Below are 56,849 nucleotides of genomic sequence, written 5' to 3'. Positions count from 1 at the left end.
ATTGGCGGAGAGGCACAGGACACTGAGGAGGCTTGTCATCGCGATGTAATAAAAGGCGCCATGGCCGGCAACGGCGGCAAGCAGCTGCGACAGCACGCTCTGATAGCCTTCCTTCGTCTGATCCATTGCACCAATCTCAAAGGCGGTGGCGAGGGTCGCGATACCGCCGAGCAACAGACCGAGAATAACGACGATAATCGTGAGAGTGAGGTAGGCGTTTCGCATGACAGGTTGCCTGAAGGAGCCCATGCCATTGGAAACAGCTTCCACGCCGGTCATGGCGGTGCAGCCGCTGGCAAATGCGTGCATCAGCAGCCAGAGCGTTGCGCCTTCAGCAGTCGGACCGAGTGGCGGCGGCTCGACAATGGGTGCCGGCCTCTCTCCCAGGCCGATCCCGACCAGTCCATAGCCGATGGCGCCCAGGAAACAGATAACGAATACATAGGTCGGCAGGGCGAACAGCCAGCCGGCCTCCCCGGTTCCGCGCAAATTGGCCAGCGTGACGAGGAGAACGATGCCGAGGCACAGGGGCAGGATATAAGGGTGAAGGTCGGGTATTGCCGAGACGAGTGCTCCCACACCGGCTGAAACGCCGACCGCGACATTCAGCACGTAGTCGATCATCAGCGCCGCGGCGGCAAGCAGGCTCGGATATTCTCCGAGATTTTCCTTCGCCACGACATAGGCACCGCCGTTCGTCGGATAGGCCGCGAGCGTCTGTCTGTAGGAGAAATAGAGGATCGCCAGCAGACAGACGATGCAGCCGATCACCGGGCCGATATAGCCCAGGCCGAGCGCGCCGAGCGGAATGAGCACGGTGAGCGCTGCTTCCGGGCCATAGGAAGACGATCCCAGGCCATCCAGGCCCATTGCCGGCACGGCTGCGATCCAACCGATCTTCTTGTCTTCATGCTCACGATTGGCAAGACGCCGACCGAACAGGAGCGTGCTGAGGTTCAATTTTCATTCCTTATCCAGGCTGGGCGATAACCAACAAGCGGGGAACGCGCGGGTTCCCGAGGCACAGCCATGGAAAGATGCGATCGAAAGACCGGCCCGGGCGGCAGATCCGGGTCACGCAGAAAGTGCGGACCATACCAGAATTGCCCGGAACAATTGGTGCCGCGTGCAGTTTGGAGGCCAGCTCAACCCGCGAGCGGAGGAGAGGGATATGCGGACATCTCGTGCTATTGGCCTGTTTTGTGCGGCTTCTTTTGCCGGCGTCGTCGTCCTGACAGCCGGCGCCTTGTCAGACCCTTTGCCGCCCGACACGACCTATCGGCCATTGCCCACCATGCCGTTTTCCGAAGCGCGCAAGATCGATGAGGCGCAGAAGCCGGAAGTCGCTCAACGACAGCGCAGCCTTCTGGAGCGTCGTTATGATCTGTCCGACAAGCCCATGGCTGGCGTCATGATGTCGGCAGGCATGAAGCCGGTGCAGGACGGCATCCGCGTGAAGCTTCCGACCGACACGAGCTGGGATCAACTCGCGGCCATGGCGCCGGGCGAAATTCGCGAGAAGAACCTGCTGCCGGAGGGGTTCCTGCCTCTACCGCATGTGAAGCAGGCGACAGGCGGGCAGGTCTTTCCGAACCGTGAGATCGATGAAATTCATGCAAGCGAAATGCGGGATCTCCGCCGGTTCGACGTCGATTTCGACCTTCCCGACAACCTCACCCCGGAATTCCCGCCGCCGATCTTTTTGACGACCCGCCCTGAGCTTGGTGATGTTTCCCGCGGGCAGTTGCTGACGATCAAAAACTTCTATGAAATCATGAACGGCATCATCACGCCGGTTCAGATGGAAGGGCTGCGGCTGCTTCTGACGCCTTTCCCGCAGGAAGAATTCAACCAGACCGAAGACAGAAAGGTTGCCGACCCGAGCATGGGTGTCGCCTGCCTCGACTGTCACTCCAATTTCCACACCAACGCCGCCTTTCACCTGACGCCGGATGTTCGCCCGCAGGCGGATCGATTCCGGCTGGACACGACCAGCCTGCGCGGCCTGTTCAACCAGCAGATTCACGGTTCGAAGCGGTCGTTGCGGTCGGTCGAAGACTTCACCGAATTCGAGCAGAGAACCGCCTATTTCAACGGCGACCATGTGAGCGCGACACGCAAGGGCGTCAATCTTCCTGACCGGCCGAACCAGGTCGCGATGATGGCGCAGATGCAGAATATCATCGATTTCCCGCCGGCGCCGAAGCTCGATCCGTTTGGCCGACTGGACCCCGCGCTCGCCACGCCGCAAGAGCTCTCCGGCGAGCAGGTCTTCATGGGCAAGGGACGCTGTGCCGACTGCCACGTGCCCCAGACCGCCTTCATGGACAACAACATGCACGACCTGAAGCTCGAGCGCTTCTACAAGATTGGCCAAGTCTTCAATGATTTCGCCACGCTGCCCGACGGGCCGATCAAGACTTTCACGCTGCGCGGCATCAAGGATTCGCCGCCTTATCTGCATGACGGTCGACTGATGACACTCGCCGACACGGTCGAATTCTTCAATCTTGTGCTCGGGGTCAAGCTGACCGGGCTGGAGAAGAAGGATCTCGTCGCCTATTTGCTGACGCTGTGAGGTATGAGGAGAAAGCCATGTATCGCCGCCCTATCGCCCTGCTGGCCGGACTGATCCTGCTGAACGGCGCCGCCGTCGCCCAGATCGGCAATCCCGCTGGAATGGGCGCCGACACTGCGATGTCCAAGCCGGGCGTTCCGGCACCACACCAAACCAATAATCAGGATCGGCTGTTTGCGCGGCTCGCAGCCGCCGGCGGACTTGCCGAGGTGGAATTGGGCAAGATGGCCAGCGGCAAGGCAAAGGCCGATGCCGCAAAGCAATTTGCCGATATGATGGTTCGCGATCACACAGATGCCAATAGCAAACTGAGGGAACTTGCCGACGCCGCCAAGATACCGCTCCCGACGTCGCTCGATCCGGACCATCAAGCGGTGCGCGACCAGTTGGACAGGCTGGATGACGAGGCGTTCGATGCCGCCTATATCAAGGCGCAGATCGTCGACCATCAGAAGACGGCGCAATTGCTGGCTTGGGAAATTTCCCTCGGCGAGGACGCCGAGATGCAGCGATTGGCAGCGTCCATGCTGCCTGTCGTACTCGCCCATCTCAGACACGCCCAGGAGATCAATGCCGCGCTGACAGGCGCGGCGATCCGGCTGCCCCCGCAGACCATGGCGGCAAACAAGCCCAAGCCATAGCAGTGTGCCATTGCTCGGAACAACCACGCGCCTTCGGCTGTTCTGTTCGAGAGTGGAGGTATTCCATGGATATGAACCGCCTGCGAGACCACATGGTGGAACACCATGTCATGCGTCGCGGCATCGGCGATCAAAGTGTCATCAAGGCGATGCGCATCGTGCCGCGCGAGAAATTCGTCGATCCAGGCTTCGAGGAATTCGCCTATGAGGACGCGCCCTTGTCGATCGGCGACGGTCAGACGATCTCCCAGCCTTTCATCGTCGCCCTGATGATCGAAAAAGCCGACCTCGAAGCGGACGACAAGGTTCTCGAGGTCGGAACCGGTTCCGGATACGCCTCGGCGCTCGTCAGCCGGATCGCCAGGCACGTCTATTCCGTCGAACGCCATGAAAGGCTGGCGCTTCAGGCGAGAGAACGGTTCGAAAGGCTGGGCTACGGCAATATCGACGTCCGGGTGGGCGATGGCAGCAAAGGCTGGGCCAAAGCTGCTCCCTTCGATGCGATCATCGTTTCCGCTGGCGCACCCGAGGTACCGACCGCCTTGAAGGAGCAGCTGGATCTCGGCGGGCGGCTCATCATCCCGGTCGGCCGCAACGACGAACAGCGCCTGAAACGCATTACGCGCACGGGGGCAACCACCTTCGCGGAGGAAGATCTGGGCGGTGTCCTTTTCGTCCCGCTGATCGGTGAGGACGCCTGGACTGCCGCCCATCCGATGTATACGGCGACAGCCCCGTCATCGCGCGCAGAGGAAACATCCAGCAAACTCATCTCGGCCGCGGCGGAAGAATTCTCGTCGGTCGACGACAAGAGCTTTGCCGTCCTTTTCGATCGATTTGCCGACAGCCGCATTGTTTTGCTTGGCGAATCCACCCATGGCACCGCCGAATTTTACGAGACGCGGGCTGCCATCAGCCGGCATTTTATCGAACATTACGGATTCAATCTCATTGCAGCAGAAGCGGATTGGCCGGATGCGGCCGCCATTGACCGTTGGTTAAATGGTCAGGCACCGGGAGACGGCCAGCCGTTCCGCCGCTTTCCAAAGTGGATGTGGCGGAACCTGGAGTTTTCGCGGTTCGTCGGCTGGATGAAGAAGGAAAACGAGCGGCGCAAAGCGTCGCACAAGGATCCGGTCAGGTTTTACGGTTTGGACCTCTATAATATGTCCGGGTCGATCCGCTCCGTCCTCGATTATCTCGAAACGATCAGCCCGGAAACTGCCAGAATTGCCAGGGAGCGTTACGGCTGCCTCAGCCCTTGGCAGAGCAATCCCGCCACCTATGGTCGGGCCGTGCTGACCGAAGCCTACAGATCATGCGAGGATGCGGTGCTGAAGCAATGCACTGAGCTTCTGGCTCGATCTCTGGATAATGCGGCCTCAGGGAAAGATGATTTTCTGAACGCCGTCCAGTCTGCAAGACTGCTCGCCGCCGCCGAACGATATTATCGCGTCATGTATTACGGCGGCGCCCAAGCCTGGAACCTGCGCGACACCTATATGGCCGACACCGTCGAGCATCTTCTCGACTTTCACGGACCGGCGGCAAAGATCATCATATGGGCTCACAACTCCCATATCGGCGACGCCCGCTACACGGATATGGCAACTGCCCGCGACGAACTGAGCCTCGGTCAACTGTGCCGGCAGCGCTTCGACGAGATGACAAGCCTCATAGGGCTGGGCACACATTGCGGCGAGGTGATCGCCGCTGACGATTGGGATGGGCGGGCGGAGAAGAAACAGATGAATCCGTCGCTCCCTCAGAGCTGCGAGCGCTTATGTCACGAGGCTGCAAAGCCGCGATTTCTACTCGACCTCAGGGCCGATGAGGAACTGCACGCAAGCCTGGTCGAACAGCGGCTTCAGCGATTCATAGGCGTGATCTACAGGCCGGAAACCGAACGGCTGAGCCATTACATGTCGACATCACTGTCGCGGCAATACGACGCTTTCATCTGGTTTGATGAAACGCACGCGCTATCTCCACTTGTCGCTCCACAGTCCAGCAAGGGCGATCCGGAAACCTTCCCTTTTGGCTTTTAAGCCGGCCTCTGCTGAAGCGGCCGAGATCACTGTCGTGGGCGATAGCCGGGAACTCAAGGCTCGTCCGCAAGTTTGGCGGATGATCAACCCAGGAGATCCATATGAAACGCTTTGTTATCGCCTCACTCGCTCTTTCGCTCGCCGTTCCCGTTTTCGCACAATCGGCAGCTGAAAAGACCGGCGTCAATTCCCTGATGGGCGTGCCGCCGAAAACGGAGGATTTCATCAAGGAGGCGGCCGCAAGCGATATGTTCGAAATTGCCTCCAGCAAGCTCGCGGTCGAGCGCGGCGATGACGCGACCAAAGCCTTCGCGCAGCAGATGCTGACCGACCACTAGAAAACCACCGAGGAACTGAAGGCGCTGGTAGCGGGCGGCAAGGTCAAAGCCACCGTTCCGAACGCAATGACCTCGGACCAGCAAAGCATGCTCGACAAGCTGAACGGCCTCAAGGGTGACGACTTCAACAAGCAATATCACTCGGATCAGGAATCCGCCCACGAAGACGCGGTCGATCTCTTCAAGCGCTACGGCGACGAAGGCAATAATCCGGAACTCAAGGCGTGGGCGGCAAGCACGCGGCCTGCTCTGGAACACCATCTCCAGATGGCGAAAGAACTCAATAAATAGCCGAGAACCAAGGGGTAAGGCCGCGGGAACTGCCGGAGGCGCAGAGATCGATCCAGAATTGAACCGACTCTGCGCCGATCGGATTCCGGAAAACGGGAACCGGGAGCATCGGGACTTGGCCGCTGGCGCGGATCCCAATGAGGAGGCCGAAGAATGCACGAATATATCAGCCATCCCGCGGGCGCCGTACCGCCCGGCTCGCTGGTCGTCAAACTCTATCGATCGGGGAACCAGATCAGAGGCTACGTCCGCAAGGTCGCAGATATAGGCCAGGACGATGCGATCTTTCCCGGGGAGGAAATGGAACCTGAGGCAGCCTTCAAGCTGGCGGAAACCCATCGCGGCCATGCTCCCATCTTTGTCGATCTTGTCGAAGACGTTGTGTGGGATCCGTCCTGGGGGCGCCTCAGGCACTAGAAGAGCCGACAGGCGGAGCCATCGTTACCCCGGCGATCTGATCTCGCAATGCCTTGGTCGAGCTGCTCGTGCGACCACCATTCTGCAAACGAGGATATTTTCCATGACGAAAACGGTCGGCGATTTCATTGTGGCACGGCTTGGCGAATGGGGCGTACAGCGTATGTTCGGCTATCCCGGCGACGGCATCAATGGCGTCTTCGGAGCGCTCCACCGCGCGTCCGACAAGATGCAATTCATTCAGGCACGACACGAAGAAATGGCGGCATTCATGGCCGCCGCCTATGCGAAATTCACAGGCGAACTCGGGGTCTGCATCGCCACCTCGGGACCGGGCGCAACCCATCTGATCACCGGTCTCTACGACGCCCGCATGGACCATCAGCCGGTTCTCGCCATCGTTGGCCAGCAGGCGCGCCGTGCGCTCGGCGGGCATTATCAGCAGGAGCTCGATCTCGCCGCCCTCTTCAAGGATGTCGCGAGCGATTTCGTGCAGCAGGCCTCAGCCCCCGCCCAAGTGCGTCATCTGATCGATCGAGCCGTCCGCATCGCACTCGCCAACAAGACGGTGACAGCGATCATCCTGCCGAATGACCTGCAGGAAATGCCTTATGAGGAGCCCGCGCGAAAGCACGGCACAGTCCATTCGGCCCCAGGTTACCGGCCACCGAGGGTCTTTCCGCATGGAGATGATCTTCAGGCTGCGGCCGATATCCTCAACGCCGGAAAGAAGGTGGCGATCCTCGTCGGCGCCGGCGCACTTCATGCCACCGACGAGGTCATCGCCGTAGCGGACCGCCTTCAGGCTGGCGCCGCCAAAGCCTTGCTCGGCAAGGCGGCACTGCCGGACGACCTCCCTTGGGTAACCGGTTCGATCGGACTTCTCGGGACGGAACCCTCATGGAACCTCATGCGGGACTGCGACACCCTGCTGATGATCGGTTCCGGCTTTCCCTATTCCGAATTCCTGCCGGAGGAAGGTCAGGCACGCGGCGTGCAGATCGACATCAATCCCGATATGCTGTCGCTGCGTTATCCCATGGAGCTCGGCCTGACGGGCGATGCAGCCGAAACGCTGCGGGCGCTCTTGCCTCTGCTGCGCGAAAATCCCGATCGCAGTTGGCGGGAAACCGTCGAGAAAGACGTCGCCGCCTGGTGGAAAACGTTGGACGAGCGGGCGCATGTCGAGGCAAATCCGGTCAATCCGCAACGCGTCGTCAGCGAGCTCTCGCTGCGGTTGCCGGATAACGTCGTTATCACCAGCGACTCCGGCTCCTGCGCGAACTGGTACGCACGCGACCTCAAGATGCGCCGCGGGATGAAAGGGTCGTTGTCCGGCGGACTGGCCTCGATGGGCGCTGCCGTCCCCTATGCGATCGCCGCGAAATTCGCCCATCCCGAGCGCCCCGTTGTCGGCCTGGTAGGCGACGGCGCCATGCAGATGAACAACCTCGCAGAGATGATCACCGTAGCCAAATATTGGAAGGCCTGGACCAATCCGACCTTCGTCGTCTGCGTCTTCAATAATCAGGATTTGAACCAGGTGACCTGGGAACAGCGGGTGATGGAAGGCGACCCGAAATTTGATGCGTCACAGTCCATTCCAGATCTGCGCTATCACAAATTCGCCGAGCTTATCGGGCTCCGCGGCATCTTCGTCGACCGACCAGATCAACTCGGCGCCGCTTGGGAAGAAGCTCTGGCCGCCGACTGCCCCGTCATTCTCGAAGTGAAGACAGATCCCGAAGTGCCGCCGCTGCCGCCGCATATCACCTTCGAGCAGATGCGGAAGATCACCTCGGCCCTGATGACCGGAGATTCACATGAAGCCGGCGTGATCGCCGGGACCTTCCGTCAGCTCTTTGCCGGAATCTTGTCGCGGCGATAGGCCTCGACCTATTCGCGAAGCCGACGTCTCCCGGTCTCAGAAGGACAGATCGAGCGCCCTGCCCTCAAACAGACGGTCTCGGGAGCCCTCGAGATGCGCCTTCATCAGCCTTTGCGCATCATCGGCGCGGCCATCGGCGATCGCCTTGTAGATGGCGTTATGCTCTTCATAGACCTGCTCTAGCCCCTGACGGGGGCCGAGCAGGGAGAGGCCGTGCAGATGCATGCCGACGGCGATATGGGCTTTCAGCGCATCGATCGAGGCGGTGTAATAATGGTTGTTGGCAGCCTCGGTCACGGCGCGATGGAAAATGAAATCGGCATCGGTGCGGTGAAGCTGGTGGCTGGTCGCCTCGCGCAGATCCGCAAGAGCGCTGGCGATCTTCTGGATCGCCTGCTCATTACGGCGCTTGGCGGCGAAATAGGCGGCGGCCGGTTCGATGGTCAGGCGGAATTCGTAGCAGCGCTGAATATCGGCAATGGTCTTGACAGGCGAATAGGCGAGCTGCGTCGTCGGCGATCCATGCGCGCTGACGAAGGTGCCTGCCCCCTGGCGGGCATAGACGATGCCCTGGTCGCGCAGGCGCGCCAGCGCGTCGCGAACGATCGGCCGGGATACACCGAGCATCGAGGCAAGTTCGTGTTCGCCCGGAAGGCGTGAATCCGGCGGATAGTTTCCGCCGCGGATCCGCTCGAGCAGCTGGTCGAAGACGCGATCGACCAGCTTGACGGCCTTGCCGCGTTCGGGCTTGCCCGGCGGGCCGACTTCCGCGTTCAAAGATTCGCCATTCGCTTCAGTCACGTCATTCTCCCCGACGGTATCATTCTATGCCGCCTGATTCCGAAGAACCAGTCTTAGCAAACTATCAGGCTTGCCGAAGCCCCCCGACTTGACGGCGCACCGAAAAGGCCGCCCGTCGGCTGCCGCGACATCGAACCACGGAATACCGGCCTCGATTTCGCCCTTCGGTGTGAGCACCTTCACGTCAAGCGCATGGAGGATGGCCAGCGCCGTATCGCCGCCGCCGACCATCAGCATATCGGGCCGCGTATCGTCGATCACTCTTTTGACGCCTGCCGCAAAGTCATGGGCGACGAGGGCCGCATCTGCCGTCATATCGCCGGTGCAGCGCAGCAGCACCGGCAGCGCCAGGCCCTCCCCGCATTCGATCTGCCCCATCGGCGCGTCCACCACCATACGCAAGGCGCCGGAGGCTTCGAGCCGGTTCATCTGGGCGGCGGTGATCGGATCGCGCGAACCGAAGGCAAACAGAGTGCGCGGGGTCGCTACATATTCCGCCATCGACCGCTCGGTTTCGCCGAGGCGGCGGGCAAATGCCGCACCGAGGCCGCGCGCACCGACGGCGAGCGTCGTCAGCCAGACATGACCCGCGACGATCTGATCGAGATCGGCATCGCCCTCGGCATCGGCGACGACGACATTGTCCGCGCGGCCCTCGAACAGATCGGCGATCGGCAGCGGCTTGTTGACGCCACGGCCGACGACACAGCCCCGGTAGGTCAGGCGCTCCTGATCGGGAATGGCGGGCGCCACGAGAATATTCTTCAGGCCGAGCGCATCCGCCAGCGCCAGGCTTTCCGCCGCAACATTGCCCTTCAGCCGGGAGTCGATCTTCTTCATGACCACGCCGGGCTTCACGTCGCGAAATTTCCCGGCCGCCGACAGGACCCTTTCGGTGGCTTCATGCCCGCGCAGCGCGCGCGAGGCGGTATTGACGACGACGACATCGCAGCCGGTGGCGATCGCATCCTGCGCCGCACCGACATCGACGGCGACGGCGACCGAGAGGCCGGCCGCAACGAAGGGGGTGCCGGTATCAAGCGCCCCCGTCAGATCGTCGGCGATGATCGCGGCCTTCAGCGTCATGCGATCTCGTCCGTATTGACGGCGTGGCAGGCGACAAGATGGCCGGCCTTGGCCTCCTTCCAGACGGGTATGACCTTGCTGCAGACATCCATCGCGATCGGGCAGCGCGTGTGGAAACGGCAGCCGGAGGGCGGGTTCAGCGGGCTCGGCACGTCGCCCTGCAGGATCTGGCGCTGGCGGGTGCGCTCATGCTCCGGATCGGTCTCCGGAACGGCCGACAATAGCGCCCTGGTATAGGGATGCAGCGGATTGTCGAACAGCTCCTCGCGGGTCGCAAGCTCGGCGAGCCGCCCGAGATACATGACGCCGACGCGGGTGCTGATATGGCGCACTACCGCGAGGTCATGGGCGATGAAGAGGTAAGTCAGTCCGTATTTCTCCTGCAGGTCGAGCAGAAGGTTGATGATCTGCGCCTGGATCGACACGTCGAGCGCAGAGATCGCCTCGTCGCAGACGATGAATTTCGGCTGGCAGGCAAGGGCGCGCGCGATGACGACGCGCTGGCGCTGGCCGCCGGAGAGCTCGTGCGGGTAACGCTGGGCAAACCGCGTGGGCAGGCCGACATCGCTGAGCAGCGCCGCGACCTTGTCCTTCAGCTCGGCCTTGGTGCAAAGCTTGTGAAAGAGGATCGGCTCGCCAATCGCCTCGCCCACCGTCATGCGCGGATTGAGCGTCGAATAGGGATCCTGAAAGACGATCTGCAAGTCGCGGCGGAAGGGCCGCATCTGCCTCTCGTCGAGTGTGGCGAGGTCCTGTCCCTTGTAGACGACCCTGCCGCTGGTCGCCTTGTAGAGATTGAGGATGGTGAAGCCGGTCGTCGATTTGCCGCAGCCGGATTCGCCGACGAGGCTCAGCGTCTCGCCCTCCATGATGTCGAGATCGACATTGTCGAGCGCATAGACTGTGGCCGAGCGTTCGCCGAAGGCGCCGAGCTTGACGTGGAAATGCTTGACCAGGTTTTCGACCTTGAGCAGCGGTTGAGCAGCCATCACGCGGCCTCCTGCATTCTCTGGACGACGAAACAGGCGGCGCGATGGTTGCTGCTGCCGCTCAAGGGTTCGAGCCGCGGCACCTGCTCGTGGCAGATCGCCTCGACAAGCGGGCAGCGCGGCGCAAAGGGGCAGCCCTTTGGCCGGCGGCCGGGCTCCGGCGGCGTGCCGCCGATCGAGGAGAGCCGGCTTGTCGGCGGATCGGACAGTTTCGGGATCGAGGAGAGCAGGCCGCGCGTATAGGGATGGCTCGGGCGGGCATAGAGTTCGTCAACCGGCGCATCCTCGACGACCGTACCGGCATAGAGCACGGCGACGCGATCGACGAGGCCGGCGATCAACGCCAGATCATGGGTGATCCAGACGACCGACATGCCGAGCTTGGCGCGCAGATCCTTCACCAGATCGACGATCTGGGCCTGGATGGTGACATCGAGCGCCGTGGTCGGCTCGTCGGCGATCAGGAGCTTCGGGTTGCAGGCAAGGCCGATCGCGATCATCACGCGCTGGCGCATGCCGCCGGAAAGCTCGTGCGGAAAGGCTTGCAGCCGCTCTTCCGGGCCAGGAATGCCGACGAGGCGCAGAAGCTCGACGGCGCGGGCGCGGGCCTCCGCCTTTTTCATTTTGCGGTGATAGATCAGCGACTCGCAGATCTGGTCGCCGACGCGCATGACGGGATTGAGCGAGGTCATCGGATCCTGGAAGACGAAGCCGATATCGCCGCCGCGCACCTTGCGCAGCTCGGCATTCGACATCGTCTGCAAGTCGCGGCCGTCGAAGCTCGCCGATCCCTTGGTAACCTTGATCTTGTTCGGCAGGAGCCGCATCAGGCTCAGCATGGTGAGGCTCTTGCCGCAGCCGGATTCACCGACGACGCCCAGCGTTTCGCCTTTGTCGACATGGAGGTCGATGCCGTCAACGACGACGGCCGGGCCGTTGCGGCCGTCGATCTCGACGGTGAGGCCCCTGACATCGAGCAGGCGTTCTCTGTTTTGCGTGTCCATCATTTGCTGCCCCGCGGATTGAGCGCGTCGTTGAGGCCGTCACCGAGGAAGCTGAAGGCAACCGAGGCAAGGCCGAGCACGGCCGCCGGAGCGGCGAGAAGATGCGGATAATGCTGCCAGACGCGAAGGCCGTCCGAGATCATGTTGCCCCAGCTCGGCGTCGGCGGATTGACCCCGACGCCGAGGAAGCTGAAGGCGCTTTCCAGCACCATCGCCGTGCCGAGACCGGCGCTGACCGAGACGATCAGCGGCCCGAGTGCATTCGGTACGACATAGCGCTTGATGATGACCCAGTTCGACAGGCCGAGCGCCTGGGCCGCGGTAATATAGGGCCGGCTGCGGATCGACAGGACCTGGGCGCGCACGAGACGGGCATAGGGCGGCCAGGAGATCAGCGCCATCGAGCCGAACACGAGGATGAAATCCACCCATATCGTCTGGCGGTAGAAAGGATTGAGAGTCTCGAGATAACGCGCTTCCATCCAGCGAGTGATCGGCGATTTCAGCGAGGCATTGATGACGACGACGAGCAGCAGGTTAGGCACCGACATCGTGACGTCGGTCAGCCACATGATGGCGCGGTCGAAGGGATTGCCGAAGAAGCCGGCGACGGCGCCGAGTGTGAGGCCGATCAGCACGGCGAAGAAGGTGACGATGACTGCGACGAGGAAGGCGGTCCGCGTGCCGAAGACGACGCGGCTGAAGACGTCCCGGCCGAGGTCGTCGGTTCCGAAGAGGTGGCTCATCGACGGCAGCGCGTTGCGCGCGTTGAGGTCCTGGCTGAGATAATCATAGGGCGTGAGATACGGCCCGAAGATCGCGGTGAAAGCGAGGATCAGGACGACGATGAGGCCGAAGACGGCGAGCTTGTTGCGCCGCAGCCGATGCCAGGCGTCGCGCCACAGGCTGACCGGCGGCTCCTCGATGGTCTCGGTGGTGGAAAGAGGGATTGCGGACATGGTCAGCGGCTCCTTCTTGAATCGTTGGCGCGCGGATCGAGCAGCGGATAGAGCACGTCCACCAGGAGGTTCGACACCATCACCAGGAACGATCCGATCAGCGTGATCGCCAGGATGACGGGATAATCGGAATTGATCAGCGCCTGCACCGTTAGGCGGCCGAGACCCGGCAGGCCGAAGACGAGTTCGACGAAGATGGCGCCATTGACGATGGTGATCATGATCAGGCCGAGCTGGGTCACGACAGGCGTCAGCACCGGCCGCAGGATATGGCGCAGCGCCACGACAATCTCGGGCACGCCCTTGGCGCGGGCGGTGCGAACGAAATCCTCCGACAGCACCTCGATGACGGCGGCGCGGGTCTGGCGCACGATCAGCGCGATCGGCTGGAAGGAAAGCACGAGCAGCGGCAGCAGGATGCGGACATCGAAGACACCGCCCCAGCCATAGGGCACGCTTGCGCCCGGCAAGAGCACGATCAGCCCGACCATCAGCAAGGGACCTGCGACATAGGCGGGGATCGCCCAGAGGAAGAGCGCCGAGCCCAGAATGGCATAGTCGAGGCGCGAATTCTGGTTCAGCGCGGCGATCATGCCGAGCGGGATCGCGACGACAGCCGTCAGGATGATGGCGCAGAGGGCAAGCTGGAACGAGACCGGGGCGGCAGCCGAGACCATCGCCCAGACGGCGCGGCCCGATGTCAGCGAATTGCCGAACTGACCGTGCAGCAGGTTCCAGATGTAAAGGCCGAACTGTTCGATGAAGGGCCTGTTGAGCCCCGCACTTTCGCGGATGGCCTCGATGCGCTGCGGATTGTAGGCGACGTCGCCCGGCGCGCGCAGGAAGATGAGCTTGATCGGATCGCCGGCGCCGTAGAAGGCCAGCGCGTAGACGGCCAGCATCACCACGAGAACGGACGGAATCCAGATGGCGAACCGGGTTAGCACGTAGCGCAGCAAGGCCACCTCCCACCTGTTGTCGATGCGGTCCACCCCTGAAGCCAGATCGCATCTCTTCGTCTTGAAACTTGCGCGAAGGCCTTGCAGCCTTCGCGCGCTTGTTGCCAGGAACGATAATTCCCAATCAACCGATGGAAATGTTCCAGGGTTCGGCGATCTGCCAGTCGAGGTTCTTCTCCATGCCCTTGACCTCCTTGGTGGCCCAGCGCGACATCGCCTGAGAATACCATGGAATGAAGGCCCAATCCTCGCGGAACGCCTTCTGGGCCTCCTGGGCGAGAGCAACGCGCTGCGGATCGTCCGCAGCCTTGGTCGCCGCTTCGGCAAGGGCGCTGTCGACCTTGTCGTTCTTGTATCCGCCGAGCTTGTTCTGCGCGTTCGACGAGGTCGAGGCGATGCTGCCCGCCAGATAGGAAACAGCGTCGGGAACACGGGTGCCGACGTCGTCGCGGAAGATCTGGACCGAGTTCTGATCCGGACCGGCATAGGCGTCCTGCTGCGGCTTCATGTCGACGGCCGTGATGCCGAGGTTCTGGCGCCATTGCTCGGCGATGAACTGGGCAGCGGCCTGAATGGCCGGCGCCGAGATGCCGACGAACAGGAGCTTCGGCAGGCGATCGGGCCCGCCATAGCTCGATTCGGCAAGCAGCTTCTTGGCGGCTGCCGGATCATAGGGAAAAGGCTCGAAGCCGGAATTGTCAGCGCCGGGCACCGAGTTGAGGATCTGGTCGGCCTTCTTGTGGGGGCCATCCGGATAGGACGCCTTGAACAGGCCGTCGCGATCGACCGCCATGATCAGCGCCTGGCGCACCTTCGGATCGTCCATCGGCGCGCGGGAAGTGTTGAACCAGAAGTGCTGGCTGGTCGGGATCAGCGGGCCGGCCGAGAATTCCGGGCCGAGATCCTGAATGATCGTCGAGGTGACAAGCTCGGTATGGGCGTTGAACTCGCCCGACTTGATCAGCGACGTCGCAGTGACATTATCCTCGATCGAGGTGATGTCGATGCGGGCAAGCTTCGGCTTCGGCCCGAAGAATTTCTCATTCGGCTCGAAGGTGATTTTGCCGGCATCGATATCGATGCTCGTCAGCTTGAACGGGCCGGAGAAAACCGGCTTGTTCTCCGGCTTGTACCAGTCGATGATTTCCTCGCCGTCGCTGCCGCGCGACTGCGACGCCTTTGTGATCGGAGCGATATGGTTGGCGAGGCGCATGAAGAAGATCGGATCGGCGGCGGCGAGCGTCACGACCACCGTTCCCTCGTCGGGCGTCGCGACCCCGGTCAGCTCATTGCCCGAGCCGGCGGCGATTTCGGCGTAGCCCTTGACCTTGCTCAGCACCTGGTCGGCGCGCTGGCTCTTGGTGTTCGGCATCGAGGCGACTTCCCACGATCCCTTGACGTCGGCCGAGGTGATCTTGCTGCCGTCGGAGAAGACGGCCTTGGGGTCGATCTTGAAGGTCCAGACCGTGTTGTCGGCCGATTCCCAGCTGGTGAAGACGTAGGGCTTGATATTGCCCTGACTGTCGAAATACATGGGCGAAGCCCACCAGATCGAGTTCCAGCGGAAGGTTCTGCCGCCGCCACGCAGCGGCGACCAATCCTGGTCGAAGGCCGGATGGGCGACCTTCAGGACCTGGCCTTCATCGGCCAGCACGATGCGGGCATTCATCCCGAACACGGTCAGCCCGACGCCGGCGGCAATGCCGAGCTTCAGCGCGTTGCGGCGCGATAGATTGGTTTTATCCGATTGATCAAAAGTCATGGCATTCCTCCCAGGTGAAATCGGCAGCGCTCTCCCTGCGCTGCCAGGCGCAGCACAATCCATCGCCTATCGTTCTCTCGTTATTGTAAATATGTCAACAAAAAATCGCGATTTCCATTCGAACAAAATTTATCTCTAAAAAAATAATAGCAATTACAATAAGATAAATTTTCGATTTCAGATCAAGTCATTTTGTCTTCTTGACAAAAGCGCCGTGATGGAAAAGTTCTTAATACTCCATCGCAGACAGAGGCATGACAATCGGGCGCAGTCGCACGGTTCGGACACGGATCGGCAAGCCAGGACGCGCCGAAGGAGGGGATATGAGCCACCATAGGATCACTGGCGTCTTCAGCGCGGCCGCAACGCCGCTGACAGCAGACAACACGCCGGATCTCGCGCTTTTCACCGATCATTGCCGCCGACTGCTGACCGAGGGATGCCATGGCGTGGCCCTGCTCGGCACCACCGGTGAGGCCAATTCCTTCTCCGGTAGCGAGCGGCGCGCCATTCTGGAAGCGGCTGTGAAGGCCGGCATTCCAGCCGACAGGCTTTTGCCGGGCACTGGCGTCGTCGCCATTCCGGAGACCGTGGAACTGACGCGGCACGCACTGTCGCTCGGCGTCACCAAGGTGGTGATGCTGCCGCCCTTCTATTACAAGGGCGTCTCGGACGACGGCCTGTTCGCCGCCTATTCGCAGGTACTGGAAAAAGTCGCCGACACGCGTCTGCGGGTCATTCTCTATCATATCCCGCAGGTTTCGGGTGTTCCGCTCTCCATTCCGTTGATCGGCCGGCTGATTGCGGCCTTCCCGGAAACCGTCGTTGGAATCAAGGAATCTGCGGGCGATTTCAACAACATGCAGGCCATCATCGCCGCTCATCCCGGCTTCTCGGTGCTGGCCGGCGCCGATCCGCTGCTGCTGCCGCTGATGAAGGCCGGCGGCGCTGGCTGCATCACGGCCACCTCCAATCTGGTGGCGGATTCGCTGCGCACCGTTTACGACCATGTCCACGACGAGGCGCGCGCCGCCGATGTCGAGGCGGCGCAGGCACGCATCAATGCCTATCGCACCCTTTCCAACTCCTACGTCCAGATCCCGACCATCAAGGCAATGATCGGGCTGAAGACAGGCAATCCAGCCTGGAAGCGCACCCGCGCACCGCTGATGCCGCTGAGCGAGGCCGATTATGCCGCCCTCGCCGATAGCTACGCCAAACTGCCTTGAGGAGATCGCAATGACATTTACCGGCCTGCCTCCGGAAGACGTGCCCGCTCTGATGACCGGGGCCGTCACCCCGCACCTCTCTGTCGCGGGCCGCGCCGATGCCTACCTGCCCTCGCCCTGCATCCAGAATCATGCAGCAAATCTCGCCTTTCTTCCCGACGGCACGCTGAGCTGCGTCTGGTTCGGCGGCACGATGGAGGGCATGGGAGATATTTCGATTTACATGTCGCGGCTGCCACCGGGCTCCGAGCGGTGGTCGGAACCGGAAAAGATGAGCGATGATCCGGAGAAATCAGAGCAGAACCCATTGATTTTCAACGCGCCAGACGGAAAGACATGGCTGCTCTACACGTCGCAGACCTCCGGCAACCAGGATGGCTCGATTGTCAAATGCCGGATATCCGATGACGGAGGCAAGACATTCGGTCCGGTCCAGATCCTCTGCGACAGCCCCGGTACCTTCGTTCGCCAACAGATCGTCGTCAACGACCGGGGCGACTGGCTGCTGCCGGTCTTCCGCTGCGTCGGTCTTGAGGGCCAGCGCTGGAGCGGCGATGCGGATACGGCAGCGGTGCTGATCTCGCGCGACGGCGGCGCCAGCTGGCAAATGCGCGATATTCCAGACAGCATCGGCGCCGTCCACATGAACATTCTGCCGCTTGGCGGCGGCGACATGGTCGCCTTCTACCGCAATCGTTTCGCCGAAACCATTCTTTCCAGCCGATCGGCGGATGGCGGCGAAAACTGGAGCCCGCCCGAGCCGACCGAACTGCCGAACAACAACTCGTCGATCCAGGCCACCGTTCTGGATAATGGAGGGATTGCAATGGTTTACAACCATTCGAATGCTGATATGTCGGATGCGCGGCGTCAGTCTCTCTACGACGAAATCGAGGGTGACGAGGCTGGAGAGCACGCTGCTGTCGTTGCCGATGCCGGCCGCAAGGCGGTCTGGGGCGTTCCACGCGCGCCGCTCAGCCTGGCGATCTCGAGGGATGGCGGCAGGACTTTTCCGCATCACCTGGATCTCGATACGGGTGACGGCTTCTGCCTCAGCAACAATTCCAAGGATTCGCTGAACCGCGAATTCTCTTACCCCTCGGTCATCCAGGGCAGCGATGGTACGCTCCATGTCGCCTACACCTATTACCGGCGCGCCATCAAATATGTGCGCCTCGCCCCGCAATTGCTGCCGTAAGCGACGCGGCAGCCGGAAAATTGTAAACCTGCATCCAATCGCGCGCGAAAAGATGCTGGGCCGCAGGTGCAGGACCAGCCAAGCGGCAGGAAATTAACAAGACACGCAGACGGGGGATTGATCGCCGGTCCTTCATGACCGGCAAGTATTTCCAGCGGGATCATTCAATTAACATATTGATATTTATATACATCATTGCAAGTATGAGATAGCTTGAAGCGTACCGGACCGCATGTCGGACGATAAAAATTTCCGCACCGTGGAATGCCGGCTTGACATTGATCTTACAACTTTACAATAAATGACGCGACACTATCGCCGCAAGATCTCGCAGGAGGACTGGTTCATGGCCAGCTTTGATTCGCCAATCACGATCGTCCGGCCGCATCTGATCGAATTCGGCATCGGCACGGCGGCAAAGCTCGGCAAATGGGCTGCCGAAAAGGGTTATAGGCGCACGCTCGTCATCTCCGATGCTTTCAATGCCTCGCGCATCGACCTGCTGGAATTAAAGGGCGAGGTGACAGTCTTTGCCGAAGTGACGCCCGAGCCGGATACGGCCAACCTCGAAAAGGTGCTCTCGGCGGCAAACGGCGCCAACGCCGAGCTGATTGTCGGCTTCGGCGGCGGCAGCGCCATGGATCTGGCAAAACTCGCCGCCGTTCTTGCCGGCTCTGCGCAGACGTTGCACGACGTCGTAGGCCCGAACAAGGTGCACGGGCCGCGCAAGGCAGCGCTCGCCCAGGTGCCAACGACATCGGGCACCGGCAGCGAGGCGGGCATCCGCGCGCTCGTCACCGACCCCAGGACGATGGCGAAGCTCGCTGTCGAAAGCCTGCACATGCTAGCCGATATCGCCGTCATCGATCCGGCGCTCACCTTCAGCGTGCCGGCGCGCACGACGGCCGCCACCGGCGTCGACGCCATGGCCCATTGCGTCGAAGCGTTCACCAATCGCAAGGCCCATCCGATGGTCGATATCTATGCAATCGAGGGAACGCGGCTGGTCGGCAAATATCTCGCCCGCGCCGTCAAGGACGGCAACGATGCCGAAGCGCGCTCCGGCCTGTCGCTCGCCTCGCTCTATGGCGGCTTCTGCCTCGGTCCGGTCAATACCGCCGGCGGCCATGCGCTCGCCTATCCGCTCGGCACACGCTGGCATGTGGCGCATGGCGCTGCGAATGCGCTGATCTTCCCGCATGTTCTCGCCTTCAACACGCCGTCTGCGCCTGAGAAGACGAAAGCGGTGATGGCAGCGCTTGGGCGTCAAACCTCGGAAAGCTCAAGCTCCGTCTTCGATGCGGCCTATGCTTTCTGCGCCGAACTCGGCATCGAGATGAAACTGTCAGGGCTCGGCGTGCCGGAAAGCGATCTCGACGCCATGGCCGACGACGCTTTTGCCATCCGGCGCCTGCTCGACAACAATCCGCGCGAGCTCACGCGCGCCGACATTCGCTCGATTTACGCGGCCGCCTTTTAGGCGACACGGTTTTCAGAAGGGACCTTGATCATGGACAGGAATGCGAAAGTCGCCGTCACGCTCGGTGATCCCGCCGGCGTCGGCCCCGAGGTGATCGTCAAGGCCATGGCGGCTCTTCCGAGCGAAGAGCGTCGCGATTTCGTCATCGTCGGCAATGTCGAAGCGCTGGAGCGCGCCGACCGCGTCAGCGGCACCGGGCTGAAATTCGGTCCGGCCGATGCCCCCGGCGATGCCAGGATCGCTGTCGATGAAGTTCCGCTCGGCGCGGCCCTGCCCGAGATCGGCAAGGTCAGCCCCGTCGCCGGCGATGCCTCGGTGCGCTATATCACCCGCGCCGTCGATCTCGCCATGACTGGCGAAGCCGATGTCATCGTCACCGCGCCGATCAACAAGGAGGCGATGAACCTCGCCGGCCATCACCATGACGGCCATACCGGGCTGCTCGCCCATCTCACCGGCTCGAAGAGCTCCTTCATGCTGCTTGCCTCCGAGCGGCTGAACACCATCCATGTCTCGACCCACATCTCGCTGAAGGGCGCAATCGAGCGCGCCAAGACCGAGCGGGTGCTGGCGACCATCGAGGCCGGCCACCGCCATTTCCTGCGCCTCGGCAAGAAAGCGCGCATCGCCGTTGCCGGCCTCAATCCGCATTGCGGCGAAAACGGCCTGTTCGGTACCGAGGACATGGAATTCCTGGCGCCCGCGGTCGAGCGGGCGCAGGCCAACGGCATCGACGTCGTCGGGCCGATATCGGCCGATACAGTCTTCGCCCGCGCCTATAACGGCGCCTTCGATCTTGTCATCGCCCAGTATCACGATCAGGGCCACATCCCGATCAAGCTCGTCGCCTTCGAAACGGCCGTCAACGTCTCGCTCGGCCTGCCGATCGACCGCGTCTCGGTCGATCACGGCACCGCTTTCGACATTGCCGGCACGGGAAAGGCCAACCACGTCAACATGCTGTCGGCCATTGCCTATGCCCGCCTGATGGCCCGGTCCCCACGCCAGAAGGCGTGAATTTGCGATATCTGTTTACGCCACCGATTGGCTGATCCGGCGCTGGAAGAAACAGCGACGACGTCAACCATGTTGTTATCCGGCTCAGGGAAACCCGAAGAGTTCTGATCATTGTACAATTGCATTGCACCCACATCATACGATGGAGGTGCGGTGGGTTGGCAGGCTATCCGGCCGGCGCAGCACAGCGATGGTTTGCCCACGAGACGAGCGGCTATCCCACCGAAGCGTCCGAGATCATCCGCGATACGGCATTCTTCCAGCCGATGATCTTGGCCTGACGCTCGCCCTCCTCCATCGAAGGGCTGAAGCGGCGGTCGCAGACCCAGGCTTGCCCAAACTCCCGCCTGCCGGGCCAGATGCCAGCCTTCGAACCGGCAAGCCAGGCCGCACCAAGCGCCGTCGTCTCGCGGATTGCCGAGCGGTCGACCGGATTTCCGGTCATGTCGGCGAGGCATTGCATCGTCCAGTCCGAAGCCGCCATGCCACCGTCGACTCGCAGCACGGTTTCCAGCTGGTTGACACCCCAGTCCTTCTTCATCGCCACAAGCAGGTCCAGCGTCTGATAGGCGACGGATTCAAGCACGGCGCGGGCAAATTCCGCCGGTCCACTGTTGCGCGTCAGGCCGAAGATCGCGCCGCGCGCTGCCGGATCCCAATAAGGCGCGCCCAGCCCGGTGAAGGCGGGGACGATATAGACCTGCTGCCCGGGATCAGCCTTGGCCGCGAGCACGCCTGCCTCGGACGCCTGCTCGATGATGCCGAGCCCATCGCGCAGCCACTGCACGGCGGCGCCGGCGATGAAGATCGAGCCTTCGAGCGCATAAGTGGTCTCGCCGTCGAGCCGGCAGGCGATGGTCGTCAGCATCCGGTTGGACGAGGAAACACGGTCGCGGCCGGTATTCAGCAAGGCGAAACAGCCGGTGCCATAGGTGGATTTCATCATGCCGGGCTCGAAGCAGGCATTGCCCATCGCGGCTGCCTGCTGGTCGCCGGCGACCCCGAGGATCGGAAGCTCGGCGCCGAGCAGTGCTTTGTCGACGCGGCCGAAATCGTCGGCGCATTCCTTGACCTCGGGCAGCATGGCAGGGGGAATACCGAGAATGCCGAGCAGTTCCTCGTCCCAGGCGCCGTCATCGATATTGTAGAGCAGCGTTCGCGATGCATTGGTAGCATCGGTCGCATGCACGCGGCCGCCGGTCAGCTTGTAGATCAACCAGCTGTCGATCGTGCCGAAGCAGACCTCGCCTGCCTCCGCCTTCTCGCGCAGCCCATCGACATTGTCGAGCAGCCAGCGCAGCTTGGTCCCCGAAAAATACGGGTCGAGCAGCAGCCCGGTCTTGGCGCTGAACAGCTTCTCATATCCGTCCGCCTTCAGGCTTTCGCACATTTCCGCTGTGCGCCGGTCCTGCCAGACGATCGCGCGGTGAAGAGGAGTTCCGGACCGGCGATCCCAGACGACCGCCGTCTCGCGCTGGTTGGTGATGCCGACAGCGGCAATATCGGTAGGCTTCAAACCGGCATCGGAGATCGCCTTGCGCGCCGTATCGGCGACGGACTGCCAGATTTCGGCCGCGTCGTGCTCCACCCATCCGGGCTGCGGATAATATTGGGTGATCTCCGCCTGCGCGGACCCCGCCATTTTCATGCCGCCATCGAAGATAATCGCGCGCGAAGACGTGGTGCCCTGGTCGATCGAAAGAATATAGCCGCTCATATCCGTCTCCGGCTCGCACGAAACCGCTCCGCCCAGGAGGGCGGATGCGGGGATGTCATGAGAGAAAGATTGTGGGTGCCACCGGCCTGCTGCCGGTGGCGGGAAGTGAATGGCCGGAAGCCTCGTCGCCTCCGGCCGAGGTCCGCCTTACTTCGACTGCCAGCTCTTGACGAGTTCGTCGTAGTTGACGGTGACCGGCTTTTCCTTCTCGTTCTCGATCTTCAGCTGCGGCGCAAGGTTGCCCTTCTTCACCGCATCCGCGTTCCAATAAGCGAGATCATGCTCTTCGGCGAGCTTCGGGCCGATATCGCCCTGGACGCCCGATTTCTCGATACGACCCATGACCTTCTCCTGCTCGCCGCAGAGAGAATCCATGGCTTCCTGCGGTGTCTTCGCACCGGAGGACGCATCACCGATTGCCTGCCACCAAAGCTGAGCCAGCTTAGGATAGTCGGGAACGTTGGTACCGGTTGGCGACCACTGAACACGCGCAGGCGAACGATAGAACTCGATCAGACCGCCGAGCTTCGGAGCACGCTCCGTAAAGCTCTTGTCGCGAATGGTGGATTCGCGGATGAAGGTGAGACCGAGCTGGCTCTTCTTCACGTCAACCGTCTTGGAGGTCACGAACTGCGCATAGAGCCAGGCGGCTTTCGCACGGTCCGTCGGGGTCGACTTCATCAGCGTCCAGGAACCAACGTCCTGATAACCAAGCTTCATGCCGTCTTTCCAGTAGACGCCATGCGGGCTCGGTGCCATGCGCCATTTCGGCGTACCGTCCTCGTTCATGACAGGCAGGCCAGGCTTGACCATGTCTGCTGTAAAGGCCGTGTACCAGAAGATCTGCTGCGCGACGTTGCCCTGTGCCGGAACCGGACCGGATTCCGAGAAGGTCATGCCCTGAGCTTCCGGCGGTGCGTAGGCCTTCAACCAGTCGAGATATTTCTGGATCGAGTAGACGGACGCCGGGCCGTTGGTATCACCGCCGCGCGCGACGCATGAGCCGACGGGACGCGACTTTTCGTCGACCTTGATACCCCATTCGTCGACCGGAAGACCGTTCGGCAGGCCCTTGTCGCCGTTGCCGGCCATGGAAAGCCAGGCGTCGGTGAAGCGCCAGCCGAGCGACGGGTCCTTCTTGCCGTAGTCCATGTGGCCGAAGACCTTCTTGCCGTTCTCGTCACGGCCGGTAAAGAATTCAGCAATGTCCTCGTAGGCCGACCAGTTGACCGGAACGCCGAGGTCGTAGCCGTATTTCGCCTTGAAATCGGCCTTGTTCTTCTCGTCGTTGAACCAGTCGTAGCGGAACCAGTAGAGGTTGGCGAACTGCTGATCGGGAAGCTGGTAGAGCTTCTTATCCGGCGCCGTCGTGAACTTGGTGCCGATGAAGTCGTCGATATCGAGGCCGGGGTTGGTAACGTCCTTGCCTTCGCCGGCCATCCAGTCAGTCAGGTTGCGCACCTGCTGATAGCGCCAGTGGGTCCCGATCAGGTCGGAGTCGTTGACCCAGCCGTCATAAAGGTTCTGACCGGTCTGCATCTGTGTCTGGATCTTCTCGACAACGTCGCCCTCTTGAATGACGTCGTGCGTGACCTTGATGCCGGTGATCGCAGTAAAGGCCGGAGCCAGAACCTCGGACTCATACTTGTGGGTGGTCAAGGTTTCCGAAACGACCTTGATCTCCATGCCGGCGAAGGGCTTCGCAGCATCGACGAACCACTGCATTTCCTTTTCCTGGTCGGCGCGAGAGAGCGTCGACATGTCGCCGATCTCTTTATCCAGGAAAGTCTTTGCCTCGTCCATGCCGGCATAGGCCGACCCGGTCATGGCCAGCAGTACCGCTGCTGTCGTCGTCAATAAATGCCTTCGCATAATGTCCTCCCAGGGTTTGCGATTGCAGTCTTCACGTCTCAGGTGGCCAGAAATACCCCCGGCCATCTGCATCAGCTTGCCTCACACGTAACGGAATACGCCGACGGCGTAGACGACGGAGAGGGCGAGAGCCCACCAGAGACTTGATCCCGCAAGACCAAGCCAGGCAAGATTGATAAAGGCGCTGCCGAGCAGCGAAAGGAAAAGCCGGTCACCGCGCGTCGTCTCGAAGCGCAGGATTCCGATCCGCGGGTTGCCGCCCGGGACGGCATACTCCCAGACCCCCATGCCGATCAGCAGCAATACGATGACGATGAAGAAAGCGGCCGTCGGCCAGGTCCATGCCATCCATGAAAAATCGGGAAGCGAAAAGCTCATCAAACCCTCCCCAGGGCAAAGCCCTTTGCGATGTAATTGCGCACGAACCAGATCACCAGCGCCCCTGGGATCAAGGTCACAACACCCGCAGCGGCGAGCAGACCCCAATCCATGCCGGATGCCGAGACAGTACGGGTCATGGTGGCAGCGATCGGCTTCGCGTCGGTCGTCGTCAACGTTCTTGCGATCAGCAACTCAACCCAGGAGAACATGAAGCAGAAGAAGCAGGCGACACCGATGCCGCTCGCGATCAGCGGCGTGAAGATCTTCAGGAAGAATCGTGGGAACGAGTAGCCGTCGATATAAGCCGTTTCGTCGATTTCCTTGGGCACGCCCGACATGAAGCCTTCAAGAATCCAGACCGCCAGCGGCACGTTGAAGAGGCAATGCGCCAATGCCACGGCGATGTGCGTATCGATCAGTCCAAACGCCGAATAGAGCTGGAAGAACGGCAGGGCAAAGACGGCCGGCGGCGCCATCCGGTTCGTCAGCAGCCAGAAGAAGAGATGCTTGTCGCCGAGGAACCGATAACGGGAGAAGGCATAGGCCGCCGGCAACGCGACCGCGACCGAGATCACCATGTTCATGACGACATAAGTGATCGAATTGAGATAGCCGGAATACCACGCTTTCTCCGTAAAGATCGTCACGTAATTGGCGATCGTCGGGTTATGCGGATAAAGCGTCAGAGAATTGACGATTTCCGCATTGGTCTTGAAGCTCATGTTGACGAGCCAGTAGATCGGCAGCAGCAGCACGATGATATAGATCGTCGGAACCAGCCACCACCAACGCGATTCCTCGCCGCGCCGGCGCATCAGACGGCTGACCTCATCGGAGGAGAGACCGCTTGCGACATTGGTAACGCCCGAGATTTTTCGGCTCGCTGTCGTTTCGTTGGAGGCGCTCATTTCAATTCTCCGCGTCGTGGCTTGTCATGACGGTGTAGAACACCCACGAAAGCAGCAGGATGATGAGGAAATAGATCAGCGACATGGCAGCGGCCGGACCGAGGTCAAACTGTCCGAGCGCGGTTTTGACCAGATCGATCGACAGGAAAGTGGTCGAGTTGCCCGGACCGCCGCCCGTAACGACAAACGGCTCGGTATAGATCATGAAACTATCCATGAAACGCAGCAGCACGGCGATCAGAAGAACGCGCTTCATCTTTGGCAGCTGGATATAGCGGAATACGGCCCAACGCGACGCACCGTCGATCTTGGCTGCCTGATAGAAGGCATCTGGAATGGAAACGAGGCCGGCATAGCAGAGCAACACGACCAAGCTCGTCCAATGCCAGACATCCATGATGATGATGGTCACCCAGGCATCGAGCGGATCCTGTACATAGTTGTAATCGATGCCGATGGCATTGATGTAATAGCCGAACAAACCAATGTCGTTGCGGCCGAACACCTGCCAGATCGTGCCGACAACGTTCCACGGGATCAGCAGTGGCAGTGCCATCAGAACCAGGCACACGGGTACGCCGATGCCCGATTTCGGCATGTTGAGCGCAATGAAGATACCGAGCGGGATCTCAAGAGCGAGAATGATCAGCGAAAAAATCAGGTTTCGCTGCAGGGCGGCCCAGAAACGGTCGGAATGCAGGACTTGGGTAAACCAGTCCGTTCCGTTCCAGAAGAACTGGTTGTTTCCGAAAGTGTCCTGAACGGAATAGTTCACAACCGTCATCAAGGGGATGACGGCCGAGAACGCCACCAGCACGAGGACCGGCAGGACCAGAAACCACGCTTTGTTGTTCCAGGTTTTTTCCATGATCAAGCCTCCGGTCCAGCGCGCCAAGAGTCGGCATAGATACTGATACCCGACGGCTCGAAGGTCACCCGGGGATCAGCCGGAATTTCTTCGTCCTCAGGAACGACGATCGCGATCGGCTGGCCGGCAAACTGCGCGCGGACGATCTTCTGCCGGCCGATGTCTTCCACCTTGCTGACGGTCACCGGCATGCCTTCGCGGCCGACCCGAACAAACTCGGGCCGGATTCCAAGCTCTACCTTGGCCGCTGCCGACGTTTTCGGCGCATAGTCGAGCGTCAGTGCATGCTCGCCGACCCGAACCGTGCGGCCTTCCACCTTGGCCGGCATGAAGTTCATACCAGGAGAACCGATGAAGTAGCCGACGAAGGTGTGGCTCGGACGTTCGAAGAGTTCGGCCGGCGTGCCGATCTGCACAATCTGGCCATCATACATCACCACGACCTTGTCGGCGAAGGTCAGCGCCTCCGTCTGGTCATGCGTGACATAGACCATGGTAAAACCGAACTGCTTATGCAGCCGCTTCAGCTGCGATCGCAGCACCCATTTCATATGCGGATCGATAACAGTGAGCGGCTCGTCGAAGAGAATCGCGTTCACATCCGAGCGCACGAGGCCGCGGCCGAGCGAAATCTTCTGCTTTTGGTCCGCCGTCAAACCGCGGGCACGTCGCTTGGCCCAGCCTCCAAGATCGATCATCTCCAATATTTCGCGGACGCGACGATCAACATCCGGCTCCGCCACTCCGCGGTTGCGCAAGGGGAAAGCCAGATTGTCATAGACGGTCATCGTGTCGTAGATGACCGGAAACTGGAATACCTGCGCAATATTTCGCTGCTGCGTCGGCAGGTTCGTAACATCGTGTCCATCGAAGAGAATTCGCCCTTCGGACGGCTGGATAAGGCCGGAAATGATATTGAGCAGCGAGGTCTTTCCGCAGCCTGAAGGTCCGAGCAGCGCATAGGCGCCGCCATCGTTCCACTCGTGGTGCACTTCCTTGAGGGCGTAGTCCTTCTCGCTCGTCGGGTTCGGCCCATAGGCATGTCGAATATGATCGAGGGTGATACGTGCCATGATCTTCTCCTAGCCCCTCTGCCCGACGGTGGTGATCGCCCGGCCGTCCGCGCCGAACGCCATCAGGTGGCGCGTGTCGATGAAAACGGAGAGGTCCGCGTCCGGGTCGATGTTGTGGATGCCGTGCGCAAGCATCACCCAGCGGGTATCGGCAAATTGCAGATGCACGAAACTTTCCGACCCCGTGATCTCCGAAATTTGTGTCCGTGCCGTCAGCCGCGCCGAATTGGCCGTCTGGGCGGTTGGAGCAAGATGATGCGGGTGAAACGCGATCGTTGCCGGCCCGTCCGGCACGTTCTGAAGATGCGCCGGCACGGCAAAAATCACATCGCCATCGCGCAGGAAATTGCCGTCCGATTTGACCAGATCAATAAAATTAAGCGGCGGATCGGCGAAAGTTTTCGCCGTCGTCAGATCGAGCGGATTGCGGTAGACCTCGATTGTCGGGCCGAACTGCGTGATCCGGCCCTCGTTGAGCGCTGCCGTATTGCCACCAAGCAACAAGGCTTCCGAGGGTTCCGTCGTGGCGTAGACGAAGATCGCGCCGGACTGGGCGAAGATCTTCGGCAATTCCTGCCGCAGCTCTTCGCGCAGCTTGTAATCGAGATTGGCAAGCGGCTCGTCCATCAGCACCAGGCTGGCATTCTTGACGAGCGCGCGCGCAAGCGCGGTACGCTGCTGCTGGCCGCCGGAGAGATGGAGCGGCGTACGATCGAGATAGGGCGTAAGCTTTAGAAGCTCGGCCGCCTTGCGCACCTCACGGTCGATGGTGGCGGCATCCTTGCCAGAGATGCGCATCGGCGAGGCGATGTTCTCATAGACGGTCAGTGCCGGATAATTGATGAATTGCTGGTAGACCATGGCGACATTGCGCTTCTGCACCGGCATGCCGGTGACGTCGGCGCCGTCGAAATGCACGGAGCCGGCGGTCGGACGGTCGAGCCCGGCCATCAGCCGCATCAGCGACGTCTTGCCCGACAGCGTCGGCCCGAGCAGGACGTTCAGCGTGCCGCGCTCGAGGACCAGGTCGGTCGGATAGATGTGATAGTCCGCGCCCACCATCTTGGCGGCGTTTCGCAGTTCCAGCATTCCCGTTCCCGTGCCTCCACGCAGCGGGGATCACACGCCGCCTATCCGGCCATCGCCGGCATGGCAGCCATGTACTCCTCCAGTGACTGAGCCTGCTCCTTCGAAAGGCGCAGACCATCCTTTGTTCTCCTCCACAGCACGTCTTCGGCGTGCCGGGCCCATTCATGTTCGACCAGATAGGCGACCTCGGCCTCGTAGAGATCGCCGCCGAACAACCGTCCAAGATCGTTGATGCCGCGGGCATTGCCGAGCAGCGTCTCGGCCCTGGTGCCGTAGCGACGGATCAGCCGGCGAGCGTGCTGATCGGCGAGGAACGGATAGCGCTGCTTCAGCGCGGCGACCTGCCCCTCATAACCGCGAACCGGGAAATTGCCGCCGGGCAGATGGCTCTTGGCCGTCCACGGAGCACCCTTGACACCGATCGCAGCACCGATCTTCTCCAGCGCGTGCTCGGACAGCCGGCGATAGGTGGTGAGCTTGCCACCGAAAACATTGAGCAGCGGCGCGGTCTGCCCCTCGCCTTCCAGCTTCAGCACATAGTCGCGCGTCGCCTCCTGCGCCTTCGAGGCGCCGTCGTCGTAAAGCGGGCGGACCGCCGAATAGGTCCAGACGATATCTTCCGGCCGCACCGGCTCCTTGAAATATTCGGACGCCGCATTGCAGAGATAGACCGTCTCCTCCTCGGAGATCCGGACATCCCTCGGATCGGCGGTGTAATCGCGGTCGGTCGTGCCAATCAGGGTGAAGTCGCCCTCGTAGGGGATGGCGAAGATGATGCGATTGTCCGGATTCTGGAAGAAATAGGCGCGGGGATCGTCGAACTTCTTCTTCACGACAATATGGCTGCCCTGGACGAGGCGGACATGGTGGGCCTCGTTCTGGCCGAAGGCGGAACGAATGACATGATCGACCCAGGGGCCGGCGGCGTTAACCAGCATACGGGCCTGATGACTGTCATTGCGACCGGTGACGGCATCGACGGTCTCGATATGCCACAGGCTGTTCTCGCGCCTTGCCGAGACCACTTTGGTGCGCGGCATGATCGCCGCACCCTTGTCGGCGGCGTCGCGGGCGTTCAGCACCACCATACGGGCGTCATCGACCCAGCCGTCGGAATATTCGAACGCTCTCGTAAACAGCGCCTTCAGCGGCTTGCCGGCCGGGTCCTTGCGCATGTCGAGCACCGAGGTCGCCGGCAGCAGCTTGCGGCCGCCGAGATGGTCGTAGAGGAAGAGGCCGAGCCGGATCAGCCAGGCGGGGCGAATGCCGCCCTTATGATAAGGCAATACGAAACGCAGCGGCCAGATGATGTGCGGCGCCATCGCCCAGAGGATCTCGCGCTCCATCAACGATTCACGCACCAGGCGGAACTCGTAATGCTCGAGATAACGCAGGCCGCCATGGATCAGCTTGGTGGCGCCGGATGAGGTGCCGGAGGCGAAATCGTTCATCTCCGCCAGCGCGACGGAATAGCCGCGCCCGACGGCATCACGCGCGATGCCGCAGCCGTTGATGCCGCCGCCAATGACGAAAATATCGTATATCTCCCGGCCCAATTGCCCCTCCGAGCCTGCTGCTGATTTCGCATCGCACAAAATTTGCGCGATTGCGAAAGTGACATCAGTTAAAACGAAAGAAATACGAATGTCAAACGAATGTTGTCGCGTTATCGCGATCTGCTGTTTGTTTCGATCAGCTTCACATTGTTTTCCAAGCAGAGATTGCGGATCGACGGCACCGGACAGTGGTCGGTGATGAAGGTGTGAACCTGGGAGAGCTGACCGATCCGGACCGGCGCGGTGCGTTCGAACTTCGTGGAATCGGCAACAAGAATAACGTGGCGGGCATTGGCGATGATCGCCTGTGCGACCTTCACCTCGCGAAAGTCATAGTCGAGAAGCGCGCCGTCGATATCGATCGCCGAAGCGCCGATAACGGCATAGTCGACCTTGAACTGGCGGATGAAATCGACCGCCGCTTCGCCGACGATACCGCCGTCCGAGCCGCGCACGACTCCGCCGGCGATCACCACCTCGATTGCCGGAAATAGACGCAACCGGTTGGCGACGTTGATATTATTGGTGATCACCATCAGCTCGTGATGATTGGCGAGCGCCTCGCCCACCGCCTCGGTCGTCGTGCCGATATTGATGAAGAGCGAGGCCCCGCTCGGGATCAGTTCGACGGCCGCCATGCCGATCGCCTGTTTCTCCGAAGCGGCGATCTGGCGGCGCGCCTCGTATTTGACGTTCTCGGTGCCGCTCGGGAATGTGGCGCCGCCATGGATGCGCGTCAGCACTTGCGCATCGCAGAGGTCGTTGAGGTCCTTGCGGATGGTTTGCGGCGTTACCGAGAAGCGGGAGGCGAGCTCCTCGACCAGAACCCTGCCACTCGATTTCGCGATCGCCACGATTTCAGTCTGTCGGTCGGTCAAGAACATCGGCGCGCCCCTTTCGATCTGCTTTCGTTTTTAAAGAAAGCGAAGGGCGGCGCAATGCCTAATTGCCGGCGGCCAGGTTTCGCGCCCCGAATGATGGTCGCCGCGCCGTGCAATCAGCGTTTCCGCATGAGGTTGACCACGAGGACGCCGAGGATCGCCATGACGCCGCCGATCGCGCCGAGTGCCGTCGGCGTCTCGCCGAGCCAGACGAGACCGATCAGCGTTGCGACCGGCGGCACGCCGTAAAGGAAATTCGAGGCGCGACCTGCCGTCAGCCGCTTCAACGCGATCGCCCAGGTGAGATAGCCGATCGCGGTCGGGAAGATGACCAGATAGGCAACGCCCCAATTGACTTCGGCGGGAGCTGCCGCCAGCGCGCGGACGGTCGCCGGTACGGCTGGAAAGAGCGGCACGGAGCCGATCAGCAGGATCCAGGCCGTGACGGCAAGCGCCGGCAGCCGGCCGAGCAGCGGCTTCTGCAGCACGCTGGCGATCGCCGAGCAGAGCGCCGCGCCGAGGATGAGGACTGCATTCGGATCGAGCTTGAAACCGTCGTCGGAGGCGACTGCGATCAGTGCCACGCCGCCGAAGGAAACCGCGGTGCCCGCCCAGCCCCAGCGGCCGAAGCGTTCGCCGAGCGCGAAGGTGGCGATGAGAGCGGTAAAGACCGGCATGGTATTGATGATGAAGCTGGCCGGCCCCGCCGCAACCGTCTGCTCGCCGGTGTTCAACAGAACCGCATAGGCGGCGATGAAGAGCACCGCGGCAACGGAGAGGCGCAAGACGTCGCGTTTTTCGGGCATCGGCAGATAGATGGCGAGGTAGATGAGGGCGAGAGCACCGGCGGCCACATAGCGCGCCGTCGCTAGTTCGATCGGCGTCAGCGGTCCGAGGCAGATGCGGATGACCACGAAGGAGGAGGCCCAGAAGAGAATAGTGACGACGATCGCTGCAAAGGCCACCAGATCAAACCTGCCCTGGTCCTTCGCCGAAACCGGTGCGCTTGCCGCCATGCTCATTGTTGCCTCCATCTGTGCGTGTGAGAATGAATTAGTCTTTCGATGCATGCTTGAAAAGCACCGCAATCGATGATCAAATGTGCGCATGGTTCACAGCTCACCGGTCCTTCCGCCTCTCGATACGCTCGAGACCTTTGCCCGCGCCGCCCGGCTCGGATCCTTTTCGGCCGCGGCCGAGGAAAGCGGTCTCACGCATGGTGCAGTGTCGCGGCAGGTCTCGCGGCTCGAGCGCTGGATGGGCGTGCGGCTGTTTGCGCGCGAAGCGCGCGGCGTGCGGCTGACGCCGGAGGGCATGCGTTTTTTCGCCCGCGCCGAGGAAGCGCTTTTCCTACTCGGTAACACCGGCGAGCGCTGGCTACCCCGGCCGAACAAGGCTGTGGTGCGCCTTTCGGTGACGCCTTCGGTGGCGTCACTGTGGCTGTTTCCGCGTATGGCGAAGCTCGAAGGAAACGAGCTGCATGTCGAACTGACGCTCGAACATCGGCTGGCGGATTTCGGCGAAGGCACGGACCTCGCCATCCGTTGCGGCAAGGGTCCCTGGGCCGGCGTGCGGGCTCTGCCGCTCTGGCGGGAGAAATCCTTCCCGATCGCCGCCCCGGCACTGGCAAACCGGCTTAAACATCGCTCCGATGCGCTTTCCCTGCTCGAGCTGCCGATTCTTCACGACTCCAATATCGAAGGCTGGCGCCGCTGGCTTTCTCGCGAAGGTGTCGATTATACGCCGCGCGGCCAGGATCGCCGCTTCGAGGATTACAACCTGGTGATGGATGCCTGTACGCAAGGACTCGGCATCGCGCTCGCCCGCCCTCCCCTATCGGATGCGGCGCTCGCCGCCGGACGCGTCGTGGCGGTGTCGGACCGTACGCTCGATTATCACGTCGCCTTTCACTTGATTCGGCCGGACGATGCACTGCGAACCCCCGCCATCGAATTTGCCAGCCGCTTCCTGCGCGAAGCCGGTCATGACGAGGAGACGATCAGCAGCTTTGTCGCACCCGGCAGGGCGAAAGCGTAAGACCCGCCGCCCTATCCGCCTGAACGTCTCGGCACCCTGGCTGTCCCGGATTTTCGGAAATCGTCCATTACAGCGCCCGCAAACGGGCGCAAGGGGTTAACGCCCCGCCGGGTCGCGGCAGGGCGCGTCAAAAACCGATCAATCCGCCGGAGTCAGTGTCATCGATGCGCTGCCGGCCGCAACATTCAGGCCGAGTTGGCCGGTCAGGCTGACCGTCTGCAGATGGATTGAACCGGAGGTGCCGCCGACCAGGAGGTTGGCGCCGACACCGGCGCCGACCGTCGCTTCGGCAGTGGCGCCGACATAGAGGCCGGCGAGCGATCCGCGGTGATAGCCGGCCGTCGGCGCGAAGACGGCCCAGATCAGGCGGCTGCGCGTGGTGAAGCCGAGATCGATGCCAAGCTTTCGCATTTCGCCGGTATAGTGATCCAAAAGCTCATTGCCGACGATCGACTGGAAGACGCAGTCTGCTTCCTTCGAGGAACCAAGCACATAACCCGTGCCGCCGCCGATATCGCAAGTGAGATAACCGATCTTCACGCCATTGCGCAGATCCGGCTCTTCTGTTCTGGTGACGGGATCGGCAGCACTGACCGCCCCCGCGCCGATAAACGTCAACGATACCGCGGCAAACGCCGTCGCAAGAGTTTTATTCATAAGTCTCTCCTTCTCAAATCGTGACGGGAACACCCGGCTGGCCGGCACCGGAAATCGGAGAGGACCGCAACGCAATCCCAGAACGGTGCCGTTTTCGCGTCGCATGTCAAAGCGCGTGGGAAGCGCAAGCGACAAGCTCACGGTTCAGCCCCATTGGGACATTTCGAAGGCACCATCCAGGGCCGCATGCGCCATTTCACGATCTTGTCAGGGATGGTTGCACGAAAAACACATTCGCCCAAAGCGAGTTCTAACCGGCGCGTGGGCGACCGCCAAGAAAAGAAAAACCCGGTGATTGATGTCACCGGGTTTTATACTTTATTTCTCCTCGCTATACTCTGCGCATGAAGCGCATGACGAGCGAGACGACGAACAACACCAGGAAAATGAAGAACAGAACCTGGGCAATAGAAGCTGAAGCCCCTGCGATGCCGCCAAATCCGAGGACGCCGGCAATCAAGGCCACAACGAGAAACACCAGAGCGTAGTAAAGCATCGCAATCTCCTTTTACGTTGCTGCTCAGATAACGGAGACCGCCCGGTTTGGTTCCCTGCCTATCATGCTCGGCAGACAGCTTTCGTTCAGCCGAAATGAAAGACGCCGCTGTAGGTCCGGTCGCCTTCGGTCGGCTCGGGAGGTTCAGCCGCATCGAGATAGGTCTTCAGCGGCCCGGTCAGCACGAACCAGACGCTTGCCCCCAACATGAAACAGGCGCCCACGGGATCGTCGATGCGAGCGATGAACGGAAGGCAGGCCGATGAGAAAAGAACAATGATCCGCACCGACCACTCCGCCTCACGCTTGGCCACGGCACGCGCCCTCAGTGACTTGTACTCCCGGGCGCCATAGGCGCTTCCTCCCACCTTTATAGCCGAAAACAGCTTTCTGGCCGACGGCAGGGCCAGCATGACCAGCGCGGCGACGCTGAGCGCGAAAGGCCTTCCGGCCATCACCTGGCCGCTGGCGACAAGGAGAAAAGAAAGCACGACGAGATTCCACGTCGGCTCCAACAGTTCCGGCGGCTGCCGCGTGCGGATATGCCAACTCCGCAGCAAGCCCGCCGCACCGTGCAGTAGCGGCTGATCGATATAGCGATTGATCCAGTCCATGCAGACGCGCCCCGTCCCCGATTGAAAATGAAGAGGGCTCCGAACACCACGGAAATAGGTCATCATCGTGGCAGAGCGCCGGCAATATCAGCCGAAGCTGTGCTTCGCTCACAGGAAACCGGCCTTCCCGGACCGCTTCGACAGGTCGCCGGAAAAATCGTCAGCTGCGCAAGCCAGGCGCCTCGTGACCGGTGCGCGCCACATATTCTGTGTAGCCACCGCCATATTGATGGATGCCGTCCGGCGTCAATTCGAGCACGCGGTTGGAGAGCGCCGCCAGGAAATGCCTGTCGTGCGAGACGAACAGCATCGTGCCCTCATATTGGGAAAGCGCCTTGATCAGCATCTCCTTGGTGTCGAGGTCGAGATGGTTGGTCGGCTCGTCCAGCACGAGCAGGTTCGGCGGATCGAAGAGCATCATCGCCATCACCAGCCGGGCCTTCTCGCCGCCGGAGAGCACCCGGCACCGTTTCTCGACATCGTCGCCGGAAAAGCCGAAGCATCCGGCAAGCGCCCGCAAGGGTCCCTGCCCTGCCTGAGGAAACCTGTCTTCCAGCGATTGGAATACCGTCCGCTCGCCGTCGAGGATATCCATGGCGTGCTGAGCGAAATAGCCCATCTTGACGCTGGCGCCGAGCGCAACGCTGCCCTGGTCAGGCGCGGCGGTGCCCGTCACCAGCTTCAATAAGGTCGATTTCCCGGCGCCGTTGATGCCCATGATGCACCAGCGCTCCCGCCGCCGCACCATGAAGTCGAGACCCTCATAGATGCTTCGGCTGCCGTATTTCTTATGGACATTCTTCAGGCTGACCACGTCCTCGCCGGAGCGCGGCGCGGTCTGGAACTCGAAAGCGACCGACTGGCGGCGCTTGGGCGGTTCCACCCGGTCGATCTTCTCCAGCTTCTTCACCCGGCTCTGCACCTGCGAGGCATGCGAGGCACGCGCCTTGAATCGCTCGATGAACTTGATCTCCTTGGCGAGCATCGCTTGTTGACGCTCGAACTGCGCCTGCTGCTGCTTCTCGTTCTGCGCGCGCTGCTGCTCGTAGAATTCATAGTCGCCGGAATAGGCCGTCAATCCGCCGCCGTCGATCTCGATGATCTTGTTGACGATGCGGTTCATGAACTCGCGGTCGTGCGAGGTCATCAGTAGCGCCCCTTCATAGCCCTTCAGGAACTCTTCGAGCCAGATCAGGCTTTCGAGATCGAGATGGTTGCTCGGTTCGTCGAGCAGCATGACGTCGGGGCGCATGAGCAGGATGCGGGCCAGCGCCACACGCATCTTCCAGCCGCCCGACAGCGCGCCGACGTCCCCGTCCATCATTTCCTGGCTGAAGCTCAAACCGGCGAGCACTTCGCGGGCGCGCCCCTCGAGCGCATAGCCGTCCAGTTCCTCGTAGCGCGCCTGCACCTCGCCGTAACGCTCGATGATCTCTTCCATGTCGCCGGCCCTTTCCGGGTCGGCCATGGCGGCCTCGAGTTCGCGCAATTGCCCGGCAACAATGCTGACCGGGCCGGCACCGTTCATCACCTCGGCGACGGCGCTGTGACCCGCCATCTCGCCGACATCCTGGTTGAAATAGCCGATCGTCACGCCCTTTTCGCAAGAGACCTGTCCCTCGTCGGGCTGCTCTTCGCCGTTGATCATCCGGAAGATCGTCGTCTTGCCGGCGCCGTTCGGGCCGACCAGACCGATCTTCTCGCCTCTGTTGAGGGCAGCCGAAGCCTCGATGAAGAGAATGCGGTGGCTGAGCTGCTTGCTGATATTCTCAATACGAATCATGGTGTGCGCGGGGGTCCGGGGAAAGTTTCGGCGCCCTTATGCCACGCATGGAAACGGCAGGATAGGCCCGTTTCCACCTCTCGATCTCCGGCTTCCGATTGGATAAGATCGCCGCCTACGCTGATTAAAGGATTTCCAGCCGATGAGCGTTCGCCTACCGCAGTCCTTCAGGCAGTCGCAGCAGGCCAATGGCTTCAACGTCCTCGAATATGGGCTGATGTCGGAACGCGCCAATTCGCTCGGCCGTCATGGGCTGAAGGTGGAGGCGGCGCTCGCCGCGTTAAGAGCCTGGGCCGTCGAGCGCCAGAGCGCGGAGGAACGCGAGAGGCTGCTCAACGAAGCCTCCGATGCCGTCTGGGCATTTTTCGTTCAGCGCGAGAGCTGCGGGTTGCGCAACAATCGCGACGCCATCCAACGTTACGGCATCCCAAACGAGGTGCTCGCCAGACTGGGCGCCATACGATAATAACGTAAAGGTCGTGCCCATCATCAGGGCGAAAGGAAATTGCGATGCCAAGCTCAATACGGATCGGCAATCAGCATCTTGCCGTCGACGTTTCCTCCCTCGGCGCCGAGATGCAGGCGCTCACCAGCGACGATGGACGCTCCTGGCTGTGGACGGGCGACGCGGCCTATTGGACCGGACGGTCGCCGATCCTGTTTCCGATCGTCGGCAAGGCGCCCGATGACACGCTGGCGATTGGCGGTACGGTCTACCCGATGGCCCAGCATGGCTTTGCCCGGCGAAGCGAGTTTAGCCTCGCCGCGTCCACGCCGAACATGTGCCGGCACGAACTTTCAGCCTCGGCAGCCACGCAGGCGGTCTATCCATTCGATTTCCTGCTGGCCGTGGAGCACGCGGTGGTGGGACGCGCGTTGACGGTGGCGGCGGAGGTCAGCAATCGCGACGTAAGACCGCTTCCCTTCGGTCTCGGCTTTCATCCCGCCTTCCTCTGGCCGCTGCCCGGCGCTGCCGGGCGCACCCACACGGTCACGCTCGACAATGAGGGTGAGCCGGAGCTCCTGCGGCTGGAGGGCGGCCTTATCAATCCGGTTCCATTGCCCTCCCCCTTCGATAAAGGCCGCCTGGTACTGGATCACGCCATGTTCGAGAAGGATGCGATGATTTTCCCAAGGGGCGCGGGCGAAGGCCTGCGTTACGGCACCGAAAGCGGACCGGCTTTGCGGTTCCGTTTCGAAAACCTTCCCAATCTCGCCCTGTGGACCAAACCGGGCGCGCCCTTTCTTTGCGTCGAGCCGTGGCACGGAACAGCCGCGGAAGCCGGAGGTTCATCGGAGCTGTCGCAACGCCCCTCCACCACCATCCTGGCGCCGGGGGCGACGGCGCGTTTCGCCTTTACCGTCGAGATCTTGCAGTAAAGGCTTCGCGCGCCCTGTCGGCGCGCGAAGCAGTTTTTATCCAGAACAGTTGTTTCTGCAGCGTTAGCCGCGGCCGATTGTCAGTGGGCGCCGGCGCCGGCGCCAGTCCGCGGCTTCTGGGTGAGCAGCAGGGCGACGGCAGCAATGGCCAGCACTACGCCGATCACGGCGAAAGTATCGGCAAAGCCCAGGATGAGGGCCTGGCGCCTGACGATCTGACCGAGAGCGGCAACGGCCTTGTGCGCGGCGACAGCGGGATCGGAAACCCCGTGCTGCATGAAATAGGCGGTCGTTTGTGCAAGACGATCGCGGACTTCATCCCGGCCGAGCGTTACGGACTGGCCGATGATATTGGAATGAAACTGCTCGCGTTTGGTCAGCACGGTGCCGAGCGTTGCCGTGCCGACGGCGCCGCCAAGATTGCGCAGCATGTTGGTCAGCCCCGAGGCGGCGGCCGCATCGGCAGGCGCGATGCCGGCGGTGGTGATGGCGGTGATCGGCGTCAACACCAAAGCCTGACCGACGGCGCGCACGATATTCGGAATCCAGAATTGGTCGCCGGCGGTGTCGGCCGAAAGCGTGATGTTGAGGAAGCAGCTGATCGCAAAGATCGAGATGCCGAGGAAGCCGATATAACGCGCGTCGAAGCGCTTCATCATCATCGGCACGAGCGGGATCAGCAGCAGTTGCGGCAGGCCGGTCCAGGCCAGCACGTTGCCGATCTGCTCGGCATTGTAGCGCTGCACCTGGCCGAGATATTGCGGCAGGATATAGACGGTCCCGAAGAGTGCGACGCCGACCAGCACGTTGACGGCAACGCCGATGCCGAAATTGCGCTGCGTCAGCAGGCTGAGCTTGACCAGCGGCTTCTTGACGGTGAGCTCGATCCAGATGAAGGCGGCAAGGAAGACGAAGGCGAGGATGCTGAGCTTGACGATGAAAGGCGAGGCGAACCAGTCTTCCTTGTTGCCTTCCTCCAGCACGGTTTGCAGCGCCGAGAGACCGATCGCCATAGTGACGATACCGGCCCAATCGCCCTCTTTAAGGAGGCCAAGCTGCATCGGCTGCTTCTCCAGCGTCAGGGCAAGAGCCGCAGCCATCACCGCGCTCGGGATGGCATTGATGAAGAAGATCGTCTGCCAGCCGTAGTTTTCGGTGAGATAACCGCCAATGGTCGGGCCGATCGCCGGCGCGAAGGTGACCGAAAGCGCGAAGATCGCCAGGCCCAGGGGCTGCTGGCTCTTCGGCAGCTTGGTCAGCACCATGGTGAAGGCCATGGGGATCAGCACGCCGCCGGCAAAACCCTGCAGGCCGCGCAGCACGATCATCGTACCGAGATCATGGGCGAAGGCGCAGGCAATCGAAAACAACGGAAACAGGATGGAGTTGACGAGGATATAACGGCGAAACGAGAAGACGCTGCTGAAATAGGCCGTCAGCGGAATGACGACGATCTCGCCGATCAGGTAGGAGGTCGAGATCCAGGCGCCGTTGTCGACGCCCGTTCCGATGCCGCCCTCGATATCGAGCAGGGAGGCATTGGTGATCTGGATGTTGAGGATCGCCATGAAGGCGCCGATCATGCCGGCGAGGACGGCGATCCAATCCCTTGTGCTGGCGCGCGGTTGCGCAATGGCCCCAGCGGTGGCCGCAATGCTTGACATGACAATCTCCCGATCCTGCGCTTATTTGCGATCGGCATCGGCCTTGGTGTCGATGCTCGGTTGGACGGACATGCCGGGGCGCAGATCGCCATTGGCGGCTTCGGCGTCCAGGACGATCTTGACGGGAATGCGTTGAACGACCTTGGTGAAGTTGCCTGTCGCATTGTCGGGCGGTAGCAGGGCGAATTCCTGGCCGCTTGCCGGCGCAAGGCTGTCGACATGGCCGTGATAGGTGCGGCCCGGGAAGGTATCGACCTCGATATCCACCGGCTGGCCGGCCCTGACATCGGTGAGTTGCGTTTCCTTATAGTTGGCGATCACATAGAGCGCGCTCGTCGGCACGACCGACATCAGCTGAGTGCCGGCCTGAACATATTGGCCGATACGCAGCGTGCGGTTGCCGATGGTGCCGTCGACGGGTGCGGTAATGGTCGCATAGGAGAGGTTCAGTTCGGCCTGATGCTGGACGGCCTGGTCATGGGCGAGCGTCGCTCTTGCCTGAGCAAGCTCGGCATTCAGGAGCTCGACCTGTTTGACGGCGGCATCTAGGGCTGCCGTATCACGAGTGATGGTCGCCTGGGCTGCAGCGATGGCGGAAGCCGCCTGCTGCGCGGTCTGAACCGGCGCGTAGCCATTGGTTGCGAGATTTGCATAGCGCTTGTTGTTTTGTTCGGCAAAGGTCTCATTGGCCTTGTCGACCTCCACCGTGGCGCGGGCGGCGGCAATCGTCGACTGCTGAATGTCGAGCGAGGCCTGCTTGGCATTGAGCGTCGCCTCCGCCGCGGCGACATCGGCCTTGGTCTGATCGAGAGCGGCGCGGAAATCGCGATCATCGATGCGGGCAAGCGGCTGACCGGCCTTGACCACCGCGTTATCGCTGACGAGCACTTCTGCGATATAGCCCGAAACCTTCGGTGCGACGGTTGTGTTGTCGGCCTTCACATAGGCATCGTCCGTCGCAATCTCGAAGCGGCCGACGGTCCAGTAGTTGTGGCCGTAATAAGCGGTTGCAGCGATCAGGACGACGGCCGTTGCGCCGAGCAGCAATCGGCGGCCAGTGCGCCTACGGGCGGGAGGCTCCGAGAGCACGGCAGGTTCGACCAAGTGCGGCGTGGCGCCGGCATCGAGCGTTGCGGGTGCGGCTTCGGCCGTGGTTTCCGGAGCAGGCGCGTTGTTGTTCAGGGCCTGCAGCGTTTTGATGGACATTGTCTCTCTCCTTGGAGTGGTCGCTGTCGCTACCGGCCGCGGCCTTCGAATTCAGGTGGAATGCGCTTTAGGAAACTTGATATTTTCCAAAATATGTATTAGAAAATGAATGTCAACGAGAATTTGGAAAATTGTGATGGTCCAAAATCACGAAATCGAGAAGAGGCCGCGAGGCCGGCCGCAGATCCGCTGCGACGACGACACGAGAAGCGTGATCATAGAGGCGGCCAACCGCCAGTTTCACGAGAGTGGATATGCCGCGGCAAGCATCGCTGCGATCGCGCAGGCCGCAGGGGTTTCGACCAAGACGCTTTACCGGCTGTTTCCGACGAAGGCCGATCTTTTTTCGGAGATGATTACGGAGCGGACGGGACGCTTTCTTATCGCGCTGGATCCCGGAACGCTCGCCGTGGCGGATCTGAGGCAGGGATTGGAGCGCATGCTGACGGCCTATGGCATGCTGACGCTTTCGCTGGATACGATCACCGTGACCCGGCTCGTCATCAGCGAGTCAGACCGTTTTCCTGAAATCGCCACCAGCTTTTATGAGAAAGCCATCGTCAGAACCAACACGCTGATGGAGGACTGGCTGCGCAGGCAGATCGACCACGGGCTGATCGCGCTTGACGATCCGCATGCCGCCTGTGGCATGTTGCGCGGCATGATGATCATGGAGCCGCAACGCGCTGCGATGCTGCGTCAGCAGCCGCCGCCCGGGGTCGAGGAGATCGCCGCGAGGGCGAAAATGTGCACGAATCTTTTTCTGAAGGGGTGCGCGCTCTGACGTTTTGAATACCAGAGCGCGGTGAGTTTCGCCGAAGCGCTGCTGCCCGAAAATTCTCAGGTCGGCGGAGCGCCAAGCGCATGCATGATGCCGCGGAGTTCGGCAAGGCCGCGCATGCGGCCAATCGCCGGATAACCGGGCGTGACTGTTTTGTCGAGATCGTCGAGCATGCGGTGACCATGGTCCGAACGGAAGACGATCGTGTCTTCGGCGCTGCGGCGGCGGTCTTCGGCAACCAGTTCCCGGAGAACCGCGACCATGTCGACGTCGCCTTCGAGATGCGCGCTTTCATGGAAGGTCCGGCCATCGCCCTCACGCGTCGTGGCGCGCAGATGGGCGAAGTGGATGCGCGAGGCGAAGCGTCGCGCGATTGCCGGCAGGTCGTTGTCGGCGCGCACGCCGAGGCTGCCGGTGCAGTAGCACATCCCGTTCGCCGCCGACGGCACTGCATCGAAGAGCGCGGCATAGTCATCGGCAGTCGAAGCGATGCGGGGAAGACCGAACAGCGAACGCGGCGGATCATCGGGATGCAGCGTCAGCTTGACGCCACGGGCTTCGGCAACCGGGGTCACTGCCTCCAGGAACTGGATCAGATGCCGGCGCAGGCGTGCGGCGTCGATACCGCTATAGGCGACCAGCTTTTCCCGGAAGGCTGGAATGGTCAGGGGCTCAGTGGTTGAGCCGGGCAAAGCCGAGGTGATGATGCGGGTGATCTCGGCAACTTCCTCCTGCGACATCTGCTCGAAGACGACACGCGCCCGTTCGCGGTCTTCCGCGGAATATTGCCGATCCGCATCCGGACGTTTCAGAACGAAAAGATCGAAGGCTGCGAAGCGCTCGTGATCGAAGCGCATGGCTGTCGCACCTGTCGGCGTCACGAAATCGAGTTCGGTGCGGGTCCAGTCGACGACGGGCATGAAATTATAGCAGACGATCGGAATGCCGCAGGCAGCAACTGCTTCCAGGCTGGCAATCCACGCCTCGATTTCGGCCTTTGCTTCCCCGCCCTTGCGCTTGACGGCGTCGGGAATCGGAATGCTTTCGACGACGGACCATACGAGCGGCGACCGATCGGCAGGCGTGGTCTCGATCAGCGATTGGCGTTCGCGCACTTCCTTTTCCGTCCAGGCCCTGCCGATCGGCACCTGATGCAGCGACGAGACGATATTGGTCGCGCCCGTCTGACGGACCTCATCCAGCGTCACCGGCGCTTCCGGCCCGAACCATCTCCAACCCTGCCGCATCCTTCTTCCTTCCCTAGCTTTTCGTTTCGTGGTGGTCCTGTTGTCAGCAGAAATAATTGGGGTAACGCGAGCACAGCTCGTCGACATCGGGAATGACGGCGCTCAAATGGTGGATCATGGCGCTACGCGCAGCCGCCGCGTCATGGGCGGCCAGCGCGTCGCGGATGATCATATGTTCGGAAACCACATTGCCCATGCGCCCGAGCGCCGGCAATGTCAGCCGCCGGGCCCGGTCGAGCTGCACCTTGACCGCCTTCAGAATCGCCCAGATCCCGGGATAGCCTGATATCTGCGCGATCGCCTCATGGAAGGCTTCGTCCTCCTCGTGGAAGCTTGCGGTGTCGCCGGCCGTGGCATGCGAGCGTTGCCGGGCAATGATCGCATCAAGACGGGCGATATCGGCTGGAGTGGCAGTCTCAGCCGCCATTTCGACGGTGGTGCCTTCGAGCGCCTTGCGCACGACGACCGCCTCGGGGATCGCCGAGACCGGCACCCGCGATACGACGGTACCCGACTGCGGAAAGATATCGACCAGTCCGCCTTCGGAGAGCCTCAGCAACGCCTCACGCACCGGCGTGCGGCTGACGCCGAATTCGTCCGCGATCCGCTTTTCCTGCAGAAACAGGCCGGGCGGCATCCGCAGCGAGATGATATCGGCATAGAGACGCTCATAAATGGCGCCGGCCGTGGTGACGCGGCGCGGCCTGCGACGGGCGTCGTGCGGAATCGGGACGACATGCGCGTCGGTTTCTGGGGCTTGCCTCATAAACGCTACCGGGCTTTGGTCTTTAGCATACTAGTATATCAGTTTTGATGCCCTGCCAAGATACCGGACCGCCGGCATGTTGTATGGCAAGCGTTCTGAAACAGCCTTTCAGTGCTGGTCGGGACTCTGTGTGGAACTTAGATCAGCGGAATTGGTTGAGACCCCATCAAGGAGGCGCCGATGAAAAATCCGTTACGACGCAAAAACGAAATCCCAACCGACGACACGCAGATCAAGGATTCGTCCCCCGCTCGCACGGGCAAAGGCAAGACGGCGCGGAAAGCCATTCGGGAACCCGTGGAGCAGAGCATCGGTTCTCAGTCAGCCGCCCGTGAGGACGAGATCCGCAAGAGGGCACACGCGCTGTGGGAGAAGGAAGGGCGGCCGGAAGGCAAGCATCGGGATCACTGGATCCGCGCCGAGCACGAGTTCGATACGCAGCGGGACGAGGCTGATAATCCCCCCAGGCTCGCAGCCTTGCGAGAGGCCTCTCGCCAGCATCGCGACGCCTTTCTCGTCAAGACGGATCTCGAAGACGCGGATCAACGCGAAGCCTCACCCGGCACTCGCGAGCAGGATTGAAATTACAGCCCGGCAAAATTTAGCACGAGCACATTCAGGAAAGGTCCCGACATGGCTGACAAACAGGATTTGAACGCCGGCTTCACTGGCACACCCGTCGAACAGCCGGAAGGATTGGCCAGGGTCGCCCAGACGGCAGCGAGTGGCGTGAAACGCGAGGTCCATGCAGTCACCGTTGGCGCCAGAGACCATCCGCACACTGCAAGCGCATTGTTGCTTGGCATCGGTATTGTGGCGTTCGGGTTCGGCTATCTCCTTGGGCGATCATCGGCGGAAAGCCTGGCCCGCTCATATTGGCGTTAGCTATGGACCTTAACGAGTGAGCCGCGCGAGCGGAAGAATGATAAAGCCGGATCGTCTGGTCGACCGGCGTCACCAAACGCGCAAATGACATCCTTAGGGTAAGGTCGCCGCACCTCAAACGTGTTTCGTCGTCGCATCAGCCTTGCCGTTGCAGGGCATTGCGGCGCATCGACGGTAGAGCAAAAGGCGTCCGCGTTCTGCTGTTGCCGGAATACGACAGTCAGAAAAGCGCGGGTTGCGCCCGCGCCCACCGCTTGACAGCGGTGACAACGGTCCTTAGCGAGGCTGGATCAGACACCTCAGGATCAGCAAAGTGAATTACTTCAGGCAACTCGCGATTGCGGTACTTCATCCCGGGAGCGGGTCTGGAAGCGCATTTGATCGTACCAACGGCATTGCGGTTTTTCTCTTTGCAATCCTGCCCGGGCTTTCCCCCAATTTTAACGGGTTCATCCTCCTCGCGTCGATGCTGTCGGCCTTCTATTTACTGGCGACAGCCCGCTTTCCTCTGAATCTGTCGAAATCGGACCGAGCAGTTGCCATTTGCATGACGATCTACCCGCTGGTGATGATCGCGAGCATCGCCATCAATCCGCCTTACTCCGAAGTGCCAGACTGGATATTCCGTCTCCTGCCCTTCTTTTCGATCTGGCTGATATTGCCGCGAATGCGCCAATCTCCCGAGGGCCGCCTCGTGCCGCTGTTTATCCTCGGCGCCGGGATCGGCATGATCGTCACCTTTCTCATGAGCCTGCTGCAGATCATGTTTCTGATGGAAAGAGCAGAGGCTGGGACTTCGAATGCTGCACTCCTCGGCATCATAGGTCTGCTTTTCGGCGGCGTTGCGCTTCTCAACGTTCAGTCTCCGAAAAGCGTGGAGCAAAGAATTGCGATCTTGGGATATGCCGCGGGCCTCGGTTGCGTACTGCTTTCCGGAACGCGTTCGGCTTGGCTCGCCATTCCCGTCCATCTCGTCATCCTTCTCTGGTATTTCCGCAAACACAGCTTTCATCTGAGTTTGCGCAGTCTCGCCATCACCGGCTCTTTGCTGTTTGCGGGACTTATCGCGCTGGGCAGCGGCCAAATCATCCATCGCATCCAGGCGCTACAGGAAAATATGGCTTCGCTTGAACGCAGCGAAGACGAGGTTACCTCGCTCAGCGCACGGGTCGCTTTATACAAGGGCGCACTGTCAGCCATCAGCAAGGACCCGTTGACCGGTTATGGCCCGCAGAACAGGATGGCCTCGGTTTTGGCGGAACTGCCAGACAGCATGCGGCCATACTTGACCTTCTCGCATGTTCATAACGGCTTTCTGACAGCGGGAATTGACGCCGGCGTCGTCGGCATCGCGGCGCTTTCGCTGCTGCTCCTGACGCCCTTGATAGCCGCGTGGAAAAAGGAACCTGGTCCCGGCAGAGACCTGTCTATCGCGCTCGCGCTTCTGCTCACCAGCAGCTACCTAATAACCGGCAGCGTCGGCATCATGTTCAACCAAAAGGCGCTGGATCCAATCTTTGCCTATATGGTCGCCCTCATTTGCGTGGATCGGGGCAGCACACGCTTCGCGCCCGTCGTGCGAAGCTGAATTCCCGCGCTCAACGTCGCTGATTGTCGTCTTCAGGCTGCCGTGATGGTTTCGGCGTTGGTGAAGGCAAGATCCGACACCTCACCGGTTGAGGAATAGCCGGAGACGAGTTCTGCCAAGGTCGCACGTGCCGCGACCATATCGTTTCGATCCAGTGCCGCATTGAGCGAGCTGAGTTTCTTCGAAAGCTCCGGCCAGAACAGGAAATCCTCGCGCGCCTTCATAATCCTGGGATGTTCGGTTGTCTCAGGATTATCCCCGATCAACAGTTCTTCATAAAGCTTCTCGCCGGGTCTCAGGCCGGTCACGGAAAGCTCGATATCCCCTTCGGGATTATCCTCGTCTCGGACGGCCAATCCCGAAAGCTCGACCATCTTGCGGGCGAGGTCTGCGATGCGGACGGGCTCTCCCATGTCGAGCAGGAAAACATCCCCACCTTCGGCCATCGCGCCCGCCTGAATGACAAGTTGCGAGGCCTCCGAAATGGTCATGAAGTAGCGGGTTATTTTCGGGTGCGTCAAGGTAACCGGCCCGCCGTCCTTGATCTGCTGCCGGAACAGCGGCACGACGGATCCGGAGGACCCGAGCACGTTTCCGAACCGGACCATGGAGAAGTTCGTGCGCACTCTGTCAACGGCCGGTTCTGCGGCAAGCGCCTGCAGAACCATCTCCGCCAGCCTCTTGCTGGCGCCCATCACGTTCGTCGGACGCACGGCCTTGTCCGTACTGATCAGCACGAAATTCAAGACGCCGCATTTATTCGCCGCGCGTGCGGTGATCAGCGTCCCCATGACGTTGTTCTTGATGCCTTCCACCGCATTATGTTCGACGAGAGGCACATGCTTGTAAGCGGCGGCATGATAGAGCGTCTGCGGCCGCCAGCTCTGCATGATATGTTCCATGCGGTCCTGGTCGCGGACGGAACAAAGGATCGGAACGATCTGCAGGCTTTCCAGCTTGTAAAGTTCGGCCAGCTTCAGCAATTCGGCGTGGATATTATAAAGCGCGAACTCATTCTGATCGATGAGGATGAGGCTCGAAGGCGCGTTGCGCAGAATCTGCCGACAGAGTTCACCACCGATGGAACCGCCGGCGCCCGTGACCATCACCACCTTTTTGCGCATCGCCTTGTCGAGCAATTCCTGCCGCGGCGCCACCGCTTCCCTGCCCAACAGATCTTCGATCTCCAGCTCGCGAATGTCGGAGACGGCGACACGGCCCTGAGCAAGCGCCGTGAGGTCCGGCAAAGTCCGGACGTTCACCCTGGCTTTGCGGATATGCTCGAGAATTTCATTGCGCCGCTGCCGCGATGCGGATGGCAGGGCAAGAAGCACATTGTGCACGCCAAGAGCTTCGGCGAGCACCGGAAGATCCGACGGGTCGTAGATCGGCAAGCCGCCCATGATGCCGCCCTTAAGACGCGGATCATCGTCCAGGTAACCGACGACATTGAGTTCGGCGCTGTTCGTCAGAGCACCGGCCAATTGTCGGCCGGCATTCCCTGCCCCGTAGATCAGCACCTTTGCGAGCGTATTCTGGTGAAGGATACGCTGATAGGTATCGCCGAGCCAATAGCGGATGCCCAGTCGCGACAGGCCGATCGCAATCAGCAGCAGGAAAGGCTGGAGAATACCGACCGTTCTCGGAACGCCAGGGACGCTCAGCGCAGTAAAAATCGTCATGAAGGCGACGCCGTAGATCGCAATAGCCTTCAGAACTGCGATGAAAGCGGCAAGACCGGCGTAGCGGAAGATTGCCCGATACATGCCCATGACGATGAAGATGGGAAGGGCCATGCACAGGGAGACGAAGACCGGCAACCACTGCACGCCGGTCAGCACCGTCCATTCGTTCAGTCTGAAGCAATAAGCCAGCCAGATCGTCAGGATGCAAAAGCTCGAATCCACCAGCAAGGCGAGCGCGCGTTTGGCAGGACGCGGCATCGCCAGCAGAGGGGCGACGAGCGCCTGCATCGGCACTAAGAACCATGCTGAGCGTGGCGTCTCAGTGGGGGTATTTTCAGGCATTGCTTCCCAGCGTCTCGCGGATCAATCAGACAATCCCCTTCTTGTCATTTTCTACAACGAGCGCAACTGAAATAATCGGAAACCAAGGTCTTCCGCGGCACTTATCTATCAGAAGTAGGTAACTTAATGCTTTATTCCCTTGCGGCGGATGACCTTCCCGGCCGTCAAAAACAGGATGCGCATATCGAAGCCGATCGAGCGCCGGTGAAGATATTCGACGTCGAATTTCACTTTCTCCGGAATCGGCAATTCGTCGCGGCCGTTGATCTGAGCCCACCCGGTCAGTCCAGGCAGGAGTTTGTCGACGCCGTGGGCCGTCCGCAATTCGATCAGATCATACTGATTGTAGAGCGCCGGCCGAGGCCCGACGAAACTCATCCTGCCCACCAGAATGCACCAGAGCTGCGGCAGTTCGTCGAGGCTGGACTTGCGCAGAAACGAACCGATGGGGGTCAGAAACCGATCGGGATTTTCGAGCAGATGTGTGGCAACCGTCGGCGTGTCGACGCGCATGCTGCGAAATTTCGGCATCAGGAAGATCTGATTGAAGCGGCCGACACGTTTGGACCAGTAGAGGATCGGGCCCGGCGAAGTCATCCGGACGCAGAGAGCGACGACAAGGATCGGAACAAACAGGACGACCGACGCGACCACAGCCAGAAGAATATCGACTGCCCGTTTCAAACCCACGCTCCGCACTTGTTCCACCGCCTCAAGGGAGATTTTGCCATACGTCCCACCGCGCCGTATCGTCAAAAAAACGCAGCGCGTCAATCACGGTTGTTGCCGCTTTCGTCAAGACCGGCCTACTGATCATCGCCCGTGTCCCTTGACTCACCTGTGCATCAATAAATTGGAATCCGATAAGGCTCGAGCGAATTTCAAGGCGCCGTTGCTCAGTTCCCGCCCCAGGTTCACTGCAGTAAACTCTCCCCTCACTTGCGGCTTTGCTCGGCGTGTCTGTGACAGACCCTCTTGTGGCAAGGATTGGGTTCAATACGCGATATGCTACGCACGTAATGGAATTTTACCCCATTATAATGTGCGGCACGAAACGCGACAGATTGGCCGTTATGCGTGAGCGATCCTCGCGCACGGCAAGGCCGCAGGCGCGATCGCCGGCGACCCAGCTGCCGAGCACGGCAAAGCCGCCATTGCTTTCGAAAAGCGGGGCATAGGCTTGGATGACGAAACCTTCGTCGCCGTAATCACCGGGTGCAGAAACCAGTTCCTGCCCCTCTCGAAAGATCGTAACGTTTTCGCCTTCTCGCGACAATAGCGGCTTGCGCACATAGTCGGTCAAGGTCGAAGCCGCCGGGTCGTCGGTGAAATAGCTGGGCAGCAGATTGGGGTGATTGGGGTGGCGCTGCCAGAGCAGAGGCAGAAGCCCTTTGTTGGAAAGCACGGCCTTCCAAGCGGGTTCGACGAAAACATCGCCCGAGCGCGCGAGTTCGCGGGCGAACGGCTCGCGCAGCATGAATTCCCATGGGTACAGCTTGAAGCAGCGATCGATCACCCGATCCTTGAGATCGGTGTAGCGGCCCTCAGCATCGATGCCGATCTCGCGAATGTCGAGAAGCTCGACGCGATGGCCGGCCTGCACCGCACAGTCCATCAGATAGACCGTGGTGCCGCGATCCTCCTCATTGTCGGTTATCGCCGCGAAATGGAAGATCGATTCCTTGGGGAACTGGTCGAATGCCTCGACAAGGCTCTCCTGCAGGAAATTATACTGGTCCGCCTCCTTCGGCAGAACACCCAAAGCGATCTGGTCGGTCAGCCAGTTGAACTGAAAATAGGCGGTCTCGAAGACGGAGGTCGGAGTATCCGCGTTGTATTCGAGCAGCTTGGCCGGGCCGTTGCCGTCATAAGCAAGATCGAAGCGGCCGTAGAGGTGCCGGTCGCGGCGCTGCCAGGATCGCTGCACCACATCGCGCAGGTCCTCCGGAATGGCCAGCCGGTCGAGCGACTCTTCGCTGCCGACGATATCACCGACCAGATCCATGCACATGTCGTGCAGTTGCTGGCTCGGCTCTTCGATCTGCGTCTCGATCTCATCCAGTGTGAACGTATAGGCGGCATCGTCGAGCCAGTAGGGCTCGCCATACATGACGTGAAATCCGAAGCCGACGGCGCGCGCCTTGTCACGCCAATCGGGACGCGCAGGAAGAGTGATGCGCTTCATGTCAGCCGCCGAAACTGAAGGACGAGCGGCCACCGAAGCCCTGCCGGGCGACGGTGCGGGTATTGACGTTGACCGGCTTGACACTTTGGCGCGAAGGCGCAGTCACGCTGTCGCTGCGCATACCGCCCGAACGAACGGTGGTCGTCAGCGTCTGCCCCGAGCGATTGCGATAGATCGGCGTCGAGCCGTAATAGTAGCCGGCTTCCTCCTGGCGCCGGCGATAATCGTAATAATCGCTGACGTTGTTCAATGCCGAAGACAGCATATAGCCTGCCAGGAAGGGCATGAAGACGCTGCCGCTCCCGCCGGTGTTGTTGGGCAGAGCGTTGGCCGATTGTTCCGTGCACTGACCCTTGCCGTATTCGGCTTCGCACGCAGCCATGCCGTCGAAACGCGGCGCGGTGGCGAGGTGGGCGCGCATCGCATCCTGATAACTGGCCTGGCAGACCTGCCGGTCCATCCCGGCGGTCACGCATTGGTCGACCGACGTGAACATTATATCCGAAGGAGTGTCATCGCCGCAGCCGGACAGTGCCAGGGTCGAGGCAGCGATGGTGCCAAGGGCCAGGAAAGGTCGCCTGTGCCCGCTCATGCGTCTGCGCATCTTTCCCTCCCTCAATAGGTCATGCAGGCGGCGTTGAGAATGCCGATGACGAGGGCGATTCCGCCGCCCCATAGGCCGGCGGCGATATCGTCGGCGGTGATCTTTTCATGCAGATCCGTCATGGTGAAGTTCGCTATATAAAATGCGAGGATCTGCGCCAGGATGCCGATCGCCGCCCAGATGACGTAGTCGATGATGCTGACCGAATTGGCTGCCGCCGAAGCCAGAGGCAGGCTGAAACCGACAAGGGCGCCCAAGAATGCCGTAACGGCCGCAAGATTGCCGGCGCGGATGAGTTGTACCTCCTGTTGCGGCGTCAGCCAGGTATAGATCACCGCGAAAACAGCGTAGGCGCCGAGACCGATGGCGAAATAGCCAAGGAAGGCAGGCAGGCCCGCCACGTAATCGAGCATCGATAAAATCCTCCGTTAAAATTGATAAAGCCCATCAGACGCGGCGAACGTCGGCGGGAGCCAGACCGTAACCGATCAGAAATTCCACTGAACTGCCCGCCTGGCTCTGGCCGAGGTCGAGGTCGCGTTCGACATTGATCAGCAGCATTTCGCGCGTCGAGCCAAGCGGCCGATAATACAACATACAGGTCTGATGAATGGCGCGCTGCGCTTCACCGTCCTCGACCCTTTCGACAAATTCCACCAGCTGGGCGCGTTCCGGGCCGTCGCCCCAGAACCGGTTGTAGAGGATCCCGTCGGCATCATAGGATGGCTGTCCGATCAGGCCGGCCGGCCCGGTCCAGCGGTTCCATTCGCTCTGACCGGCAGGAACGACGCTGTCCCACGGCTGATAGAAGCTGATATCGTCGATCACATCACCGGGCTTGCCCGAGGCCGACATCACCTGAATCATCCGGTTCTCTTCATCGTAATAGCGCGACAGAACCGTGGCGGCATCGAGCAGAACCTCACCGTAACCGGCAATGATAAATGGCCCGCTCCGTGGCAGCGGCATGGCCGGCTCGCCGCCCAAAGCATCGGCTTCAAGGGAGAGGAAATCGATCTCGAACGCCCCACCGATGGCAACGTTCAAGGGACCGAGTTCTTTTGGCAGGGGCTTTTCTTCCTTGTTTCCACCGAACCAGCCGATCATGTTTCGTCTCCCATTCTAGCCCAGGCGATGGTGGCGGGATCTAGCCGCATTCCGCTGATGTAGTAAAGAGTCTCCCCGCCGCGCATCGGCGTCTCGTCTCGGCAATTCAGATCGGTTATGCCCTCGCTCAGCATGCCCACCAGCGTCACGTTGTACCGGCGCTTGAGCCTTAAAAATACCTCGCCATAGAGCAGTGGCGTTTGCAAAGGCGGCACCGGCAGGGAAAAGGCCGTGTCGGTGGAGGCGGCCGACAGCAGCCGCGCGGCGATTTCCGAGGAGCCCGGATCACGCGCTGAACGCGACAGGAGCTCCTCGGCGAGCGATCCCACCGCCTCGACACGCGGCCGCAGCTGTTTGACCATCTGCGCCGTGCGGTCATCGTCGAAATAGGCAACGATATGGGCATTGGGCGCGTGATCCTCGGCAATCAGGACTGCGGCCAGCGTTTCGTCGTCATTGGCGCCGCGCGCAATGATCGCGCGCGCCTGGGCTATGCCGGCCCGAGTCAAGGCATCAGCATCGGCAAGCCGATCGCTTCTGATATAGTCGGCGTAGTCGGTGGCTGGATTTTCCGGCAGGTCCTTGGCAACCAGAACGCTCATCGGCTCGTCGGCATGGCGTTCGGAATGCAGCAGCCGCAGCGTCTGGTGTGTCTGCCCCTCTTGCCAGCCTACAACGATGATATGGCCGGCGCGTTCGCTGTAATCACCCAATCCGCGCATGCGATTCCTCCAGATCGTACCGATAGCTGTCAACAACTTGCCAAGAACTGCAGTAAAGATGGCAATGCCACCGGGAAGAACGATCAGCACGGTGATGAGCCGGCCGGGCGCCGACTTTGGAGAAAGATCGCCATAGCCGACAGTCGTTGCGGTGACCATATAATAATAAACGAAGTCGACCGGCCTGCCGACGAGATCGCCCTCGCCTGCCAGCATAAAGAGCAGGTAAGACAAGACCAGATGAAGAACGAGGATAAGAAAAAGCGCTGACCAGGCCAATTCGCCCAGCGAAAGATATATACGCCGCAGAAATGAAGCGATAAATGGCAAGCGATTCCCCCGGTTGCTAACGTGCACCCTATCGAAATTTATTTCGCGCGCCAGACCTTTAAGTTGTAAACCGACTACCCAGATATTTTTGACGCTCTAACCGATGGAGGACTTTTTGGAGACCTGGAACCTCACAACTTTGACGCGCCTGTTCGCCGCCGATCCGGAGGCGCTCGGCGATGTTGATGTAGCCGTACCCGAGCACGGGGACGTCTTGTGTGTAACGCTGAAGGAAAGAGGCGATCTTGACGTCTTCGTCACGGTGAGCGGCGAGCGCGATATCCTCGTCAGCGTTGTTCTGGTGCCCTGCAAGGAGGTGCCCAAGCGAGAGGCCTTCGAACGCATGGTTCTGAAGACGCACAAGTTCGTCCCGCTTTCGAGCTTCGGCATCACCACGATCGACGGTGAGGAATGGTACGAATTGTTCGGTTCGCTGTCGGCACGCTCGTCGGCCGAGACCGTCGTCGAGGAAGTCGCAATTCTGGCTGCCAATGCCGTCGATGCAGCGCATATGATTGAAGAATGGAAAAGCGGGGAGATTGCAGCGTGAGCACCTGGGGAAAGATTTTTACCGCCATTCGCGGCGGCATCAACGAGGCAGCAGAAGCGGCCGCCGACAGCCAATCCATGCGCATTCTCGACCAGGAAATTCGCGACGCCGAGCAGTCGCTGCGCCGGGCGCGATCCGATCTGGCCGGCATCATGGCATCGAACAAGAGCGTCATGCGCCGGCTTGAAGAAAACCGCGCGAAGGAAACCAAGGATACCGACAGCGCCCGCGCCGCGATCTCCGCAGGCCGTACGGATCTCGCGCAAGGTCTCGCGCAGCGCATTGCCAATAGCCGCGCCGAAGTGCAGCGAGACCAGGAAGAGCTCGATCGGCTGCTGCCCCGCCAGCAGCAGATGCTGCGCACGATCCAGGAAACCGAGTCGCGCATCGCGCAGATGAAGCGCGAAGTGGAGAACGTCAAAGCCAACGAGTCGCTGCTGCGCGCCCAATCGGCGATCGCCCATAGCCAGTCGGGCATCAACACTCGTCTCGGCAGCGCCGTGGAAAGTCTCGAACGCATCAAGAAACGCCAGGAAATCACCGCCGGCCGTATCGAAGCCGGTGCTGAACTGGCCGCGCTGGAAAACGGCAGCGATCTCGACCGCCAGCTGCGCGAGGCCGGCATTGGCAGTTCGAGCCATTCGGCCGACGACATTCTCGCTCAGCTGATGGCGCCGACGCACTCGGCCGAGCCGGTCTTGCTGCCCGCCCCTGCCGGCAACAAGGACCGATAATTCCCGGAGCGGCCGCCCAGTCGTAAGAGTGATCTTGAAGACGGAGCGGCCGTACAGGGAATTTCGGCGTTGCAGACCGAACAAGTCGAAGAATGAATGATCTCGTCAGGCTGCTGCGGGCCGAGCTCGTGCTTGCCGAAGCGACCGCAGGTGGCCAGATCGGGGGCACCAGGCAGGCCTCCCGCCGGTCCCCCACTATCCTCCGGGAGGCGACAGCGCGCCGAGGAACCTTTGGCAAACACCAAGGTTTAGTTTTTTGAAGCCGACAGCGCGGGTGACTTCGGTGACGAGCGCTCCGAAAAGGTCTGAGCGAGCAGCGTCAACGCCCCCCGGCAATCGGTGACAAGCCAGGCATCCAACGTGCATGTGGAAACGATAATTTTCGAGCCGAGCGATTGGGTCCCCAACAATCAGCGTCTTCCGGTGTTACTTTACAAGGGGCTTCTTGACGACGACCGACGTTGTGATTTCGAAGGTCGCTTCGCGGAAAGCGGTTGGACAGACATCTGGACAAACGGTGTCTTCGATTATCAGCACTACCATGCCGGCGCGCATGAGGTGCTCGGAGTGGCACGTGGCAGCGCCACCCTGCTGATTGGCGGTCCCGGCGGTCAGGCCATCGAGGTCACGGCGGGGGACTGTTTGGTGCTTCCGGCCGGGACAGGGCATCAAAATCTCGGCTGCACGCCGGACTTCCAGGTCGTCGGCGCTTATCCCAAGGGACAGCACGCCGACATTCAGACTTCGGCTGCATCAGACGAAATGCTGGCTAAAATCGCGTCCGTACCCATCCCCCATAGCGATCCCGTTCAAGGTCCATCGGGATTTCTCACCAAGACATGGCGGGAGCCACCAACAAGCGGGCGGCACACGACCGCTCGACAAGCCTTACATTCGTTTCACCCGCGACGCCCCTAGCCGACACCGAGGAACTGCCTGAGCTCGGCAGTTTGCGGGTTGGCGAAGACATCCTCCGGGCGGCCTTCTTCGTGGACCCTGCCCTGATGCATGAAGACGACGCGGCTGCAGACGTCGCGGGCAAACTTCATCTCATGCGTGACCATCAGGAGCGTCATTCCCTCGGCGGCAAGCTCGCGCACCACCGCCAGAACTTCGGCGACCAGTTCCGGATCGAGCGCCGAGGTAATCTCGTCGCAGAGAAGTGCGGTCGGCTGCATGGCGAGCGCGCGGGCAATGGCGACGCGCTGTTGCTGGCCACCCGAGAGCTCATCCGGATAGGCGTCGAACTTGTGGCCCAGCCCCACCCGCTCCAGCATCTTGCGGGCGACGGCTTCTGCCTCGGCCTTCGGAGTTTTCTTGACCACGGTTTGCGACAGCATGACATTGCCGCCGGCGCTCAAGTGCGGGAAAAGGTTGAATTGCTGAAAGATCATGCCGACCTTGAGACGCAGCGCCTTCAGATGCACCTCGTCGCCGAGGAGCTGCGCACCGGCCACGGAGATGGAGCCGCTGGTGATGGCCTCCAGACCGTTGATGCAGCGAAGCAGGGTCGATTTGCCCGAACCGCTCTTGCCGATAATGGCGATGACTTCCCCCGGCTCTACATCGAGATTGATGCCTTTCAGCACCTCGGTGGCGCCAAAGCTTTTGCGGACTTCAGTGATTTCGATGAGCGACATTGAGCTTCCTCTCCAGGATCTGGCTGCTTTTTGACAAGGGCCAGCAAAGGGCGAAGTAGATGAGGGCGACGAGCCCATAGACGGTGAAGGGCTGGAAGGTGGCGTTGGTGACCACGGTGCCGGCTTTCGACAATTCGACGAAGCCGATGATCGAGGTCAGCGCCGTTCCCTTGATAATCTGGACGGAAAAGCCGACCGTGGGCGGGATGGCGACCCTCAGCGCCTGCGGAAGGATGACGTAGCGCATCTGCTGCAACCGCCCCATGCCAAGGCTGGCGGAGGCTTCCCATTGGCCTCTGGCGACCGACTCGACGCAGCCTCGCCATATTTCGGCGAGAAAGGCTGCGGTCCACAGGATGAGCGCCATGCCCGCGGCAAGCCAGGCCGGCACATCGATGCCGAAGAGACCGAGACCGAAAAAAGCAATGAAGAGCTGCATCAGCAACGGCGTGCCCTGGAAGAGCTCGATATAATATTTCGCGAATGCCCTGCACGCCTTATTCTTGCTGATGCGCAGCAACAGCAACCCCAGTCCGACCGCGCCGCCGCCGATGAAGGAGACGAGCGAGAGAAGGATCGTCCAGCGGGTGGCGAGCAGCAGGTTGCGCAGTATATCCCAGAGGGTGAACTCGATCATAGCGCCGCTCTCCTTGGAAAAATCAACCCGCCGACGACAGCCAGCACCTGCCGGAGCAGGATCGCCAGCGTGAGATAAATGGCAGTCGAGACGATGTAGGCCTCGAAGGCGCGGAAGGTTCGCGACTGTATGAAGTTTGCGGCAAAGGTCAGATCTTCGGCGGCGATCTGCGACACGAC

At 61.1% G+C, this 56,849-nt stretch carries 55 protein-coding genes and 1 pseudogene (2 of these 56 only partly in view); 20 read left to right on the top strand and 36 right to left on the bottom strand.

What is annotated here, in order from left to right:
- Positions 1-960: the 5' portion of an APC family permease gene (locus tag AMC88_RS29835; RefSeq protein ID WP_064830235.1), read on the bottom strand. The gene continues 936 nt to the left of window position 1, outside the view; the window shows 960 of its 1,896 coding nt (coding positions 1-960); the start codon lies at positions 958-960; its stop codon lies beyond the left edge, outside the window.
- A 211-nt stretch (positions 961-1,171) separates the two neighbouring features.
- Here AMC88_RS29835 and AMC88_RS29830 point away from each other — a divergent pair, with 211 nt between their 5' ends.
- The 6 genes and pseudogenes from AMC88_RS29830 to AMC88_RS29805 all read left to right on the top strand — a co-directional run bounded on the left by AMC88_RS29830 (position 1,172) and on the right by AMC88_RS29805 (position 8,201).
- Positions 1,172-2,578, top strand: a complete 1,407-nt coding sequence (locus AMC88_RS29830; protein WP_064830234.1) for a hypothetical protein — start codon at positions 1,172-1,174, stop codon at positions 2,576-2,578.
- Between the two features lie 17 nt (positions 2,579-2,595).
- Complete coding sequence (locus tag AMC88_RS29825; RefSeq protein ID WP_012489856.1) at positions 2,596-3,219, top strand: DUF4142 domain-containing protein; 624 nt, start codon at positions 2,596-2,598, stop codon at positions 3,217-3,219.
- A gap of 65 nt (positions 3,220-3,284) precedes the next feature.
- Complete coding sequence (locus AMC88_RS29820) at positions 3,285-5,267, top strand: protein-L-isoaspartate(D-aspartate) O-methyltransferase (protein ID WP_064830233.1); 1,983 nt, start codon at positions 3,285-3,287, stop codon at positions 5,265-5,267.
- Positions 5,268-5,368: 101 nt separating this feature from the next.
- Positions 5,369-5,896, top strand: a pseudogene (locus AMC88_RS29815) (DUF4142 domain-containing protein).
- A gap of 153 nt (positions 5,897-6,049) precedes the next feature.
- The gene (locus AMC88_RS29810) at positions 6,050-6,313 is read left to right on the top strand and encodes a hypothetical protein (RefSeq protein ID WP_037145960.1); all 264 of its coding nucleotides are present in this window, start codon (positions 6,050-6,052) and stop codon (positions 6,311-6,313) included.
- 103 nt (positions 6,314-6,416) lie between these two features.
- Positions 6,417-8,201 (top strand): thiamine pyrophosphate-requiring protein, encoded by a 1,785-nt coding sequence (locus AMC88_RS29805; protein WP_037145958.1) that lies wholly within the window; start codon positions 6,417-6,419, stop codon positions 8,199-8,201.
- 36 nt (positions 8,202-8,237) lie between these two features.
- Here AMC88_RS29805 and AMC88_RS29800 read toward each other — a convergent pair whose 3' ends face one another.
- The 7 genes from AMC88_RS29800 to AMC88_RS29770 form a co-directional block, all read right to left on the bottom strand.
- Positions 8,238-9,002 carry a FadR/GntR family transcriptional regulator gene (locus AMC88_RS29800; protein ID WP_037145957.1) on the bottom strand — a complete coding sequence of 255 codons (765 nt, stop codon included), beginning with the start codon at positions 9,000-9,002 and terminating at the stop codon, positions 8,238-8,240.
- Between the two features lie 24 nt (positions 9,003-9,026).
- On the bottom strand, positions 9,027-10,088 hold the full coding sequence (locus AMC88_RS29795) for a four-carbon acid sugar kinase family protein (RefSeq protein ID WP_064830232.1): 1,062 nt from the start codon (positions 10,086-10,088) through the stop codon (positions 9,027-9,029).
- The gene (locus tag AMC88_RS29790; RefSeq protein ID WP_064830231.1) at positions 10,085-11,077 is read right to left on the bottom strand and encodes an ABC transporter ATP-binding protein; all 993 of its coding nucleotides are present in this window, start codon (positions 11,075-11,077) and stop codon (positions 10,085-10,087) included. Before AMC88_RS29790 ends, AMC88_RS29795 begins: the two co-directional genes overlap by 4 nt.
- Complete coding sequence (locus AMC88_RS29785) at positions 11,077-12,084, bottom strand: ABC transporter ATP-binding protein (protein WP_064830230.1); 1,008 nt, start codon at positions 12,082-12,084, stop codon at positions 11,077-11,079. The genes AMC88_RS29790 and AMC88_RS29785 overlap by 1 nt, the downstream gene beginning before the upstream one ends.
- Complete coding sequence (locus AMC88_RS29780) at positions 12,081-13,040, bottom strand: ABC transporter permease (protein WP_064829551.1); 960 nt, start codon at positions 13,038-13,040, stop codon at positions 12,081-12,083. The genes AMC88_RS29785 and AMC88_RS29780 overlap by 4 nt, the downstream gene beginning before the upstream one ends.
- 2 nt (positions 13,041-13,042) lie before the next feature.
- Positions 13,043-13,999 (bottom strand): ABC transporter permease, encoded by a 957-nt coding sequence (locus AMC88_RS29775; protein WP_004677191.1) that lies wholly within the window; start codon positions 13,997-13,999, stop codon positions 13,043-13,045.
- A gap of 124 nt (positions 14,000-14,123) precedes the next feature.
- Positions 14,124-15,761, bottom strand: a complete 1,638-nt coding sequence (locus tag AMC88_RS29770) for an ABC transporter substrate-binding protein (RefSeq protein ID WP_004675479.1) — start codon at positions 15,759-15,761, stop codon at positions 14,124-14,126.
- 323 nt (positions 15,762-16,084) lie between these two features.
- Between AMC88_RS29770 and AMC88_RS29765 the strand changes: the two genes are divergently transcribed.
- From AMC88_RS29765 to pdxA, 4 genes are all read left to right on the top strand, one after another.
- Positions 16,085-16,990: a dihydrodipicolinate synthase family protein gene (locus AMC88_RS29765; protein WP_064830229.1), complete on the top strand. Its 906-nt coding sequence runs from the start codon at positions 16,085-16,087 to the stop codon at positions 16,988-16,990.
- 10 nt (positions 16,991-17,000) lie between these two features.
- Complete coding sequence (locus AMC88_RS29760; protein WP_037115052.1) at positions 17,001-18,188, top strand: sialidase family protein; 1,188 nt, start codon at positions 17,001-17,003, stop codon at positions 18,186-18,188.
- Between the two features lie 346 nt (positions 18,189-18,534).
- On the top strand, positions 18,535-19,668 hold the full coding sequence (locus AMC88_RS29755; protein WP_037115090.1) for an iron-containing alcohol dehydrogenase: 1,134 nt from the start codon (positions 18,535-18,537) through the stop codon (positions 19,666-19,668).
- Positions 19,669-19,698: 30 nt separating this feature from the next.
- Positions 19,699-20,685: a 4-hydroxythreonine-4-phosphate dehydrogenase PdxA gene (pdxA, locus tag AMC88_RS29750; protein WP_064830228.1), complete on the top strand. Its 987-nt coding sequence runs from the start codon at positions 19,699-19,701 to the stop codon at positions 20,683-20,685.
- Positions 20,686-20,899: 214 nt separating this feature from the next.
- Here pdxA and glpK read toward each other — a convergent pair whose 3' ends face one another.
- The 10 genes from glpK to AMC88_RS29700 form a co-directional block, all read right to left on the bottom strand.
- Positions 20,900-22,402, bottom strand: coding sequence for a glycerol kinase GlpK (glpK, locus tag AMC88_RS29745; protein WP_064830227.1), 1,503 nt, complete (start codon positions 22,400-22,402; stop codon positions 20,900-20,902).
- Between the two features lie 147 nt (positions 22,403-22,549).
- Positions 22,550-24,274, bottom strand: a complete 1,725-nt coding sequence (locus AMC88_RS29740) for an ABC transporter substrate-binding protein (RefSeq protein WP_037145939.1) — start codon at positions 24,272-24,274, stop codon at positions 22,550-22,552.
- An 81-nt stretch (positions 24,275-24,355) separates the two neighbouring features.
- The gene (locus AMC88_RS29735; RefSeq protein ID WP_064830226.1) at positions 24,356-24,652 is read right to left on the bottom strand and encodes a DUF2160 domain-containing protein; all 297 of its coding nucleotides are present in this window, start codon (positions 24,650-24,652) and stop codon (positions 24,356-24,358) included.
- Positions 24,652-25,563, bottom strand: a complete 912-nt coding sequence (locus AMC88_RS29730) for a carbohydrate ABC transporter permease (protein ID WP_004673590.1) — start codon at positions 25,561-25,563, stop codon at positions 24,652-24,654. The genes AMC88_RS29735 and AMC88_RS29730 overlap by 1 nt, the downstream gene beginning before the upstream one ends.
- 1 nt (position 25,564) lies before the next feature.
- Entirely contained in the window at positions 25,565-26,431 is an 867-nt protein-coding gene (locus tag AMC88_RS29725; protein ID WP_012489874.1) for a carbohydrate ABC transporter permease, read from the bottom strand.
- Between the two features lie 2 nt (positions 26,432-26,433).
- Positions 26,434-27,504: an ABC transporter ATP-binding protein gene (locus tag AMC88_RS29720; protein WP_064830225.1), complete on the bottom strand. Its 1,071-nt coding sequence runs from the start codon at positions 27,502-27,504 to the stop codon at positions 26,434-26,436.
- 9 nt (positions 27,505-27,513) lie between these two features.
- Positions 27,514-28,593, bottom strand: a complete 1,080-nt coding sequence (locus AMC88_RS29715; protein ID WP_004673596.1) for an ABC transporter ATP-binding protein — start codon at positions 28,591-28,593, stop codon at positions 27,514-27,516.
- Between the two features lie 41 nt (positions 28,594-28,634).
- On the bottom strand, positions 28,635-30,149 hold the full coding sequence (gene glpD, locus AMC88_RS29710) for a glycerol-3-phosphate dehydrogenase (RefSeq protein ID WP_064830224.1): 1,515 nt from the start codon (positions 30,147-30,149) through the stop codon (positions 28,635-28,637).
- A 110-nt stretch (positions 30,150-30,259) separates the two neighbouring features.
- Positions 30,260-31,033, bottom strand: a complete 774-nt coding sequence (locus AMC88_RS29705) for a DeoR/GlpR family DNA-binding transcription regulator (RefSeq protein WP_004673604.1) — start codon at positions 31,031-31,033, stop codon at positions 30,260-30,262.
- Between the two features lie 113 nt (positions 31,034-31,146).
- Positions 31,147-32,064, bottom strand: a complete 918-nt coding sequence (locus tag AMC88_RS29700; RefSeq protein WP_170960023.1) for a DMT family transporter — start codon at positions 32,062-32,064, stop codon at positions 31,147-31,149.
- A 73-nt stretch (positions 32,065-32,137) separates the two neighbouring features.
- Between AMC88_RS29700 and AMC88_RS29695 the strand changes: the two genes are divergently transcribed.
- Positions 32,138-33,067: a LysR family transcriptional regulator gene (locus AMC88_RS29695; RefSeq protein ID WP_064830222.1), complete on the top strand. Its 930-nt coding sequence runs from the start codon at positions 32,138-32,140 to the stop codon at positions 33,065-33,067.
- A gap of 138 nt (positions 33,068-33,205) precedes the next feature.
- Here AMC88_RS29695 and AMC88_RS29690 read toward each other — a convergent pair whose 3' ends face one another.
- The 4 genes from AMC88_RS29690 to AMC88_RS29675 all read right to left on the bottom strand — a co-directional run bounded on the left by AMC88_RS29690 (position 33,206) and on the right by AMC88_RS29675 (position 36,617).
- Positions 33,206-33,724 carry a DUF992 domain-containing protein gene (locus AMC88_RS29690; protein WP_010024224.1) on the bottom strand — a complete coding sequence of 173 codons (519 nt, stop codon included), beginning with the start codon at positions 33,722-33,724 and terminating at the stop codon, positions 33,206-33,208.
- Between the two features lie 331 nt (positions 33,725-34,055).
- Positions 34,056-34,220, bottom strand: coding sequence for a DUF1328 domain-containing protein (locus tag AMC88_RS29685; RefSeq protein WP_003571841.1), 165 nt, complete (start codon positions 34,218-34,220; stop codon positions 34,056-34,058).
- Between the two features lie 86 nt (positions 34,221-34,306).
- Positions 34,307-34,900, bottom strand: a complete 594-nt coding sequence (locus tag AMC88_RS29680) for a hypothetical protein (RefSeq protein ID WP_004673617.1) — start codon at positions 34,898-34,900, stop codon at positions 34,307-34,309.
- A 94-nt stretch (positions 34,901-34,994) separates the two neighbouring features.
- Positions 34,995-36,617: an ABC-F family ATP-binding cassette domain-containing protein gene (locus AMC88_RS29675; RefSeq protein ID WP_064830221.1), complete on the bottom strand. Its 1,623-nt coding sequence runs from the start codon at positions 36,615-36,617 to the stop codon at positions 34,995-34,997.
- A gap of 142 nt (positions 36,618-36,759) precedes the next feature.
- Here AMC88_RS29675 and AMC88_RS29670 point away from each other — a divergent pair, with 142 nt between their 5' ends.
- On the top strand, positions 36,760-37,083 hold the full coding sequence (locus tag AMC88_RS29670) for a DUF6665 family protein (RefSeq protein WP_064830220.1): 324 nt from the start codon (positions 36,760-36,762) through the stop codon (positions 37,081-37,083).
- Between the two features lie 44 nt (positions 37,084-37,127).
- Positions 37,128-37,997 (top strand): aldose 1-epimerase family protein, encoded by an 870-nt coding sequence (locus AMC88_RS29665; protein ID WP_064830219.1) that lies wholly within the window; start codon positions 37,128-37,130, stop codon positions 37,995-37,997.
- 80 nt (positions 37,998-38,077) lie between these two features.
- Here the strand turns inward: AMC88_RS29665 and AMC88_RS29660 are convergent, their stop codons facing one another.
- Together AMC88_RS29660 and AMC88_RS29655 are read right to left on the bottom strand one after the other, a co-directional pair.
- Complete coding sequence (locus AMC88_RS29660; protein WP_064830218.1) at positions 38,078-39,661, bottom strand: DHA2 family efflux MFS transporter permease subunit; 1,584 nt, start codon at positions 39,659-39,661, stop codon at positions 38,078-38,080.
- A gap of 21 nt (positions 39,662-39,682) precedes the next feature.
- Positions 39,683-40,867: an HlyD family secretion protein gene (locus AMC88_RS29655; RefSeq protein WP_064830217.1), complete on the bottom strand. Its 1,185-nt coding sequence runs from the start codon at positions 40,865-40,867 to the stop codon at positions 39,683-39,685.
- A gap of 136 nt (positions 40,868-41,003) precedes the next feature.
- Here AMC88_RS29655 and AMC88_RS29650 point away from each other — a divergent pair, with 136 nt between their 5' ends.
- Complete coding sequence (locus AMC88_RS29650) at positions 41,004-41,651, top strand: TetR/AcrR family transcriptional regulator (protein ID WP_010025051.1); 648 nt, start codon at positions 41,004-41,006, stop codon at positions 41,649-41,651.
- A 56-nt stretch (positions 41,652-41,707) separates the two neighbouring features.
- Here the strand turns inward: AMC88_RS29650 and uxuA are convergent, their stop codons facing one another.
- Both uxuA and AMC88_RS29640 read right to left on the bottom strand, forming a co-directional pair.
- Positions 41,708-42,895 (bottom strand): mannonate dehydratase, encoded by a 1,188-nt coding sequence (gene uxuA, locus AMC88_RS29645; RefSeq protein WP_016735702.1) that lies wholly within the window; start codon positions 42,893-42,895, stop codon positions 41,708-41,710.
- Positions 42,896-42,938: 43 nt separating this feature from the next.
- Positions 42,939-43,661 carry a GntR family transcriptional regulator gene (locus AMC88_RS29640; protein WP_064830216.1) on the bottom strand — a complete coding sequence of 241 codons (723 nt, stop codon included), beginning with the start codon at positions 43,659-43,661 and terminating at the stop codon, positions 42,939-42,941.
- A 180-nt stretch (positions 43,662-43,841) separates the two neighbouring features.
- Between AMC88_RS29640 and AMC88_RS29635 the strand changes: the two genes are divergently transcribed.
- From AMC88_RS29635 to AMC88_RS29625, 3 genes are all read left to right on the top strand, one after another.
- A complete protein-coding gene (locus tag AMC88_RS29635) occupies positions 43,842-44,243 on the top strand; it encodes a DUF2934 domain-containing protein (protein WP_064830215.1) in 402 nt (133 codons plus the stop codon).
- Between the two features lie 51 nt (positions 44,244-44,294).
- Positions 44,295-44,546: a hypothetical protein gene (locus AMC88_RS29630; RefSeq protein WP_010005462.1), complete on the top strand. Its 252-nt coding sequence runs from the start codon at positions 44,295-44,297 to the stop codon at positions 44,544-44,546.
- 313 nt (positions 44,547-44,859) lie between these two features.
- On the top strand, positions 44,860-46,134 hold the full coding sequence (locus AMC88_RS29625; RefSeq protein ID WP_064830214.1) for an O-antigen ligase family protein: 1,275 nt from the start codon (positions 44,860-44,862) through the stop codon (positions 46,132-46,134).
- 32 nt (positions 46,135-46,166) lie between these two features.
- Here the strand turns inward: AMC88_RS29625 and AMC88_RS29620 are convergent, their stop codons facing one another.
- The 7 genes from AMC88_RS29620 to AMC88_RS29590 all read right to left on the bottom strand — a co-directional run bounded on the left by AMC88_RS29620 (position 46,167) and on the right by AMC88_RS29590 (position 53,109).
- Positions 46,167-48,161 carry a polysaccharide biosynthesis protein gene (locus AMC88_RS29620; RefSeq protein WP_064830213.1) on the bottom strand — a complete coding sequence of 665 codons (1,995 nt, stop codon included), beginning with the start codon at positions 48,159-48,161 and terminating at the stop codon, positions 46,167-46,169.
- Positions 48,162-48,284: 123 nt separating this feature from the next.
- Positions 48,285-48,851, bottom strand: a complete 567-nt coding sequence (locus AMC88_RS29615; protein WP_064830212.1) for a sugar transferase — start codon at positions 48,849-48,851, stop codon at positions 48,285-48,287.
- Between the two features lie 337 nt (positions 48,852-49,188).
- Positions 49,189-50,346, bottom strand: a complete 1,158-nt coding sequence (locus AMC88_RS29610; protein WP_037145894.1) for a glutathionylspermidine synthase family protein — start codon at positions 50,344-50,346, stop codon at positions 49,189-49,191.
- A 1-nt stretch (position 50,347) separates the two neighbouring features.
- Positions 50,348-50,950 (bottom strand): DUF1190 domain-containing protein, encoded by a 603-nt coding sequence (locus AMC88_RS29605; protein WP_010000691.1) that lies wholly within the window; start codon positions 50,948-50,950, stop codon positions 50,348-50,350.
- 11 nt (positions 50,951-50,961) lie between these two features.
- The gene (locus AMC88_RS29600) at positions 50,962-51,363 is read right to left on the bottom strand and encodes a DUF350 domain-containing protein (RefSeq protein ID WP_004673652.1); all 402 of its coding nucleotides are present in this window, start codon (positions 51,361-51,363) and stop codon (positions 50,962-50,964) included.
- A gap of 34 nt (positions 51,364-51,397) precedes the next feature.
- The gene (locus tag AMC88_RS29595; protein WP_064830211.1) at positions 51,398-52,057 is read right to left on the bottom strand and encodes a YjfK family protein; all 660 of its coding nucleotides are present in this window, start codon (positions 52,055-52,057) and stop codon (positions 51,398-51,400) included.
- Entirely contained in the window at positions 52,054-53,109 is a 1,056-nt protein-coding gene (locus tag AMC88_RS29590; RefSeq protein ID WP_064830210.1) for an ion channel, read from the bottom strand. Before AMC88_RS29590 ends, AMC88_RS29595 begins: the two co-directional genes overlap by 4 nt.
- 103 nt (positions 53,110-53,212) lie before the next feature.
- Here AMC88_RS29590 and AMC88_RS29585 point away from each other — a divergent pair, with 103 nt between their 5' ends.
- From AMC88_RS29585 to AMC88_RS32830, 3 genes are all read left to right on the top strand, one after another.
- Complete coding sequence (locus AMC88_RS29585) at positions 53,213-53,659, top strand: YjfI family protein (protein WP_010009818.1); 447 nt, start codon at positions 53,213-53,215, stop codon at positions 53,657-53,659.
- Positions 53,656-54,393: a PspA/IM30 family protein gene (locus AMC88_RS29580; protein WP_010009822.1), complete on the top strand. Its 738-nt coding sequence runs from the start codon at positions 53,656-53,658 to the stop codon at positions 54,391-54,393. The genes AMC88_RS29585 and AMC88_RS29580 overlap by 4 nt, the downstream gene beginning before the upstream one ends.
- A gap of 360 nt (positions 54,394-54,753) precedes the next feature.
- Positions 54,754-55,311, top strand: coding sequence for a cupin (locus AMC88_RS32830; protein ID WP_225897144.1), 558 nt, complete (start codon positions 54,754-54,756; stop codon positions 55,309-55,311).
- On the opposite strand, the gene AMC88_RS29570 is transcribed toward AMC88_RS32830, so the two are convergent.
- The 3 genes in view from AMC88_RS29570 to AMC88_RS29560 are tightly spaced (each overlapping or abutting the next) and all read right to left on the bottom strand, a layout consistent with a single transcriptional unit that may run on beyond the window.
- Positions 55,308-56,033, bottom strand: a complete 726-nt coding sequence (locus AMC88_RS29570) for an amino acid ABC transporter ATP-binding protein (protein WP_037145889.1) — start codon at positions 56,031-56,033, stop codon at positions 55,308-55,310. The genes AMC88_RS32830 and AMC88_RS29570 overlap by 4 nt on opposite strands.
- Positions 56,011-56,670 carry an amino acid ABC transporter permease gene (locus tag AMC88_RS29565; protein WP_037145887.1) on the bottom strand — a complete coding sequence of 220 codons (660 nt, stop codon included), beginning with the start codon at positions 56,668-56,670 and terminating at the stop codon, positions 56,011-56,013. The genes AMC88_RS29570 and AMC88_RS29565 overlap by 23 nt, the downstream gene beginning before the upstream one ends.
- Positions 56,667-56,849: the final stretch of an amino acid ABC transporter permease gene (locus tag AMC88_RS29560; RefSeq protein WP_064830209.1), read on the bottom strand. Its footprint extends 489 nt past the window's final position; the window shows 183 of its 672 coding nt (coding positions 490-672); its start codon lies beyond the right edge, outside the window; it ends in the stop codon at positions 56,667-56,669. The genes AMC88_RS29565 and AMC88_RS29560 overlap by 4 nt, the downstream gene beginning before the upstream one ends.

Source organism: Rhizobium phaseoli, from assembly GCF_001664385.1.
GTDB lineage: Bacteria > Pseudomonadota > Alphaproteobacteria > Rhizobiales > Rhizobiaceae > Rhizobium > Rhizobium phaseoli.
The sequence above is the reverse complement of the archived record's forward strand: the minus strand, read 5'-3'. Positions and strand labels throughout refer to the sequence as shown.

Bases quoted from the DNA above. Each gene is read 5' to 3' on its own strand.
- AMC88_RS29680 (WP_004673617.1), bottom strand. From the start codon at position 34,900: ATGATGACCTATTTCCGTGGTGTTCGGAGCCCTCTTCATTTTCAATCG.
- AMC88_RS29670 (WP_064830220.1), top strand. From the start codon at position 36,760: ATGAGCGTTCGCCTACCGCAGTCCTTCAGGCAGTCGCAGCAGGCCAAT.
- AMC88_RS29755 (WP_037115090.1), top strand. From the start codon at position 18,535: ATGGCCAGCTTTGATTCGCCAATCACGATCGTCCGGCCGCATCTGATC.
- glpK (WP_064830227.1), bottom strand. From the start codon at position 22,402: ATGAGCGGCTATATTCTTTCGATCGACCAGGGCACCACGTCTTCGCGC.
- AMC88_RS29785 (WP_064830230.1), bottom strand. From the start codon at position 12,084: ATGATGGACACGCAAAACAGAGAACGCCTGCTCGATGTCAGGGGCCTC.
- AMC88_RS29620 (WP_064830213.1), bottom strand. From the start codon at position 48,161: ATGCCTGAAAATACCCCCACTGAGACGCCACGCTCAGCATGGTTCTTA.
- AMC88_RS29725 (WP_012489874.1), bottom strand. From the start codon at position 26,431: ATGGAAAAAACCTGGAACAACAAAGCGTGGTTTCTGGTCCTGCCGGTC.
- AMC88_RS29630 (WP_010005462.1), top strand. From the start codon at position 44,295: ATGGCTGACAAACAGGATTTGAACGCCGGCTTCACTGGCACACCCGTC.
- AMC88_RS29770 (WP_004675479.1), bottom strand. From the start codon at position 15,761: ATGACTTTTGATCAATCGGATAAAACCAATCTATCGCGCCGCAACGCG.
- AMC88_RS29805 (WP_037145958.1), top strand. From the start codon at position 6,417: ATGACGAAAACGGTCGGCGATTTCATTGTGGCACGGCTTGGCGAATGG.
- AMC88_RS29790 (WP_064830231.1), bottom strand. From the start codon at position 11,077: ATGGCTGCTCAACCGCTGCTCAAGGTCGAAAACCTGGTCAAGCATTTC.
- AMC88_RS29795 (WP_064830232.1), bottom strand. From the start codon at position 10,088: ATGACGCTGAAGGCCGCGATCATCGCCGACGATCTGACGGGGGCGCTT.
- AMC88_RS29780 (WP_064829551.1), bottom strand. From the start codon at position 13,040: ATGTCCGCAATCCCTCTTTCCACCACCGAGACCATCGAGGAGCCGCCG.
- AMC88_RS29665 (WP_064830219.1), top strand. From the start codon at position 37,128: ATGCCAAGCTCAATACGGATCGGCAATCAGCATCTTGCCGTCGACGTT.
- AMC88_RS29825 (WP_012489856.1), top strand. From the start codon at position 2,596: ATGTATCGCCGCCCTATCGCCCTGCTGGCCGGACTGATCCTGCTGAAC.
- AMC88_RS29565 (WP_037145887.1), bottom strand. From the start codon at position 56,670: ATGATCGAGTTCACCCTCTGGGATATACTGCGCAACCTGCTGCTCGCC.
- AMC88_RS29655 (WP_064830217.1), bottom strand. From the start codon at position 40,867: ATGTCCATCAAAACGCTGCAGGCCCTGAACAACAACGCGCCTGCTCCG.
- AMC88_RS29595 (WP_064830211.1), bottom strand. From the start codon at position 52,057: ATGATCGGCTGGTTCGGTGGAAACAAGGAAGAAAAGCCCCTGCCAAAA.
- AMC88_RS29605 (WP_010000691.1), bottom strand. From the start codon at position 50,950: ATGCGCAGACGCATGAGCGGGCACAGGCGACCTTTCCTGGCCCTTGGC.
- AMC88_RS29600 (WP_004673652.1), bottom strand. From the start codon at position 51,363: ATGCTCGATTACGTGGCGGGCCTGCCTGCCTTCCTTGGCTATTTCGCC.
- AMC88_RS29675 (WP_064830221.1), bottom strand. From the start codon at position 36,617: ATGATTCGTATTGAGAATATCAGCAAGCAGCTCAGCCACCGCATTCTC.
- pdxA (WP_064830228.1), top strand. From the start codon at position 19,699: ATGGACAGGAATGCGAAAGTCGCCGTCACGCTCGGTGATCCCGCCGGC.
- AMC88_RS29585 (WP_010009818.1), top strand. From the start codon at position 53,213: ATGGAGGACTTTTTGGAGACCTGGAACCTCACAACTTTGACGCGCCTG.
- AMC88_RS29640 (WP_064830216.1), bottom strand. From the start codon at position 43,661: ATGAGGCAAGCCCCAGAAACCGACGCGCATGTCGTCCCGATTCCGCAC.
- AMC88_RS29740 (WP_037145939.1), bottom strand. From the start codon at position 24,274: ATGCGAAGGCATTTATTGACGACGACAGCAGCGGTACTGCTGGCCATG.
- AMC88_RS29610 (WP_037145894.1), bottom strand. From the start codon at position 50,346: ATGAAGCGCATCACTCTTCCTGCGCGTCCCGATTGGCGTGACAAGGCG.
- AMC88_RS29650 (WP_010025051.1), top strand. From the start codon at position 41,004: ATGGTCCAAAATCACGAAATCGAGAAGAGGCCGCGAGGCCGGCCGCAG.
- AMC88_RS29810 (WP_037145960.1), top strand. From the start codon at position 6,050: ATGCACGAATATATCAGCCATCCCGCGGGCGCCGTACCGCCCGGCTCG.
- uxuA (WP_016735702.1), bottom strand. From the start codon at position 42,895: ATGCGGCAGGGTTGGAGATGGTTCGGGCCGGAAGCGCCGGTGACGCTG.
- AMC88_RS29715 (WP_004673596.1), bottom strand. From the start codon at position 28,593: ATGCTGGAACTGCGAAACGCCGCCAAGATGGTGGGCGCGGACTATCAC.
- AMC88_RS29700 (WP_170960023.1), bottom strand. From the start codon at position 32,064: ATGGAGGCAACAATGAGCATGGCGGCAAGCGCACCGGTTTCGGCGAAG.
- AMC88_RS29765 (WP_064830229.1), top strand. From the start codon at position 16,085: ATGAGCCACCATAGGATCACTGGCGTCTTCAGCGCGGCCGCAACGCCG.
- AMC88_RS29690 (WP_010024224.1), bottom strand. From the start codon at position 33,724: ATGAATAAAACTCTTGCGACGGCGTTTGCCGCGGTATCGTTGACGTTT.
- AMC88_RS29660 (WP_064830218.1), bottom strand. From the start codon at position 39,661: ATGTCAAGCATTGCGGCCACCGCTGGGGCCATTGCGCAACCGCGCGCC.
- AMC88_RS29635 (WP_064830215.1), top strand. From the start codon at position 43,842: ATGAAAAATCCGTTACGACGCAAAAACGAAATCCCAACCGACGACACG.
- AMC88_RS29720 (WP_064830225.1), bottom strand. From the start codon at position 27,504: ATGGCACGTATCACCCTCGATCATATTCGACATGCCTATGGGCCGAAC.
- AMC88_RS29730 (WP_004673590.1), bottom strand. From the start codon at position 25,563: ATGAGCGCCTCCAACGAAACGACAGCGAGCCGAAAAATCTCGGGCGTT.
- AMC88_RS29760 (WP_037115052.1), top strand. From the start codon at position 17,001: ATGACATTTACCGGCCTGCCTCCGGAAGACGTGCCCGCTCTGATGACC.
- AMC88_RS29570 (WP_037145889.1), bottom strand. From the start codon at position 56,033: ATGTCGCTCATCGAAATCACTGAAGTCCGCAAAAGCTTTGGCGCCACC.
- AMC88_RS29820 (WP_064830233.1), top strand. From the start codon at position 3,285: ATGGATATGAACCGCCTGCGAGACCACATGGTGGAACACCATGTCATG.
- AMC88_RS29705 (WP_004673604.1), bottom strand. From the start codon at position 31,033: ATGTTCTTGACCGACCGACAGACTGAAATCGTGGCGATCGCGAAATCG.
- AMC88_RS29685 (WP_003571841.1), bottom strand. From the start codon at position 34,220: ATGCTTTACTACGCTCTGGTGTTTCTCGTTGTGGCCTTGATTGCCGGC.
- AMC88_RS29735 (WP_064830226.1), bottom strand. From the start codon at position 24,652: ATGAGCTTTTCGCTTCCCGATTTTTCATGGATGGCATGGACCTGGCCG.
- AMC88_RS29830 (WP_064830234.1), top strand. From the start codon at position 1,172: ATGCGGACATCTCGTGCTATTGGCCTGTTTTGTGCGGCTTCTTTTGCC.
- AMC88_RS29695 (WP_064830222.1), top strand. From the start codon at position 32,138: ATGGTTCACAGCTCACCGGTCCTTCCGCCTCTCGATACGCTCGAGACC.